Raw genomic sequence first — 55810 nt, 5'->3', positions numbered from 1 at the left:
GCTCATCGACACCCCCGGGGTCGGCGGCCTCGTCGCCGGCCACGCCGCGCTGACCCTCGCGACGCTGAACCGCGCCGACGCGCTGGTGTTCGTCCTCGACGGTTCGAGCGAGATCACCGCCTCCGAGCTCGCCTTCCTCGAGCGCGCCACCGAGCGCATCGCGACCGTCGTCTTCGCCATCACCAAGATCGACCAGTTCCCGTCCTGGGAGGCGGTGCGCGCCCGGGACGTCGAGCTCATCGCCCACCACGCGCCCCGCTACGCCGACGCCCCCTGGTTCGGGGTCTCGAGCCGCGCCGTCGCCGACGCCCTCGCCGCCGAGGCCGACGGCGAGCTCGAGGAGGCGGCGCAGGAGCGCGTCGCCAGCGGGATCGACCCGCTCTCGGAGCACCTCGCGGGCCTCGCCGAGGGTGCCGACGGCCTGCGGCTCGCGAACCTCCTGCACCAGGCGACGGCGACGGTGAAGCGTCTGTCCGCCCTGCAGGTCCGGCGGGCGCTGTCGCTCTCGCCGAGCCCGGAGTTCGCCGAGCTGGTCAAGCGCGAGAAGGCGGCGCTCACGGCGCTGCAGGGTCAGAACGCGACGTGGCGCCAGACGCTCGCGGAGCGCTCGGCCCGCCTCGAGCAGCGGATGCGCACCGAGCTCAACCGGCGCCTCGAGGACCTGCGCAAGGAGGTCGGCGACCGCATCGCCGTCGGCAACAACAAGATCTTCGACGAGGTCGGCACCGACCTCCCGCCGCGGGCGCAGGCGCTGTGGATCGAGCTCGACACATTGCTGCGCCGCGAGCTCACCGCGCTCGGGCAGGCCCTGCTCGCCGACCTCGAGGGCGTCGAGCTCGACCTCGCCGGGGTGGTGCCGGACGCCCCCGAGCGCCTCGCCCAGCTGCCCGAGGCGGCCCGCGGCGCGGGCAGCACGAGCTTCGCCGAGCAGGGGATCATGGCCGCGGGGCTCGGCATGGGCCTCGGGCACCTCGTGGCCCTCGTGGTCGCGCCGCCGATCGGCATCCTGGCCGGGGTCGGCGCCGTCGGCTTCTTCAGCTGGCGACGGTGGAGCAAGGAGCGCGGCGCCCGCAGCCGCGAGGACGCCCGCCGCTACCTCGGCGAGGTCGCCACCCGGCTGAACAACGAGATCCCGCCGGTCGTCTCGCAGGCGGTGGCCGGGGCCCGCGAGGTGCTGGGGCGCCAGATCACCGAGGCGCTGACAGCGGAGAAGGAACGGCTCACCGTGAGCCTCGCCGAGCACGAGAAGAACCTGGCGAGCGAGAAGAGCGCCGTGGCCCGCCGCAAGGCCGAGGTCGAGGCCCGCCTGCGCCGCCGCAACGCGCTGAGGGAGACCGCCGAGCAGCTCGCAACGCGGCTGCCCGCCGATCGAGAGGAGTCGTCGTGACCGTGTCGCAGGAGGGGGGCCAGCAGGACGCCGGAGGTCCGGGCGCGTGGCTGGACATGTCGCGCTATCCCGACACCGACCCGGACACCGTGCTCTCGTCCGACGACCACAGCCTGCTGACCGCGTCGCTGGCGGTCGACGACGGCGAGCTGCCCGACGCCGTCTGGGAGCACATGCTCGCCGTCGTGGTGGGTGACGTCCCCCCCGACGACGGGGACGGCGAGGTCGACCCCACGACCGGGTCCCCCGACGACCCGGCCGACGACCCGGCCGACGACCCCGCCGACGGCGTGGTGGACGAGCACTCCGCGCACGACCCCGGCGACCCCGGGGACGACCCGGCGGTCCACGACCCCGCGCCGCACGACGACGGCGGCTGGGTGTGAACGGCTGGGACCTCGCGATCGACTTCGGGACCTCGTTCACCACCACCGCGACACTCGCCGGCGGGCGCACCGAGGTCCTCGAGATCGACGGCTCGAAGTACGTCCCGTCGTTGGTGTGCGTCGACGAGGACGGCACGATCCTGGTCGGCCGCGACGCGGTCAACGAGGCGGTGATGGCCCCCGAGCGCACCGAGCGCGTGCCGAAGCGGGCGCTGGTCGCCTCCGAGCAGGTGCTGCTCGGAGGGCGCACGATCGCCACCGTCGACCTCGTCGCGGCCGTGCTCGCCCGGGTGGCGGGCGAGGCCACGCGCCGGTTCTCCGGCCGGCGGCCCGGGCGCGTCCTGCTCACCCACCCGGCGCGCTGGCAGGCGGGCGGCCCGGAGCTGCGCCGGCTCACCGAGGCCGCCGAGCGCGCCGGGCTCGGCGAGCCCGACCTCGTCGCGGAGCCCGTGGCGGCCGCGCACCACTACGTCCGCAGCGGCGACCCGGTACCCGACGGCGGGATGATCGGCGTCTACGACTTCGGCGGCGGCACCTTCGACACCGCCGTCCTGCGCCGCCGCCGCGACGGCTTCGAGCTGGCCGGCTCACCGGGCGGCGACGTCGCGCTGGGGGGCGAGGACCTCGACGCGACCTTCATGGAGATACTCGCCGAGCACGCCGAGGCGCTCGACCCCGACGCCTGGAACGAGCTGTGGGAGGCCACCGGCCGGGTCGCCGAGCGGCACCGCACGCTGCTGCGCCGCGACGTCACGCAGGCCAAGGAAGCGCTCTCGCGGCTGCCCGCGGTCAACCTGTGGGTGCCGGGCTACGACGACGAGGTGCGTGTGACGCGCCGCGAGTACGAGCGCGCCGTCGAGCCCCTGCTCGCCCGCAGCGTCGAGGAGCTGACCGACACGATCGCCCGTGCCGGGACCACGCCGGACGCGCTCGTCGACGTCTACCTCACCGGGAGCACGAGCCGGACCCCGCGGATCAGTGCGCTGCTGGCCGACCTGCTCGGGCACGTCCCCGGGATGCGCGACGACCCCAAGGCCGTCGTCGCGCTGGGGGCGCTCGCCACCGTCCCCGGATCGGTGAGCGCCACGATGCACGTCCGGCTCCCCTCGCACCGCCCGCCCCGGCCCGCCCAGCCCCCCGCCGCGCCCACCCCGCCGCTGACCCCGTCGGGCTTCCCCGTCCCGCCCGCGCCGGCCGAGGCCACCGCGAGGGTCCCGCGCCCGGCGAGCGGGCCGACCGACGGTGGCCGGCACGCGGCCCCGACCTCACCGTCCCCCGACGACGCCGCCGCCCGCGAGATCGCCCGCGAGATCGCGGCGATCGCCGAGGCGGCCGGGGTGGCCGACCTCGTCGGCGCCTCCGCCCCGACCATCCGGGCGGGCCGGACGGCGGCCGCGGCCCGCCGGCCGCTCCTCGTGGCCCTCGACGGCGTGGGCGCCGCGATCGGCACGCGCTTCAGCCCGTTCCCGGGTCTGCCGCCCGAGATCGCGCTGCAGGTCCTGCGGGAGGGGCGCGGCGAGCTCGGCGCGCTGGGTCGGTGCCTCACCCGGCTGGACGGTGTCGCGGAGCGTCTCGCCGCGTGGTGAGCGCGAGCGCGCCCCACGTGGTCGAGTAGGCGCACCCCCACCACCACGGAGGACCGCATGTCCCACACCGCGACCGGCCGTGCCACGACGCCCGCCCTGCTCACCGCGCTGCGCGTCGTCGCGTCGCTCACCGTCCTGGCGCTGCTGTGGCAGTTCGTCACCGCCGGTCCGCTGGTGGAGGGGTCCCAGTCGGCGGACACCCACGCCACCGGCGCGATCGTGCTGCACGTCCTGTCCGGGCTCACCATGATCGTCGCGGGGCTGGTGTGGCGGGGCGGGGCGCCGCTGTGGCCCGGGGTGCTCGCCCTGGTCGTGTTCGCGCTGACCTTCGTGCAGGCCTACCTCGGCAGCAACGGCCCGATCTCCGTGCACGTCCCCGGCGCGATGGTCCTGACCGTCGGCGCCGTGGTCGTCGCCGCCTGGTCGTTCACGGGCGGCTCGGCGCACGCCCGGCGCTGATCAGCGCTTGCGGGCGCTGATCACCCCGGTGTCGAAGCCTGCGAGGTGCAGCCCTCCGTGGAAGCGGGCGTGCTCGACCTTGAGGCAGCGGTCCATGACGACGGTCAGGCCCGCCTCGACGCCGCGCTCGGCCAGCTCCTCGTCGTAGAGCCCGAACTGCGTCCAGAACGTCGAGGACCCGGCCGCGATCGTCGCGTCGAGGACGTCGGGCAGGTCCTCGGGCCGGCGGAAGACGTCGACGAGGTCGGGCGTCACCGGCAGCGCGTCCAGCGACGGGTACACCGGCCGGCCCAGGACCTCGCTCGCGTTCGGGTTGACGAAGTAGACGTCGAAGCCGGTGGAGCCGAGGAGGTAGGTCGCGACGAAGTTCGAGGCGCGCGCCGGGTTCGGCGAGGCCCCGACCATCGCGACGCTGTGGGTCCGGCGCAGGATCGCCTGGCGCTCCTGGGCGGTGGGTGGGGTCCAGGTGCTCACGCGCCCTCCTTCGTCGCTTCCGTCAGCGCCTGGTCGAGGTCCCACAGGATGTCGTCGGCGTCCTCGATCCCGACGCTGATGCGGATGAGGTCCGGCCGGACGCCGCCCTCGCGCAGCTGGTCGGCGGTCAGCTGCTGGTGGGTGGTCGACGCCGGGTGCAGCACGAGCGTGCGGGCGTCGCCGATGTTCGCGAGGTGGCTGCAGAGCTGCACCGACTCGATGAACCGCCGGCCCGCGGCGCGCGCGGCATCCTCGTCGGCGCCGCGGACCCCGAAGCTGAACACCGCGCCCGGGCCCTGCGGGAGGTAGTGCTTCGCGCGCTCGTGGTGAGGGTGGCCCGGCAGCCCGGCGTAGCTGACCCACGCCACCCGCTCGTCGGCCTCCAGCCACTCCGCGACCCGCTGCGCGTTGGCGACGTGGCAGTCCATGCGCTGGGGCAGCGTCTCGATGCCCTGCAGCAGCAGGAAGGCCGAGTGCGCGCTCAGGGTGGCGCCGACGTCGCGCAGCTGCTCAGAGCGGATCTTGGTGAGGAAGCCGTACTCCTGGAAGTTGCCCCACCACGTCAACCCGCCGTAGGACGGGATCGGGTCGGTCATCTGCGGGAAGTGGCCGTTGCCCCAGTCGAAGCGCCCCGACTCGAGGATCACCCCGCCGAGGGTGGTGCCGTGGCCGCCGAGGAACTTCGTCGCCGAGTGGATGACGATGTCGGCCCCGTGTTCCATGGGCCGGCACAGGTACGGCGTGGCCATGGTGGCGTCGATGATCAGCGGCAGGCCGCGCTCGTGGGCGACCTCGGCGAGGGCGGCGACGTCGGTGACCTCGCCGGACGGGTTCGCGACGATCTCCGCGAACACGCAGCGGGTGCGGTCGGTGATCGCCGCGCGGAACGCGTCGGGGTCGTCGCCGGGCACGAACGTCGTGTCGACGCCGAAGCGGCGCAGCGTCACGTCGAGCTGGGTGACCGTGCCGCCGTACAGCGCGGCCGCGGCGACGATGTGGTCGCCGGCGCCCGCGAGCGTCGCGAACGTCAGGAACTCCGCGGCCTGCCCCGAGCTGGTGGCCACCGCGCCGAGCGCGCCCTCGAGGCTGGCCAGGCGCTCCTCGAGCGCGGCGACCGTCGGGTTCGCGATGCGGCTGTAGATGTTGCCGTACTTCTGCAGCGCGAACAGGTTCGCGGCGTCGGCGGTGTCGTCGAAGACGAAGCTCGTCGACTGGTAGATGGGCACGGCGCGGGCGCCGGTCGCGGCGTCGGGCACGGCGCCCGCGTGCACCGCGCGCGTGCGGAATCCCCAGGGACGGTCGGTGGCCACCCCGCCGTTCTACCGCAGCGGGCCCGCGACGGCCGGGCTGGAGGTGGGCCGTGGTGCTCACGTCCCGCGGGTTCTCGAGCGGGCCCGTCGGGCATCCGTCGGCCCCGGTCGGCGCGCCCGCGCCGCCGCACGACGCGAGGAGGACCGTCATGGCCGTCTGCGAGACCTGCGGGAACGACTACGAGATGGCCTTCGAGGTGCGCGCTCAGGGCGTGACGCACACCTTCGACAGCTTCGAGTGCGCCATCCACACGATGGCCCCGCGCTGCGAGCACTGCGGCGTCACGATCCTCGGACACGGCCACCAGGTCGACGGGCAGTTCTTCTGCTGCGCCCACTGCGCCTCCGCGTCGCAGGGCACGTCGACGGTCGACCACGTCTGACGGCCGTCAGCGGAAGTAGGCGTTGGCCGGGCCCTGGAAGGCGAAGAGGATCGCGGCGACGATCAGGGCGGCCTGGACGAGGCTGACGATCGTCGACACGACGCCGATGCTCACCCCGAGGCCTGCGGTGAGCAGCACGCCGAGCACGGTGAAGACCGCGGAGATGCCGCCCAGGATCGTCAGGGCCAGGCGGGCCCAGTGGTCGCCCGCCCGCAGCCGCAGGGCGAGGTAGACCACGACGCCGAGGAAGAGCAGACCGATGACGACGCCCACGAGGCCGCCGGTCGCGGCGAGGGGGCTCGGTGCGGTCGTGGCGGTCGCGAGCGAGAGGGCGCTGCCGACGACGCCGACGACGACCGCGGCGATCCACAGCTGGAAGGAGCGCTGCACGGGGGTGGGCGGGGTCACGGTCGGCCACCGTAGTGGGGATCAGCCCGGGTGCCAGGCCCAGCGCCACACGGTGCCCTCGTCCGGGTCGACGGTGATGCCGTCGCGGACGAAGCCGTTGCGGCGCAGCACCGCACTCGAGGCGTTCTCCGCGGGCAGGGTGTGGGCGACGACGCGCCGCACCCCGGCCCGCACGGCACGGTCGAGCCACTGGCCGACGGCCGCGGTCGCGATCCCCCGTCCCTGGCACGAGGGCGCGACCGAGTAGCCGATCTCGATGACGCCGTCCACCGGCGGCCCCGTGTAGCCGCCGAGGCCCACGACCTGCGTGCCCTCGACGATCAGGTGCGCGAACCACGCGGGCGCGATCCCGCCCTCGAGCGCCTCGACGGTCGGCTCGAGCGCCTCGGGGAACGCGAGGAAACCGTCGACCAGGGTGAGCCCGAAGCGCCCGGCGAACTCCTCCGGTTCCGTCAGCAGCGTCACCGCCTGCTCGACGCTCAGCGGCACGACCTCGATCCCCATGTGAGCGATCCTGGGGCCTGTAGCCCCGAACTTCACTCACGGAGGGGTCTCACATGCCGTGCATCTTCGCGATGACCTGGAGCATGACCTCGTCGGCGCCGCCGCCGATCGACGTGATCCGCATGTCGCGCAGGAAGCGCGCGGTCCACGTCTCCTCCATGTAGCCCAGGCCCCCGTGGTACTGCAGGCACGTGCGGGCGACGTCCTCGCACAGCCGGCCGATTGCGAGCTTGGCGATCGTCGCGAAGCGCGAGGTGTCCTCGCCGCGCATGTAGGCCTCGGCGCAGGCGTAGTTGTAGTGCCGGCACATGTCGAGGCGGGCGTAGAGCTCGGCGAGCTGGTAGCTCAGGTACTGGTTCTTGATCAACGGCCCGCCGAACGCCTCGCGCTGCCGCAGGTAGGCGGCGGTGCGGTCCAGCGCCCGCTCGCACGCGCCGACCCGTCCGTAGCAGGCGACCATCCGCTCGTTCTGGAACTGCGACATCTGCTGCTGGAAGCCGCGCCCGACCTCGCCGATGGTGTGGTCGACCGGGACGCGCGCCCCGTCGAACGCCAGCTCCGCGGTGTCCGAGCAGCGGTTGCCGAGCTTGTCGAGCTTGCGGGACACGCTCACGCCCGGCGTGGCCGTCGGGACGACGATCTGGCTGATGCCGCGCGCGCCGCCCTCGTCGGAGGTGCGGGCGAGCAGGCAGAGCCAGTCGGCCTCGACCCCGTTGGTGATGTAGAGCTTCGATCCGTGGATCACCCACTGTTCGCCGTCGCGGATCGCGCGGGTCTTGAGGCCGGCGACGTCGGAGCCGGCGTCGGGCTCGGTCACCGCGATCGCGCTGACCATCTCGCCGCGGATCGCCGGGACGAGATAGCGCTGCTTCAGCTCCTCGGAGCCGAAGCGGTGCAGCGACGGGGTCGCCATGTCGGTCTGCACGGCGATCGCCATGCCCACGCCGGCGGCGTCGCAGCGCCCGATCTCCTCGGCGAGCACCACCGCGAACAGGTGGTCCGCGCCCCCGCCGCCGTACGCGGGGTCGTACTCGAGGCCCAGGAAGCCGAGGTCGCCGAGCTTCGCGAACAGCTCGTGCGTCGGCATCCGCCCGTCGCGCTCCCACCCGTCGACGTACGGGTCGATCTCCCGCTCGACGAACGTCCGCACCGTCTTGCGGAACGCCTGGTGCTCCTCGGTGAACGCGACCATCTCAGGCCTCCTCCTGGACACGCTGCCGCAGGGCAGCCCCGTGGATCGTCCCTGTTGCTCGCCTGCGCCGGGGCGCAGGAGCCCGAGGGGTGGTCATCGCTGCTGGAGGTAGGCGAGGGCCGGACCCCAGCGGTCCGTCTGCGACCCCCGCGGCGCGTAGAGCGGGATCCGTTGGGCGACGCCGCCGAAGCGCCGCTCGAGGGCGGGCCCGACCTCGTCGGGCTCGGCGACGATCGCGATGGTGTGCAGGACCTCGTCGTCCACCGCGTCGCCCATCGCCTCCCACTCGCCGCGCTTCGAGAGCGTGTTGAGCTCGCGGGCGAGATCGCCCCAGCCGTGCAGCTCGAGCACCGGGTGGTACGCCGGGGTCGAGCCGTAGAACGCGACCTGGCGGCGGACGTCGCGGATCGACTCCTCGAACTCCTCCTCGGTGTTGCCGGTGGCGATCAGTGCGGTCGCGGAGAACTCGAAGCCGCTGCCGTCGCGCCCAGCCTTCTCGAAGCCCTGGTGCAGGGCCGGCAGCGTCACCTCGTGCAGGTAGCGCTCGGTGGAGAACGCGTGCGCCATGAAGCCGTCGGCGACCTCGCCCGCCACCGCCGTCATCCGCGGGCCGACGCCGGCCAGGTGGATCGGCGGGTTGCCGAACGCGTTGGGCCCGGGCGAGAAGAACGGCGTCATCAGCGTGTGCGTGTAGAAGTCGCCGCGGAAGTCCAGCCGCTCGCCGGTGGCCCAGGCGTCCCAGATCGCGCGGACGGCGCGGATGTACTCGTGCATCCGGCGCGCGGGCTCCGACCACGGCATCGAGAACCGCTTGGTGACGTGCGGCTTGATCTGCGTCCCGAGCCCCAGCGCGTACCGCCCGCCGGTAACGAGGTGCAGGTCGTTGGCGGTCATCGCCGTCGTCATCGGGGTCCGGGCGAACGCCACCGTGATCGCGGTGCCGAGGGTGACCGTCTCGGTACGGGTGGCGGCCAGAGTGATCATGACCGCGGGGTCGTGCTGGGTCTCCGAGGCCCAGACCGCGTCGTACCCGGCCTTCTCCGCGGTGACGGCGTCGTCGGCGAAGTCGCCCAGCCCGCCGGTGACCACGGTGGCGTCGACCTTCATCGCAGCAGCTCCTCAGGGATGTCCACGTGGCGGGCCCGGACGAACTCTCCGAGACCCTTGGCCTGGGCGTCGAGGGCGAGGTTGTCGGCCACCCCGCGCCCGAGGAAGCCGACGACGGTGACGCCGACCGCCCGGAGCAGCGGGAACTCCCACCGCCGCAGCGCGCACCCCGCGGCGTCCTCGCCGAGCAGGTCGGCGACGTGCTCGTCGTCCCACCAGCCGCGCAGCCACGCGTAGCTCGCGTCGTCCCGCGCCCACAGCCCGAGCGTCGCGTTGCCGCCCTTGTCGCCCGAGCGCGCGCCGACGAGTCGCCCGAGGGGTTCAGAACGAACGGCGCTCTCGCTGCTTCCGAACCCGCGAAAGCGCCGTTCGTTCTCGGGGTCGGCGCGCATCCGGTCGCCGGTGCTCGTCCGATCGGCGCTGGGCGGCGGCACGGCCCAGGTCCGGTCGCCGAGGCCGACGAGCTGCGGCAGGTCGGCGGCCGGCAGGAGGATCGGCCAGAAGACGCTCGCGGCGCTGCCGGGACCGGGCGGGGCCGTGGCGAAGAATCCGGGGTAGCCCGCGAGCGCGGTCTCGACGGCCGCCCGGGACAGCCGCCCGACGGCCTCCTTGGACCCCGCGACCGCCACGGTGAGCAGGGCGACCGCCTCGGTCATGCGTGCCGGGTCGGGCCGGTCGGCGCGCAGCAGACGGGTCTCGACGCGGTCGTAGGCCTTGCGACCCCCCGGCACCCCGGCCCAGAGGGCCGCGAGCGCGTGCTCGGCCTTCGCCTCGACGTCGAGGCCGGTGAGGACGAACGTCACCTCGTTGTGCCACCCGGCGGGCACGACGGCGCCGACCTTGACGGTGTCGGGCGGCGGTTCGCCGCGGGTGCCGGCGAGACGGACGCGGTCGGGGCCCTCCTGGGTCAGGGTGATCGTGTCGAGGCGCGCGACGACGTCCGGGGTCAGATAGCGCGGGCCGTCGACCTCGTAGAGCAGCTGGGCGGTGACGGTCTCGACGGTCACCGCGCCGCCCGTCCCGGCGGCCTTGGTGATCACCGCGGACCCGTCGGCGGCGATCTCGGCGACGGGCAGGCCGACGTGCTCGGTGCCGTCGAGCTCCGCGGCGAAGGAGAAGTTCCCGCCGGTGGCCTGGGCGCCGCACTCGATGACGTGCCCGGCGGCGACGGCGCCGGCGAGCGCGTCGAGGTCGTCGACACCCCACCCGTGGTGCCACGCCGCGGGCCCGAGGACGACGGCCGCGTCGGTCACCCGCCCCGTGACGACGACGTTCGCGCCGGCCTCGAGCGCAGCGACGATCCCGCGGCACCCGAGGTAGGCGTTGGCGACGACCGGCGAGTCCGGCAGTGGCTCGCCGGTGTCGAGGTGCGCCGTGCGCTCGGGCGGCAGCGCGCGCACCTGCTCGGTGACGTCGTCCCCGCCCACCCAGGCCACTCTCGCGCGCTCGTCGATCACGGCGATCTCCGCGGCGCACCCGGCCGGGTCGAGCCCGCCCGCGTTGGCGACGACGACGATGCCGGCGTCGAGGCAGTCGGCGAGGACGTCGCGCATCTGGCGCACGAACGTCGTCGCCCAGCCCCCGGCGCCGCGCTCGCGCTGCTTGGCGAGCAGCCCCATCGTCAGCTCGGCGAGCCAGTCGCCGGTGAGGACGTCGACATGGACGCGGCCCTCCCTGTGGGCGTCGACGATCTCACGGGCCGCGGCGAGCCGGTCGCCGTAGAAGCCGGAAACGTTCGCGATCGCGATCATCCCGGGACCCCCAGCGTGATGAGCGTGGCGTGCGCTTCGACGTACTGCCCGACCGCGACGTGCACGGTCTCGACGACGCCGTCGGTGGCGGCGAGTGCGGGGTGCTCCATCTTCATGGCCTCGAGGACGACGAGCTTCTGGCCGGCGACGACGTGCTCGCCCTCGCGGACGAGGACCTCCACGACCGTGCCCGGGACCTCGCTGACCGGTCCTGCCCCGCCCGCGGCGGCGTCCGGGGCGGGCAGGCGCGGCAGCTCCCGCCAGGCGCCGTGGCCCTCGGTGTCGTCGACATACGCGGTCACACCGGTGGGGCCCTGGTGCTGAGCGACCCGGCAGCGGTACTCGACGCCGTCGTGGGTGAGGCGGACGCCGGTGACGGTGAGGTCTCGCAGGCCGAGCGTGTGTTCCACGCCGTCGACGTCCAGCGCGATCGCGTCCGGGCGGATCGTGGTCCTCACCGCCACCTCGCCGTCCGGTCCGGCCCAGTGCACGGTCGGGCGGGGCGCGCCCCGCAGGGTGCGCCAGCCGGGCGGGGCGAGGTGGGCGCGGGGGTCGTGCTCTCGGCGCGCCGCGCTCGTGCAGGCGACGGCGGCGGCGAGGTGCACGACGGGCGGGGTCGCGGGCGCCGGGGTACGCAGGTGGGGGTGGCGGTCGAGGAAGTCGGTGCGCGTGGCGCCGGCCAGGAAGTCGGCGTCGCGCAGGACGGCGACGAGCAGGTCGCGGTTGGTCGGCGGCCCGTGGATCTCCGCCTGCGCGAGACCGGCGGCGAGCCGCCGCGCGGCCGCGGCCCGGGTCGGGGCGTGGGCGATGACCTTGGCGATCATCGGGTCGTAGAAGGCGCTGATCTCGCCGGTCGCGCCGAGCGCGTCCTCCCAGCGGAGGGTCTGGTCGTCGCCAGAAGAAGTGTGACGGTAGCGGTGCAGCGTGCCGGGGCTCGGACGGTCGTCCTGGGCGGGATCCTCGGCGTACAGCCGGACCTCGACCGCGTGTCCCCGGGCCCGCACGTCGTCCTGGGTGAACGGCAGCGGCTCCCCGTCGGCGACGGCGAGCTGGAGCGCGACCAGATCGACGCCGTAGACCTCCTCGGTGACCGGGTGCTCCACCTGCAGCCGCGTGTTCATCTCGAGGAAGTAGTAGCCGGGGTCTGTCAGCCTGGGGTCCATGCTGACGTCAGACGTCAGGAAATCCCCCACGTCGTCGACGAGGAACTCCACCGTCCCGACGCCGACGTAGCCGAGCTTCTCCGCGAGCGCGACGGCCGTGGCACCCATCCGCTCGCGCAGCTCCGGCGACACGACGGGCGACGGCGCCTCCTCGACGACCTTCTGGTGCCGACGCTGGATCGAGCACTCGCGCTCGCCGAGGTGCACGACATGGCCGTGCGCGTCGCCGACGACCTGGACCTCGATGTGCCGGGGCGCGTCGAGCAGGCGCTCGAGGAACACCGTGTCGTCGCCGAAGCTGCGCGCGGCCTCGGCGCGGGCGGAGCGGACGGCGTCGACCAACTCCGCCGCGGCCCGGACCTCGCGCATCCCGCTGCCGCCACCGCCGGCGGACGCCTTGACCAGTAGCGGGAACCCGACGCCCTCGGCGGCGCGCGCCCAGTCGTCGGGGTCGTCGGTCTCGAGCAGGACGTCGGGCAGGGTCGGCACGCCGGCCTCGCGCGCCAGGGCCTTGGCGGTGTGCTTGACGCCCATGGCCTCGATCGACGCCGGGTCCGGGCCCACCCACGTCAGCCCGGCGTCGGCGCACGCGCGGGCGAACGCGGCGTTCTCCGACAGGAACCCGTAGCCGGGGTGTACGGCGTCGGCGCTCGTCGCCCGTGCCGCGGCGAGGACCTGGTCGACGTCGAGGTAGGTCTCCGTCGCGGTCGAGCCCCGTAGCGCGACGGCGCGGTCGGCCTCGGCGACGTGGGGAGCGTCGGTGTCGGGCTCGGAGTAGATCGCGACCGTGCGGATGCCGAGCGTCCGGGCACCCCGGATCACCCGGCGCGCGATCTCCCCGCGGTTGGCCACGAGCAGCGTGCTGATCACCGGCGCACCTCGAGGATGTGGATTTCCTGGCGTTGAGTGCAAGCGAGGACGCAGGGCTTGCATGCGAGGCCCGCCACCCCGCTCACATCCGGAACGGCGCGAAGCGGGTCGCGCCGGCGATGGGGGCCGAGTGGACGGCCGAGAGGGCGAGGCCCAGGACCGTGCGGGTGTCGCGGGGGTCGATGACCCCGTCGTCCCACATCCGCCCGGAGGCGTAGAGCGCGTTGGACTGGGCCTCGACGCCGTCCTCGATCGCCTTCCGGGTCGCGCGGTCGGTGTCCTCGTCGTAGGGACGCCCGGCCCGCTCGGCCGACCGGCGCTGCACCATCGACATGACCCCGGCGAGCTGCGTGCCGCCCATGACCGCGATGCGGTGGTTGGGCCAGGTGAAGACGAAGCGCGGGTCGTAGGCGCGCCCGGACATGCCGTAGTTCCCCGCGCCGTAGGACGCGCCGACCATGAGCGTCAGGTGCGGGACCTCGGAGTTCGACACCGCGTTGATCAGCTTCGCGCCGTCCTTGATGATCCCGCCGCGCTCGTAGGCCGACCCGACCATGAACCCCGTGATGTTCTGGACGAACAGCAGCGGGATCGACCGCGCGTTGGCGAGCTGGACGAACTGCGCGCCCTTCTGCGACTCCTCGGAGAACAGGATCCCGTTGTTCGCGAGCACGCCGACCGGGAAGCCGCCGATCGATCCCCAGCCGCAGACGAGCGTCGTCCCGTAGAGCGGCTTGTGCTCGTCGAAGCGCGAGCCGTCGAGGACGCGGGCGAGGACGTCGCGCACCTCGACCGAGCGCTTCGGGTCCGACGCGGCGCACGCGAGCAGTTCCTCGGCCGGGTACCGCGGGGGGTCGGCGGGCAGGGACGGACCGGGTCCGCCGCGACGCCAGCCGAGGTCGGCGACGATCCGGCGCCCGATCCGCAGCGCGTCGCGCTCGTCGGCGGCGAGGTGGTCGGCGAGCCCGGACTCGCGGGCGTGCATCTCCGCGCCGCCGAGGGTCTCGTCGTCGACGTCCTCGTTGATCGCCATCTTCACCAACGGCGGCCCGCCGAGGTAGACCGTCGCCTGCCCGCGGACGAACACCGTGTACTCGCTCATCCCCGGCATGTAGGCGCCGCCGGCGGTCGACGAGCCGAAGACCAGCGCGATCGTCGGGATGCCCTGCGCCGAGAGTCGCGTCATCTCGCGGAACGTGCGCCCGCCCGGGACGAACAGGTCGGCCTGCCGCGGGAGGTCGGCGCCGCCCGACTCGACGAGCGCCACCACCGGCAGCCGGTTGCGCTCGGCGATCCCGAGGCCGCGCAGCTGCTTGGTCACCCCGATCGGCGTGATCGAGCCGCCCTTCACCGTCGGCTCGTTGGCGACGACCAGGCACTCGACGCCGCTCACCGCCCCGATCCCGACGACGAGGCCGGCGCCCGGGGTGGTCAGCTCCGGCTCGTGCGCCCCCGCGAGCGCGCCGATCTCGAGGAAGGCCGCATCCGGGTCCAGGAGGAGGTCGACGCGCTCGCGCGCCGTGAGCCGGCCGCGCCCGTGGTGGCGGTCGACGTACTTCGCCCCGCCGGCGGCGAGCACCGTCGCGGCCACCTCGTCGACCCCGGCCAGCGCGGCGAGCATCGCCTCGCGGTCCGCCGCGAACTCCGCCGACGACGGGTCGAGGCGCGATCCGAGCACGGCGCTCGGCGAGATCTCGGGAGCGCTCATGCCCGCACCGGGTCCTTCCCCGGCGTCCCGGCGAACGCCTGGCCGATCTCCATCCACTCCCGCGCGAGATCGCCCGTGACCACGAGGCCGGTGTCGTCGACGTGGCGGCGACGGATCAGCACGAGGCAGAACTCCTCGGCGTCTCCGGTGATGGCTTCACTCACGTGGGGCTCGCCCCATCGCCACACCTCGCCCGACGGCCCGGTCAGCTCCACGCGCACCGGCGTCGCGGGGATCTCGAGACCCCGCACCCGGTACCCCTGCGCCCGCGCCCGCACCGCGATGTCGGCGACGTGGCGCAGGCGGTCGGTGCGCGGGAGACGGGTCCCCAGGGCCTCGGCGACGTCGCTGCCGTGCGCCCAGGTCTCCATGATCCGGCTGGTGATCGCCGACCGGAGCGACATCGGCGGTCCGTACCACGGCAGCCGGGTCGACGGGTCGCACGCGCGCGCCGACGCGTCGAACGCCCGCGCCGCGTCCTGCCACCACGTCAGCGCCGCCGGACCGGACTCGGGCACCGCGGCGTTCGCGGCGTCGACGAAGCCCTCGAGGTCGGTGATCGCGTCGCGCTCGGCCTCGAACTCCGCGGGCGTCGAGATCGCGCGGGCGAACGCCGCGTCGAACCAGCCGAGGTGGGCGACCTGGTCGCGCACGGTCCAGGGCTCGGCGCGGGTGGGCAGCGTCCACCACGCCGGCGGGAGCCCGCGCACCAGTGCCATCACCGCCGCGCGCTCGTCGTCGAGGTCGGCGAGCAGGTCCTCCACCGAGGGCCCGCTCACGCGTCCAGCCCCAACCGGCCCGCCACGACCTCGTTCATGATCTCGGTCGTGCCGCCGCCGATGCCGAGGATCCGCGCGTCCCGGTAGTGGCGCTCGACCTCCACGCCGTGCATGTAGCCCATCCCTCCGTGCAGCTGGACCGCGCGGTCGACGACGGCGTCGCACGCCGCGACCGCGGTGTTCTTGGCCATCGCCAGATCGGTGACGACGTCGGCTCCGGCCTGCCAGCGCGCCAGCACGTCCCGGACGTACGTGCGCGCGACGGCGGTCTCGCGCGCCATCTCGGCGACCTGGTGACGCACGACCTGGCGCTGCGCCAGCGCCGACCCGAAGGTGTGCCGCGAGCGGACCCACGCGATCGTCAGGTCCACGCAGCGCTGCGCAGTGGCGTACGCCTGTACGGCCATCGACAGTCGCTCGGCGGCGAAATTGACCATGATCTGCCGGAAGCCGGTGCCCTCGGCGCCGACGAGGTTCGCCGCCGGCACGCGCACGCCGTCGAAGCGCAGCTCGGCGGTGTCGCTGCAGTGCCAGCCCATCTTGCGCAGCCGCGAGCGGGACACCCCGGGCCGGTCGGTCTCGATCACCAGCAGCGAGATCCCGCGGTGCCCCGGCCCGCCGGTGCGCACGGCCGTGGTGACGAAGTCCGCCCGCGTCCCCGAGGTGATGAACGTCTTCGCGCCGGTCACGACGTAGTCGTCGCCGTCGCGCTCGGCGCGGGTCGTGATCGCCGCGACGTCGGAGCCGGCCTCGGGCTCGGTGATCCCGAGGCTCGCGATCGCGCGGCCGGCCAGGACGGGCCGCACGAGGCGCGCGACCTGCTCCTCGTCACCGGCCGCAGCGATGTGCGGGACCCCGATGCCGTGGGTGAACAGCCCCGCGCAGACCCCGCTCGACCCGCCGGAGAGGATCAGCTGCTCGGCGACCAGACAGGCGTCGAGGTGGTCGCCGACCCCGCCGGCGGCCTCCGGGAAGCCGAGCTCGAGCAGCCCGAGGTCTCCGGCGCGCTCGTGCAGGGTCCGGGGCAGCGCGCCCTCGTCCTCCCAGCGCTCGAGGTTCGGGACGATCTCGCGCGTCGTGAAGTCGGCGACGAGCTCGCGCAGCGCCCGTCGCTCGGGGGTCGACCACGCATCGTGCGCGGAGACGGATTCCGGCCGAAGGGCACCTTCGCGCGCTCTCTCCGGCTGACGGTGCCCTTCGCGCGACACGGCGGACGCCTTCATCGCCGTCCTCCTCGGACACCCCACGCCGACGTGACCTGGGCTACTCTGCCCGTACGTGCGGTCAGTTCACAAGGGGGCGTCATGACGGAGCCGGCGACGGTGGCCCCGGGTCGCGTGCGGGGTGGGCGACGGGACGAGATCCTCGTGACCTTCACCCGCCACGTCGCGGAGCGCGGGTACGACCGCGCGAACTTCGGCGACGTCGCGTCGGAGCTGGGCCTGTCCAAGGGGACGATCGTCCATCACTTCGGCACCAAGGACCGCATGCTCGCCGAGGTCCAGGAGCGCTACATGCGCCGCGCGCTCGACGAGGCGCGCGCCTTCCTCGCCCGGCTCGACCGCCCGGAGCACCGGCTCGCCGCGTTCGTCCACGCCGGTGTGCGCTACCAGACCGACGACCCGGCGACGACCATCGCGTTCCAGCGCGAGGTCGTCCGCCTCACCGACGAGCCCGGGATGGAGACGGCCCGCGCCCAGCGCGACGCCTACCGCGACCTCGTCGTCGGTGTCCTGCGCGACGGCGAGGCGGCCGGGGTGTTCGTCCCCGGCGACGCCCGGCTGCGCAGCCTGCAGATGTTCGGCTCGCTGCACTGGATGTGGACCTGGTTCGACCCGCAGGGCCGCCTCGCGCCGGAGGCCGTCGCCGCGGAGTTCTGCCGCACGCTCCTGCGTGGGCTCGGCGTGCCGGAGACGGCCGTCGCGGAGGCCGCGGACCCGGACGGTCCGGCGGCGGTGTGCGCGCGGGAGGTCGTCGGGAGCTGAACGGCCCGTGCCCGGGGGGACCCGCGACCTACTCCGGTCCGCCGATGTCCTCGAGCCACGCGTCCGGGTGCTCGACGGCGAAGCGCTGCATGAGCGCGGCGCAGTCCGGGTCGTCGAGGACCGTCACGTCGACGCCGTGATCGGACAGCCAGGAGTGCTGCCCGCCGAAGTTCTCGGCCTCGCCCACCACCAGGCGCGGGATGCGGAACTGGCGGATCAGCCCCGCGCAGAACCAGCAGGGCGAGAGCGTCGTGACCATCGTCGTGCCGCGGTAGTCCGGGCGGCGCCCGGCGGCCCGGAAGGCGGCGGTCTCGCCGTGCGTGGCGGGGTCGCCGTCCTGGACCCGGCGGTTGTGGCCGCGGCCGAGCAGGTCGCCGTCGGGACCGAACAGGGCCGCGCCGACCGGCACGCCTCCTTCCGCGGCACCGGCCCGGGCCTCCTCGAGCGCGACGGCGAGCATGGCGGTGGGACTGAGCACGACGCCCAGTGTGCAGCGCAGAATGATCCGTGTGCCGGAGCTCCCCGAGGTCGAGAACGCGCGCCAGGTCGTCGAGAAGGCCCTCGATCGCACGATCTCGGGTGTGGACGACGCCGACGAGTACGTCTGCCGTCCGCACCATCCCGGCGAGATCGACCAGGCGCTGAAGGGCGGCCGACTCGTCGCCGCGCACCGCCGGGGCAAGACGATGTGGTGCGACACCGTGACCGCCGACGGGGACGAGGGCCCGCACCTCGGCATCCACCTCGGCATGGGTGGCCGGATCTTCGTCACCGGCCCGTCGGGCGACGCCGGCAGCCTCTACGCCGGCGGTGACCCGCACGTCGGCGGGATGCCGAAGCAGCCCGGCGAGCGCCCGGACAAACCGGAGTGGGACCGCGTCACGATCAGCTTCGACGACGGCGGGGCGCTGCGGCTCTTCGACAAGCGACGGCTCGGGCGCGTGCACCTCGAGCCCGCCGTCGAGGCCCTCGGTCCGGACGCCGCCGAGATCACCCGCGACGAGTTCCGGTCCCGCGTCGGCAAGGGGATCGTCGCGATCAAGGCGAAGCTGCTCGACCAGTCGGTGCTCGCCGGGGTCGGCAACCTGCTGGCCGACGAGACGCTCTGGCAGGCGAAGCTGCGCCCGTCGCGCCCGGCGGGCGAGCTCTCCACCGAGGAGCTCGACGACCTGCGCCGCGTGCTGCGCAAGGCCACCCGGGCCGCGATCGCGCACGGCGGGGTCCACACGGGCGAGGTCATCCCCTACCGGAAGAAGGACGCGACGTGCCCCCGGTGCGGTGCGCCGATGGAGCGCGGCACCGTCGGTGGTCGGACGACGTGGTGGTGCTCGGCCGAGCAGTCGGACTGAGACCGTTCACCCAGGGGTACCAGGCCGACCGGAACAACGACGTTTCGGAGGGACGGCGATGGCGCGCGGCGACGAGCCCGAGAACGCGGTGCTGCGGGAGGTGTGGCGGGACGTCCTGCGCCGCGACCCGCACCAGGAGTTCTTCCACTCCGACGTCCGCGGGGTGCTCCGGAGCATCGGACCGGTGCTCGTCGAGCACCCGGAGTACACCGACGTCGTCGGGCGGCTCTGCGAGCCCGAGCGGGTCATCGTCTTCCGGATCCCCTGGGTCGACGACAGCGGACGGGTGCGGGTCAACCGCGGGTTCCGCGTCCAGTTCAACTCCGCGCTCGGCCCGTACAAGGGCGGCACGCGGTTCGCGCCGTCGGTCGACCTCGACGTCGTCAAGTTCCTCGGCTTCGAGCAGGTGTTCAAGAACGCCCTGACCGGCCAGGACATCGGCGGCGGGAAGGGTGGCGCGGACGTCGACCCGAAGGCGCTGTCGGCGGGCGAGCTCATGCGGTTCTGCCAGTCGTTCGCCACCGAGATGGCGGGCCACGCCGGGGCCGCGGTGGACGTCCCCGCCGGGGACATGGGCGTCGGGTCCCGCGAGATCGGCTGGATCTACGGGCAGTACCAGCGCCTCATCGGCTACCACGAGCCCGGCGCGTTCACCGGCAAGCCCGCGGTGCTGGGCGGCTCCGCGCTGCGGCCCGAGGCGACCGGCTACGGCACCGTCTACTTCACCCGCCGGATGCTCGACGACCAGGGCCGCGACCTCGACGGCGCCCGCGTCGTGGTCTCCGGCAGCGGCAGCGTCGCGCTCCACGCGATGGCCAAGGTGATCGACTCGGGAGGGACGGTCGTCGGCTGCTCGGACTCGCGCGGGTCGGTCTCGGAGCCCGACGGCGTCGACGTCGACCTCCTGCGCGAGATCAAGGGCCAGGGCGGCTCGGTGGCCGACTACGCCGAGAAGCGGTCGGGCGCCACGGCCTCGCAGGGCTCGCCGTTCACGCTGGAGTGCGACGTCGCGCTGCCCTGCGCGACCCAGAACGAGATCGGCCCCGACGAGGCACGCGCGCTCGTCGACCACGGGTGCTGGGCCGTGGCCGAGGGCGCCAACGGCCCGGTGACCCCGGAGGCGCGCGAGATCCTGCGCGAGGGCGGGGTCGGCTTCGGCCCGGGCAAGGCCGCGAACGCCGGCGGTGTCGCGGTGTCGGCGCTCGAGATGCAGCAGGCCGCCGGCCGCGAGCGCTGGAGCGCCGAGGACGTCGACGCACAGCTCTCCACGATCATGAGCGACGCCTACGACCGGGTGCGCGAGGCCGCCGACCGCTATCACGGCGACCCCGGGGACCTCGAGAACGGCGCGAACGCCGCCGGGTTCCTCCGGGTCGCCGAGGCGATGACGAGCCTCGGGGTGGTGTAGACCGGCGCCATGGAACACGTCACCCCCGCCCCGTTCAGCTTCACCGAGCTGACCCCGACGGCGTTCCTCGACCGCGCCGAGCACGCCTTCGCGGCGCGCCCCGCGATCGTCGACGGCGAGCAGCGCTTCACCTACGCCGAGTTCGGCGCACGGTCCCGGCGGCTGGCCGGTGCCCTGCACGAGCTGGGCATCGAACCCGGGGACCGCGTGGCCGCGCTCGCCACCAACAGCCACGTGATGCTCGAGTGCCACCACGGCGTGCCGTACGCGGGGGCGGTCCTGGTCCCGCTCAACACCCGGCTCTCGGTCGACGAGATCGTCCACATCGTCGAGCACTCGGGCGCCCGGCTGCTGATCGCGACCCGCGAGCTCGTCGAGCAGGCCCGCGCCGTGGCCGAGCGCACGGGCGTCGAGCTGGTCGAGGAGGGCGAACGCTACGAGTCGCTCGTGGCCGACTCGCCGGAGCGCGTCGTGCCGGTCACCGACGAGCGCGGCCTGCTCGCGATCAACTACACGTCGGGCACGACAGGACGTCCCAAGGGCGTCATGTACCACCACCGCGGCGCGAACCTGCAGGCGCTGGCCATGGCGTTCCACACGCGCCTGGAGCCGGCGTCGCGTTACCTGTGGACCCTGCCGATGTTCCACTGCGACGGCTGGTGCTTCCCCTGGGCGGTCACCGCGGCGGGCGGGCTGCACGTGTGCCTGCGCGTGATCGACGCCGAGGAGATCTGGCGCCTGATCCGCACCGAGGGCGTCACGCACTACTGCGCGGCGCCCACCGTGCTCACGATGATCGCCCACGCCGAGGCGGCGAAGGACGGGCCGGCGCCGGAGCGCGTCACCGTCGCGACGGGCGGCGCGCCGCCCACGCCGACGCTGCTCGCGCGCATGAACGAGCTGGGCATGTCGGTCACCCACCTCTACGGGCTCACCGAGACCTACGGTCCGGCCGCGGTGAACGACTGGCACCCCGAGTGGGACGACCTCGACGCCGACGAGCAGTCGCGGCTCAAGGCGCGCCAGGGCGTCGGCAACGTCATCGCGCAGCGTCTGCGCGTGCTCGACGAGCAGACCGGCGCCGAGGTCCCGTCGGACGGCGAGACGATGGGCGAGCTCGTGCTGCGCGGCAACGACGTGATGCTCGGGTACTACCGCGACCCCGAGGCCACCGCGGAGGTGGACGCGGACGGCTGGTTCCGCACCGGGGACCTCGGTGTCGTCCACCCCGACGGCTATGTCGAGATCCGCGACCGCAGCAAGGACGTGATCATCTCGGGCGGCGAGAACATCGCGTCGGTCGAGGTCGAGCGCGTGCTGGACAGCCACCCCTCGGTCGTCGAGTCGGCGGTCGTCGGCGTCCCGGACGAGCGGTGGGGCGAGGTGCCCGTCGCGTACGTGACCGTGTCCGCCGAGGTCGAGGCCGACGAGCTCGTCGAGCACGTCCGCACCCACCTGGCGCGGTTCAAGGCACCGAAGCGCATCGTCTTCGGCGAGCTGCCCAAGACGTCGACGGGGAAGATCCAGAAGAACGTGCTGCGCGACCGCGGCTGAGTGCGGTCCCGGTGTCAGCGGCGGCACGTCGCAGACACCCAGTGTCCGTATTCTTCCGTCGATCATGGCGGCCTACCGTGAGGGCGTGACCCCGCTGCCCTACGGATCCTGGCCGACACCGATCACCTCGGAGCTCGTCGTCACCGCGGGCGTGCGGCTCGACGGCGTGCGACCCGACGGGCGCGGCGGCGTCGTGTGGGGCGAGGGGCGCGCCGGCGAGGGCGGGCGGATCCAGCTGGTGCGCCGGGACGCCGACGGCACGATGACCGACCTGCTGCCCGCGGACGCCAACGCCCGCACGGGGGTCCACGAGTACGGCGGCGGGGCCTGGTGGCTGCACGACGGCGTGGTCTTCGCCGTCGACTGGGCCGACCAGCGCCTGCGCCGCTACGCGCCGGACGCGGAGCCCGTCGTCCTCACCCCGGAGCCCACGGTCCCGCGGGGCGACCGCTTCGCCGACGGTGACGTCGCGCCCGACGGCACGTGGCTCGTCTGCGTGCGCGAGCACCACCCGCGCGAGGGCGCCCCGGCCACCGAGGTGGTCAACGAGATCGTCCGTCTCGACGCGCGGGCGCCGAGCGAGCCGGAGGTGCTGGTCACCGGCCCGGACTTCGTCGCCGCCCCGCGCCTGTCCCCGGACGCCGGCCGGCTCGCCTGGGTCTCCTGGGACCACCCCTCGATGCCGTGGGACGACACGGTGCTCACCGTGCGCGACCTCGCGAGCGGCACCGAGACGGTCGTCGCCGGCGGGCCCGGCGAGTCGGTCGGCGAGCCGGTGTGGCAGGCCGACGGAGCCCTGCATTTCCTCTCCGACCGCGCCAGGGCGAGCGCAGCGACGGGGGAGGAGGACGGGTGGTGGAACCTCTACCGCTGGCACCCCGACGACGGCGTGACCCCGCTCGTCGTCATGGACGCCGAGATCGGGCTGCCGGCCTGGCAGCTGGCCGGCGCACGCCACGCGACGTCGGACGACCGGCGGGTCGTCGTCGCGCGGTCCTCCCACGGCTTCGACGCCCTCGCCGTCCGGGAGCTCGACGGCACGGTGACCGAGCTGGACACCCCGTTCACGACGATCCGGTCGGTGCGCGCCGACGGGCCCGGGAGCGTCGTCTGCGTCGCCGGCTCGCCGACCAGCGAGCCGGGGGTCTACCGCATCGGCGTCGACGGGTCGGTCGAGACGCTGCGGGCCCCGCGCGACCTCGGGCTGGATCCCGCGACGATCTCGGTGCCCGAGCCGACGACGTTCCCCTCGACCGACGCCGCCGGCGCCCCGCGGGACGCCCACGCGCTCTACTACCCGCCGGCCACGGCCCACGCGGGCCCCGACGGCGAGCTCCCGCCGCTGCTCGTCGTCCTGCACGGCGGTCCGACCGGGTCGGCGGCGCCGGTGCTCAATCTCGGGGTGCAGTACTGGACGAGCCGGGGCTTCGGGGTCGTCGACGTGGACTACGGCGGCTCCAGCGGCTACGGCCGCGCCTATCGCGAGCAGCTGCGGGGCGCCTGGGGCGTCGTCGACGTCGCCGACTGCCTCGCCGCGGCGGGCGCGCTCGCCGACGCCGGACGGGTCGACCCGAAGCGTCTCGCCATCCGCGGTGGCTCGGCGGGCGGGTTCACGACGCTCGCCGCGCTGGCCCGTGACGACACCCCCTTCGCCGCGGGTGCCGACCACTTCGGGGTCGCCGACCTCGAAGCCCTCGCCCTCGAGACGCACAAGTTCGAGTCGCGCTACCTCGACGGCCTGATCGGCCCGTACCCGGAGGCGCGCGACGTCTACGTGGAGCGCTCGCCGATCACGCACGTCGAGCGGTTCACGACGCCTCTCATCGTGCTGCAGGGCGACGAGGACGCGATCGTCCCGCCGAACCAGTCGGAGATGATCGTCGAGGCGCTGCGCCGCGGGGGCGTGCCTGTCGCCTACCTGCTCTTCGCCGGCGAGCAGCACGGCTTCCGTCAGGCCGGGAACATCCGTCGCGCGCTCGACGCCGAGCTCGCCTTCTACGCGCGGCTGTTCGGTTTCACGCTGCCGGACGGGGAGCACATCGACCCGGTGCCGATCGAGAACCTCGACTGAGTCCGGTCCGTCCGGCGGACGCGTGCGGTGTCCACTTCCGTCGAGGGGCGCGTCGGGTGCACAGTGAAGACGTCACTCCGGGTGAGGAGGGTGCGCCATGGCGACCTCACGACTGCGTCGGCTCTTCGGCCGCGAACACGACGAGCGGGAGGCCGACACCGCGCCGCCCACCTACACCGGCGTCGGGGCGCCCCGCCCCTACGACCCGCCTCCCGGCGCTCCGGGTGTCCCGGCGCCCGTCGCCCCGCCGACCCGGCAGATGCCGCCGGCGCCCGTAGCTCGGCCCGCGCCGTCGCCGCACGGCTCGGTGACGCCGGCGCAGTACGAGCAGGCGGGCCGGGACCGGCGTGCCGCGGACCAGCAGGTCGGCGTCTTCGAACGCTTCGACGCCAAGCTGACCGCCCAGATCCACGAGGCCACCGAGGCCGAGCGGTACGACTACGTGCGCGAGCTCCTGTCGCGGCGCATCGCGGTGCGCTCGCGCCTGGAGGAGGCCACGCTGCGGCGCAACCGGCTGGTGCAGGCCGAGGAGGACATCGCACGGGGCCTCGACGCGCAGGCGGCCCGCGGGCGTCGGTGACTTGCGCTGGGTGACTCAGCGCCGGGTGGCTCAGCGCTGGGTGTGCGGCACCACGTAGACAGCCGTTCCGTAGGCGGCGATCTCGCTGGCGCTCTGGGCGATCTCGTTGCAGTCGAAGCGCAGGGCGAGCACGGCGTTCGCGCCGTGGGCCTGGGCCTCCTCCGCGAGCCGCCCGAGGGCCTCGTGGCGGGAGTCCGACAGCAGCTTCGAGAGACCCTTGAGCTCGCCGCCGGCCATCGCCTTGAAGCCGGCGCCCATGGTCGAGAACATGTTCCGGCTACGGACGGTGAGCCCGAAGACCTCCCCGAACACGCGCGTGACCTCGTAGCCCGGGAGGTCGTTCATCGTCGAGAGCAGGATCGGGTACCGCTGGCCCTGGAACTGACCCGTCTGCTGCGGCTGGTTCATGTGGCGGAGCGTAGCGACGCGACCGGTCGCGTGGCGCCCTCCGCCGGGCGGTCGTCCGTCAGACGCGCGCGTGTAGGGCGGCGCGCGCCATGGCGACGAGCAGCGGGGCGGCCACGTCCGGGCGCGTGTGCCCGGCGCTGCGCGGCGTGGAGTTCATCAGCCCGAACGCGGCGTGGGCCCTGACCCGCGCGGCCTCCTCGTTCGCGGCGAACCCGGCGCGGCACAGCGCGTCCACCCAGACCTCGACGTAGGCGCGCTGCAGCCCGCGCACCCGGTGCCGGGCGGCGTCGGGGAGGTTCGCGAGGTCGCGGTCCTGGACGGTGATGAGCTCGGGCTGGTGCAGCGCGAAGTCGGTGTGGAACGCGATGAGCGCCTCGAGCAGTTCGACGGGGTCGGTGGTCTCGGCCGCGCGTTCCTGGCCGCCGGCGAGCAGGTGCTCGCTGATGCCCACCAGCATCTCGGCGAGCAGGCCCTCCTTCGACGGGAAGTGCCGGTAGAGCGCCGGTCCGCTGACGCCGACCGCCGCGCCGATCCCGTCGATCGAGACGCCGTGGAACCCGTGGCGCGCGAACAGCCGGGCGGCCTCGACGAGGATCTGCTCGCGGCGTGACGTCGTGACGGGCACGCTCGGCACCCTACGGCCTCTTGCCAGGGGACGTGAACGGTCACTAACGTGAGCGAGCGTTAACGTGCGGAGCGCACGTCGACGTCGACGAGGAGGTCGCCCGTGGCTGCGCCGAGCACCGACCACGTGAGCGAAGTTCGGGGCAACAGCACCGAAGATCGCGCACAGGGCGGGCACCACGCCCTCGTCGCCGACCTGCGCGAGCGGCTGGCCGTCGCGCGTCTCGGCGGGCCCGAGCGCAGCCGTGTCCGGCACGTGGAGCGGGGCAAGCTGCTGCCGCGCGAGCGGGTGGACGCCCTGCTGGATCCGTCGAGCCCGTTCCTGGAGCTCTCGCCGCTGGCGGCCACCGGGATGTACGGCGATGCGGCGCCGGGGGCGGGGATCATCACCGGCGTCGGGCGGATCGCGGGGCGCGAGTGCGTCGTCGTCGCCAACGACGCCACCGTCAAGGGCGGCACCTACTACCCGATGACGGTGAAGAAGCACCTGCGCGCGCAGGAGGTGGCGCTGCACAACCGCCTGCCCTGCATCTACCTCGTCGACTCGGGCGGGGCGTTCCTGCCGCAGCAGGACGAGGTCTTCCCCGACCGCGAGCACTTCGGCCGGATCTTCTACAACCAGGCGACGATGTCCGGGCTCGGCATCCCGCAGATCGCCGCGGTGCTCGGCTCGTGCACCGCGGGCGGGGCCTACGTCCCGGCGATGAGCGACGAGGCCGTGATCGTCCGCAACCAGGGCACGATCTTCCTGGGCGGCCCGCCGCTGGTGAAGGCGGCGACGGGTGAGGAGGTCACCGCCGAGGAGCTCGGTGGCGGCGACCTGCACGCGCGCACCTCCGGCGTCGTCGACCACCTCGCCGAGGACGACGCGCACGCCCTGTCGATGGTCCGCGACATCGTCGACACCCTGGGCCCGCGTGTGCCGCCGCCGTGGGAGCGGCGCCCCACCGTCGAGCCCGAGCACGACCCCGGCGAGCTCTACGACGTCGTCCCGGTCGACGGGCGCACCGCCTACGACGTGCACGAGGTGGTCACGCGCCTGGTGGACGGGAGCGTGTTCACCGAGTTCAAGCCCGAGTACGGCACGACGCTCGTGACGGGGTTCGCGCGGCTGCACGGGCACCCGGTCGGCATCGTCGCCAACAACGGCGTGCTCTTCCGGGAGTCGGCTCTCAAGGGTGCGCACTTCGTCGAGCTGTGCGACCAGCGCGGCATCCCGCTCGTGTTCCTGCAGAACATCACCGGCTTCATGGTCGGCCGCGAGTACGAGGCCGGCGGCATCGCCAAGGACGGCGCCAAGATGGTCACGGCCGTCGCCACCACGCGCGTCCCCAAGCTCACCGTCGTCATCGGCGGCTCGTACGGCGCCGGCAACTACGCCATGAGCGGGCGGGCGTACTCGCCGCGCTTCCTGTGGATGTGGCCGAACGCGCGCATCAGCGTCATGGGCGCCGAGCAGGCGGCGACGGTCCTGGGCACCGTGGGGTCGTCCGACGCCGACGGGGTGCGCGAGCAGTACGAGCACCAGGGTCACCCGTACTACTCGACCGCCCGGCTCTGGGACGACGGCGTCATCGACCCGGCCGAGACCCGGACGGTGCTGGGCCTCGCGCTCTCGGCGTGCGCCAACGCCCCCCTCGACGCGCCGCACTTCGGCGTGTTCCGGATGTAGGTCGAGTGTCAGCGAAGTGCCGTCGCTGACGTTGAGTGTCCGTATTCATCCTTCGATCATGGGAACCGAGGCCACCGTGTTCACCAGCGTGCTGATCGCCAACCGCGGCGAGATCGCCGTGCGGATCACGCGGACCCTGCACGCCCGGGGCCTGCGCGCGGTGGCCGTGTACACCGACCCCGACGCCGGCGCGCCACATGTGGGCGCCGCGGACGTCGCGGTCCGCGTGCCCGACTACCTCGACGGCGCGGCGATCCTCGCGGCCGGCGCGGCGGTCGGCGCCGACGCCGTGCACCCCGGCTACGGCTTCCTCGCCGAGAACGCCGGCTTCGCCCGTCAGGTCGGCGAGGCCGGGATGACGTGGATCGGCCCGCCGCCCGAGGCCATCGAGGCCATGGGCGACAAGATCCGTGCGAAGGCCACCGTCGGCCCTGCGGGCGTGCCCCTCGTGCCCGGCTCCGACGGCACCGGGCTCGACGACGCCGCCGTGGCGGCCGCGGCCCGCGAGGTCGGCTTCCCGGTGCTGCTCAAGCCCAGCGCGGGCGGCGGTGGCAAGGGCATGCACGTGGTCGAGCGCGACGACGAGCTCGACGGCGCGATCGCTGCCGCGAGACGCGAGGCCAGGAGCTCCTTCGGCGACGACACGCTGCTCGTCGAGCGCTACGTCACCGACCCCCGCCACGTCGAGATCCAGGTGCTGGCCGATCGGCACGGCGGCGTCGTGCACCTCGGCGAGCGCGAGTGCTCCCTGCAGCGCCGCCACCAGAAGGTCGTCGAGGAGGCGCCGTCGGCCGTCCTCGAGGAGGCGCAGCGACACGAGATGGGGAAGGCCGCCGTCGAGGCCGCCCGGGCCTGCGGGTACGTCGGCGCCGGCACGGTCGAGTTCGTGACGAACTCCGACGCCAGCGAGTTCTTCTTCCTCGAGATGAACACCCGCCTGCAGGTCGAGCACCCCGTCACCGAGGAGGTCGTCCGGGTGCGCGGCGCGGGGCTCGACCTCGTCGCCGAGCAGCTGCGCGTCGCCGCCGGAGAGCCGCTGGGCTACGGCCAGGACGACGTGACGCTCGAGGGCCACGCCGTCGAGGTCCGCCTCTACGCCGAGGACCCCGCCCGCGGCTTCCTGCCCACCGGGGGCACGGTCCTGGACCTGGTGTGGCCGCCCCACGCCCGCGTCGACGCCGGGGTGGAGATCGGCACCGAGGTCGGGTCCCGGTACGACCCGATGCTCGCCAAGATCATCGCCAGCGGCCCGGACCGTGCCGCCGCCCTCGACCGCCTCGACGCCGCGCTCGCCGCCACCACCGTGCTCGGCGTGCGCACCAACCTCGCCTGGCTGCGCACGCTGCTCAACCACGAGGACGTCCGCGCCGGGCGTCTCGACACCGGGCTCATCGCCCGCCTCGACCCGCCCCCCGCCGACATCCCCGACGACGTCCTCGCCGCCGCGGCGCTCGCCGGCCTGCTCGACCTGCCCGCGGGCGACGCCCCGTTCGACCGCCTCGGCGGGTGGCGCCTCGGCGCCGACCCCGCGCCGGCGCGATGGCGTCTCGTCCCCGCCGCGGGGGCGAGCGGCGACCCCGTCGACGTCGCCGTGGCCGGTCCGCCGGACCACGCGAGCGTGACGATCGGCGAGGACGGAGCCACGAGAGCAGCCGCGGCCCGGAGACACGGCCCCACCCTCGTCGTCACCCTCGACGGGGCCACCCGCGGCTACCGCACCGCGGTCGCCGACGGGGTGCGCTGGCTCGCGCGCGACGGCGACGCCTGGGCCCTGCGCGAGCAGGAGCGCCTGCGGGCGGCCCGCACCGCCGCCGGGGGACAGGACGGTCCGCTGACCGCGCCGATGCCCGGCACCGTGACCGCCGTCGAGGTCGCCGAGGGCGACCACGTCACCACCGGTCAGCGCCTCGTCGTCGTCGAGGCCATGAAGATGGAGCACGTGATCTCCGCCCCGGTGGACGGGGTGGTCAAGGACCTGGCCGCGAAGGCCGGCGCGGCGGTCGCCCTGGACGCGCCGCTCGTCACCGTCGTGCCCGAATCAGGAGAATGATCATGCAGTTGTCCGAGGAGCACGAGGCCCTGCGCGCGACCGTCGAGGACTTCGCGCAGAAGGAGGTCGCGCCGGTCATCGGGGACTTCTACATCAAGGAGAAGTTCCCGTACGCGCTGGTCGCGAAGATGGGTGAGATGGGCCTGTTCGGCCTGCCCGTCGGCGAGGAGTACGGCGGCATGGGCGGCGACTACGTCGCCCTGTGCGTCGCGCTCGAGGAGCTGGGCCGGATCGACCAGTCGGTCGCCATCACGCTCGAGGCCGGGGTGTCGCTGGGGATCATGCCGCTGCTGCGGTTCGGCTCCGACGAGCAGAAGCAGCGCTGGCTGCCCGATCTCGCGGCGGGCCGGACGCTCGGCGGGTTCGGCCTCACCGAGGCCGGCGGTGGCTCGGACGCCGGGGCCACCCGCACCACCGCGAAGCTCGACGGCGGCGAGTGGGTGATCAACGGGACCAAGGCGTTCATCACGAACTCGGGCACCGACATCACCTCGCTGGTCACGGTCACGGCCGTCACCGGGCGGGGCGAGCGGAGCGACGGGGCAGGAAACGGCGGTGAGGACGGGAAGAAGGAGATCTCGGCGATCCTCGTGCCGTCGGGGACCGACGGCTTCACCGTCGCCCCGTCGTACTCGAAGGTCGGCTGGAACGCCTCCGACACCCACGAGCTCGTCTTCGACGACTGCCGCGTGCCCGAGGAGAACCTGGTCGGGACCCGGGGGCGGGGCTACGCGCAGTTCCTGTCGATCCTCGACGAGGGCAGGGTGGCGATCGCCGCGCTGTCCACCGGCGCCGCCCAGGGCTGCGTCGACGAGTCGCTGCGCTACGCCCGCGAGCGCGAGGCCTTCGGCGCCGCGATCGGGACCTACCAGGGCATCCAGTTCAAGATCGCCGAGATGGAGTCGCGCACCGTCTGCGCCCGCCTCGCCTGGCAGGACGCTGCCGCGAAGATGTCCGCCGGGGTGCCGTTCAAGAAGGAGGCCGCGATCGCGAAGCTCGTGAGCTCCAACGCGGCGATGGACAACGCCCGCGACGCCACCCAGATCTTCGGCGGCTACGGCTTCATGAACGAGTACCCGGTGGCCCGCCACTACCGCGACTCGAAGATCCTGGAGATCGGCGAGGGCACGAGCGAGGTCCAGAAGATCCTCATCGCCCGTCACCTCGGGCTCTGATGGCCGGAGGCCACGTGAGTGATCCGGGTCGCCAGGACGACCCAGATCACTCACGTGCGCCGGAGGCGCCTCTCCCGCAGGGCCAGGAACAGCGGGAACGTGAACGCCACGGCGATCACGAAGCTGAGCACCACGAGCAGCACGATGCCCAGCGGGCGGAAGCCGAGCCGACGGCCCTCGACGACCATCACGATGCAGGCCGCGACCGCCATGACGATGATGTCGACGGCCGCCGAGGAGCTCGCGGCGTTGGCGAACCAGCCCCCGAGGTAGTCGGTGCCGCCCGTGGCGAAGAAGCTCAGGTTGAACCACCACGTCCCGACCAGGCCGACGAGCGACAGGACGAGGTAGACCGCGACGAGGGCGGGGTGGCCGGTGCGGGCGGGGGCGACGGTGGTCGGTGTGCTCATCGCTGGGTCTCCAGGACGGTCGTCGGGGTGGTGCGGGGGCGCAGGACGGCGGCGGTGGCCAGGGCCGTGACGACGACCAGCGACGCGCCGACGGCGATCGTGAGGCCGTCCGGGGCGATGATCGACTGGCCGCGCAGGGCCTGCCAGACCAGGAGCAGCGTCAGCGCGGCCCAGAACCCGCCGGCGATGCCGACGAGCCGCGCCCGGACCGCCACGTCGCGCAGCACCGGCACGTGCGGCGCGAGGGCGAGCAGCGCGAGGACGAGCAACGGCAGGCCCTGCAGGGCGTGCAGGCCCACGAAGTGGCCGATCCGCAGGTCACCACCGGTCGTGCTCCAGCCGACCAGCGGCAGGGCCGCGCCCCCGTCGGGCACCCCGACCGCGTGCGCCCCGGCCGTCGGCATCGATCCGGTCGTGCTCGCCGCCGCGATCTGCGCGCCCGTCGGGCTCGTCATGGAGAACGCCGTGGCCATCCCGAGCAGCGTGACCGCGAGCCCGAGGCGCACCGCCCGGGCGATGTCGACGGGCAACGTCCGTTCGCGCAGCAGCAGGACGCCGAGCCCGGCGGTGGCGACCCAGAGCACGACGATGGTCGTCCCCATCACCGCCCACACGGCCGTGTCGAACGCCGTGGCGACGTTGAAGTGGCTGGCGCGCCCGCGGACCACCTGCCCGACGATGGCGATCATCTCGATCGTGCCCGCGGTGGCGACGACGGCGCCGGCGCGGCGGGCCCACCGCCGTGCCGACGGCGAGGCGACCAGCGAGATCATCCACACCAGCGTCGCGCCGTAGAGCACGAAGCTGATCGAGAACTTCAGGGGCTTGGCCCAGATCGGCTGACCACCGAGGAGGCGGGGGTCGAGCGCGAGCGCCGCCAGGCACACAGCCGCGAGCACGGCCATGGCGACGGTGAACACGGCCAGGGAGCGGGACTCCCGGGCGAGTGATCGGATAGTGGCACTGTCCATGAACGGAGAGTAGAACTATCCGAGTCTGACGTCCAGAGGGGAGCGGGATGCGGGTCGCGGAACTGAGCCGCCGGTCGGGCGTGAGCGTCGCGTCGATCAAGTACTACCTGCGCGAGGGGCTGCTGCCGCCCGGCGAGCTCACGAGCCCGAACCAGGCGCACTACGACGAGGAGCACCTGCGCCGCCTGCGCCTGGTGCGCGCGCTCCTCGACGTCGGTGGGCTCACGGTCGCGGGCGCCCGGGACGTGCTCGCCACGGTCGACGACGAGCAGGTCGACCTGCACGTCGCGCTCGGGACCGCGCAGGACGCGGTGATGGCGAGCGTGCAGCCCGTCGAGGACGACGCCTCGGTGCGGGCGGAGAAGGTCGTCGCGGACCTCGTCGCCCGCCGCGGCTGGCGGGTGAGCGAGAACAACGCGGGCCGGCGCGCCGCGGTCGACGTCCTCGCGACCCTCGACCGGCTGGGTGGCGACCAGGTCGTCGGGCTGCTCGACGTCTACGCCGAGGCAATGGAGGCCGTCGGCGACCGGGAGGTCGCGGCGGTGGTCGACCGGGACGAGCGGGAGGGCTCGGTCGAGCGGGTCGTCGTCGGCATCGTCCTCGGGGGTGCGCTCATCGCCGCGCTGCGCGGGATGGCCCAGGAGTCGGCGTCGGCCCGGCGGGTGGGCCCAAGCGGGGAGCGCTAACGTCCGGGCGTGGCCGCACAGATCGACTTCCCGTCCCGCATCGGCGTCTGGTGGACCAGCGACACCTGGTCGATGCCGGACGCGCAGCAGGCAGCCCGCGACATCGAGGCGTTGGGCTACGGCTCGCTGTTCTACGGCGAGGCCTACGGCAAGGAGACGCTGACCCAGGCGGGCGCGTTCCTCGCTGCCACCGAGCGCCTCGTCGTCGGCACCGGCATCGCCAACATCCACGCCCGCGACCCGATCGCCGCCGAGTCCGGGGCGCGCACGCTGACCGCGCTGCACCCGGGGCGGTTCGTCCTCGGGCTCGGGGTGAGCCACGCGCCGCTGGTCGAGCGCGGCCGCGGCGGCACGTACTCCAAGCCACTGGCCACGATGCGCGACTACCTCGCGCGCATGGCCGCGGTCCCCGAGCAGATCGAGCCCGGCGTGGGCCGTCCCGCCCGTCTCGTCGCCGCCCTCGGCCCGAAGATGATCGAGCTCGCGGGCGCCGAGACCGACGGCGTGCACCCCTACCTCGTCCTCCCCGAGCAGAGCCGCGTGACCCGCGAGGCCCTGGGGCCGGACAAGTGGGTCGTCACCGAGCAGGCCGTCGCGGTGGGCGACGACGCCGAGGACGCGATGCGCCGCGCCCACGCGCACCTCGAGGTGTACTCGGGCCTGCCGAACTACCGGAACTCCTGGCTGCGCCAGGGCTTCGAGGAGTCCGACCTGGTCCGGGGCGGCTCGGACCGCCTCGCGCGGGCCCTGGTGGGCATGGGCGACCTCGAGACCGTCGCGGCGTCCGTGACCGCGCACCTCGACGCCGGCGCGGACCACGTGCTGGTCCAGGCCCTGGGGGACAAGCCCATGTCGGACCCCCGCCCGGCCCTGCGCGAGCTGGCGGGCGCCCTCGGGCTGTGAGTGATGTTCGGGGCTATAGCCCCGAACATCACTCACGTCAGCGCAGGTCCGTCCGGATCGGGTGGCCGGGCGGGATCTCGACGAGGACGATCGCGCGGCCGTCGGGGTCGGCGATCCAGCACTCGTCGAGCCCCCACGGCTCGCGGACCGGCTCGCGGGTGATCGTCACGCCCCGCCCCCGGAGTTCGGCGACCGCGTCCGGCAGCGAGCGCACCTGCAGCCACAGCGCGTCGTCCCCGATCGCGACCGCGCCCGCCTTCGAGAGCTCCAGGTACCCGGTGCCCAGGAAGAACACGACGCCGCCGGGGAACTCGCGGGCCACGGCGAGGCCGAGGGTCTCGGCGTAGAACGTCCGGGAGAGCTCCCAGTCGCGCGGACGCACGAGGATGCGGCTCGAGAGGATCTCCACGGTCGTTCTCCCTCCGTCTCGTGTCACGATTGGCCCGGTGACCGGCGGGAACCTCAGCGAAGTGAGTTCTCCCGAGCCCGACCCGAGGCGCTGGCGCGCCCTGGCCGTGTGCCTGATCGCCGGGTTCATGACGCTGCTGGACGTCAGCATCGTCAACGTCGCCCTCCCCGCGATGCAGCGGGGGGTCGGCGCGTCGTCGGCGGAGCTGTCCTGGGTCGTCTCGGGCTACGCCCTGACCTTCGGGCTGGTGCTCGTCGCCTCGGGGCGCCTGGGCGACGACCGCGGCCGCAAGAAGATGTTCCTGCTCGCGCTGGCGCTGTTCACGCTGACGAGCGCCGCGGCCGGGCTCGCGCCGAACGCGGAGACGCTCGTCGCCGCCCGCCTGCTCCAGGGCGCGGCCGGCGGGATGCTCAACCCCCAGGTCATCGGCTTCATCCAGCAGCTGTTCGCCGGCCGCGAGCGCGGGCGGGCGTTCGGGCTGTTCGGCGCCGCGATCGGCATCTCCACCGCGATCGGCCCGCTGCTCGGCGGTCTGCTGCTGCAGTGGGGCGGCGAGGCCGACGGCTGGCGCTGGGTGTTCTACGTCAACGTCCCGATCGGCGTCGCGGCCCTGGTCCTCGGCGTCCGCCTGCTCCCGAGGGACGCACCCGCGGCGACGGAACGCCGGCCGCTCGACCTCGTCGGGGCCGTCCTGCTCGGCGGCGCGGTCGTGGCGCTCATGACCCCGCTCGTGCTCTCCGAGCAGGACACGGCGGGCGCGCCGTGGTGGCTGCTGGGCGTCGCCCTCGTCCTGCTGCTGGCGTTCATCGCGTGGGAGCGCCGGGCCCGCCGCACGCACGGGCACCCGCTGGTGAACTTCGGCCTCCTGCGCACCCGCAGCTACGCGCTCGGCACGTCGCTGGGACTGCTCTACTTCGCCGGCTTCACCGCGATCTTCTTCGTCGTCACCCTCTTCCTGCAGAACGGCCGCGGCTACACCCCGCTCGAGGCGGGACTGGCGCTGACGCCGTTCGCGCTGGGCTCCGCCGTGACGTCGGCGATCGGCGGCCGCCTGGTGTCGCGGCTGGGCAAGTCCCTGGTCGTCCTCGGCCTCCTCGCGGTCGCCGTCGGGCTGGTCGCCGTCGACGTCGTCCTGCGGCTCGATCCCCAGCAGGTCGGCTGGGCGATCGCCGGGCCGCTCCTGCTCGCCGGCATCGGCAGCGGCTTCGTCATCGCGCCGAACCAGACCCTCGCGCTCGAGGAGGTGCCGCCGCGGGAGGGCGGCACGGCGGCCGGCGTCCTGCAGACCGGGCAGCGCGTCGGCTCGGCGATCGGCATCTCCGCGGTCGGGGCGGTGTTCTTCGGCCAGCTCGCCGCGACGGGCGGCGACTGGTCGCTGGCCATCAGCCAGGGCCTGATCGGCGCCGTCGCGTTCGTCGTCCTCGCGCTGGTGCTCGGGCTCGCCGACCTCGCCCTCGACCGGCGTCGTCGTCGCGCCGCCGCTGCCGCCGCCGCGCCGGAGGAGGTCCCCACCCCCGTCCCGCACCACCCCGTCGCGGTCGACGGGTCGACCCTGCGGGGCCGGGTGACCGACCGGCTGGGGGACGGGCTCGAGGGCGCGACGGTGACGCTCGTGGGCGCCGACGGCCACGAGGTGGCCGTCGCCGCGGTGGACGAGGACGGCGCGTTCCACCTCGAGCCGCACGAGGCGGGCACGTTCCAGCTGGTCGCCCGGGCCGACGGTCATCCGCCCGAGGTGGGCTGGGTCGCCGTCCCGGCGTCCGGCGAGGTCGTCCGCGACGTCGCGCTGGGCGCTCGGTCGTCGGCCCCGGATTGAGTCGTCCGTCCGGGGGTACCTATCCGTCCGTCCAGCGCGCCGGAGGCGGCGCGTGGTGAGGAGGCTCTCATGGCGCAGGAAGACAAGGTCGACAACAAGGCCCAGGAACTCAAGGGCAAGGTCAAGGAAGGCGTCGGCAAGGCGGTCGGCAACGAGCGCCTCGAGGCCGAGGGCAAGAAGGACCAGACCGCCGGCAGCCTCAAGAACGCGGGCGAGAAGGTCAAGGACGCCTTCCGCGACTGACACCGAGCACCGACGGCGGGGCGGCCCGGACGGGGCGGCCCCGCCGTCGGTTCGTCACAGTCGCTTGAGGGGCGGCGGCGCCGCGCCGTCGTCACCCGACAGGGACGCCTGCGCCGGCGAGCGCGCCAGCACCACGACGCCACCGAGCGCGAGCACCAGTCCCAGGACGAAGGCCGGCGTCCAGCCCGGCCGCACGGAATCGCCCAGCGCCACGAGGCCGAGCAGGCCCGGCGCCAGCGTCTCGGTCACCGCCAGCACCGCCACCACCGGGCCGACCGACCCCCGACCGAGCGCCACCGTGTAGAGCGCGAGCCCCAGCACCGCGAAGCCGAGCAGGGCCCAGATCACCGGATCGGCCACCGCCTGGCGGGCCATCTCGCCGAGGGACCCGTCGAGGTCGATCATCCGGACCGCCACGGCGGTGCCGCCGAACGCGAGCCCGGCGAGGAACGACACGAGCATCGCACTCCGGCTGTGGATCGCGATCGGTACCGACACCCCCAGCAGGACGACGAAGACGACCACGAGCGCGACGATGCCCGCCGTCGTGGGAGGGACGCGCTCGTCGTCGACGCTCGCGCTCGCCACCAGCAGCGCGAGGCCCAGGACGTTCGCCCCCGCCGCCGCGAGGTCGAGGCGCCGCAACGGGGTGTCGAACACCCAATGCGACGCGATCACCGTGATGCCGACCTGGCCCGCGACGATCGCCTGTACGGCCACGATCGGCATGTAGCGCAGGGCGAGCACCGTGAGCACCCAGCCGCCGATGTCGAGGGCGAGCCCCGCGAGGTACATCGGGTGCAGCACCACCGTCGCGGCCCGGGTCGCCCGGCGGGTGGCGCTCGCCTCCAGGAGCGCCGCGCCGGCGTTGGCTCCTGCCGACGCGAGCGCGAAGAGCAGGCCCAGGAGGAGCACACTCCCAGTCTGCCTTGGGATGATCGCCCCACCCCGGCGCCGAACCGGCGCGTCCGATCGTCGATCGAGCGGATCCGGGCCCGATCCCCTCAGGAGGAGCATCCGTGGCTCTCGACGCCACCGCCGTGTCGCTACTGGTCCTCGGACTGCTCATCGTGCTGGCCGCCCTCGCGGACCGCCTCGCGGGCGGTGCCCTCTCCGCCGTCCCCGGTGCGGTGCGCGACACCTCGATCGTCGGTGTCCTGGTCGCCCTTGCGGGCGTCCCGTTCGCCCTGGTCGCCACCGACGAGGCCCTGGCCGCGGCGGACTCACCGGTGCTGGGCTGGGTCGTCGAGTACCGCACGCCCGGGCTGACCACCGCCGCCGAGGTCGTCTCCCTGGTCGGCGGCACCGTCGGCACGGGCGGGCTCGCCGTCCTCTCGGCCGTGGTGCTCTTCGGGCGCGGCCATCGGCGCACCGCGCTGATCTGGGTGCTGGGCGTCGTCGCGGGCTCCGTGACGATCCGGCTGGTCAAGCTCGCGGTCGAGCGCCCGCGCCCACCCGAGTACCTCCGCCTCGCACCGGAGACGACGGCGTCCCTGCCCTCGGGCCACGCCCTGATGAGCGCCCTCGGGCTGGGGCTCACGGCGGCCGCGGTGATCGCCCTGACCGTCGGCACGCCGCGCGCCGCCCTCGTGCGCGCGGTGGTGGTCGTGCTCGCGGTCCTCGGCGCGCTGCTGATCGGCGCCAGCCGCGTCTACCTCGGCGTCCACTGGACCACCGACGTGGTCGCCGGCTGGCTCCTCGGCGCCGCGCTGGCCACGACGTGCATCACCCTGGCCCGGGTGCTCGATGCCCGGGACCGGCTGGACGACAGCCCGGCCCCGAACCCGTGGCTCCGTGACCCTGTGACGGATTCCCCGAAGGACTGACGCTCGAGCGAGTGGTGATCGGCCCCCCTGATCACGAAGAGGCGCCCGATTGCTCCGTCCGAGGCGCGCTGCCTACCCTTGTCTCGTCCGCCCGGGTGAACGAGGTGAGCCGTGGTTGCCGTGCCGCTGCTCGTGCTGGGCGCACGCATCTCCGGCCTCGCCACGGCGCTCTTCCTCGCCCACCAGGGCTTCCCCGTGCACGTCCTCGAGCGCGACCCCCCCGTGGACGGCGACCCGGACGTCGCCGTGCTGCCGCCGCACGCGCTGCGGGAGCTGGCGGTCCTCGGCCTCGCCGACGCCGCGTGCGCCCAGGCCTGGGAGCCCGTCCGGCTCACGCACGCCGACGCCGGGACCGGCGCGCTGCTGCGGGTCGCCGATCTCGGCGGAACCGTCCGCACGCGGTTCGGCCGCCCCTACGTCCTCGTCCCGCACGCCGTGCTCCGTGCCCTGCTCGTCGCGGCGTGCGCGGCCGACGAGATGGTGACCGTCGAGTACGGGCGCACCGCGGCCTCGGTGGAGGACCTCGGCGACGCCGTGCTCGTCATCGACGACACCGGCGGGAGCTACCGCGCCGAGGCCGTGGTGGGTGCCGACGGCCCCGGTAGCCGGCTGCGGGGGCACCTGGGCGGCGGTCATGCCGTCTCCGCGCCCTACCTGCTGCACCGCGCGCCCGGGCCGGCTCCGCCGGACGGCGTGCTGCGGCTGTGGTCCTCCCCGTCGCTGCACGTCACGCACGCCGAGGTGCCGGGCGGTGCGGGAACGGTGTCGGTGACGGTGCGCGTGGACGCCCTCGACGAGATGCACCGCGACGGCGTCACTGCCGTCGTCCACCGGCTCATGGCGGCGACGGCGCCGGACGTCCGAGCGGCGGCCGGCGAGGCCGTCGGGACGCGCCCGCCGCGCGTGCTGCGCCACCACATGCCGCTGCAGCGGGGCGCGCGCCACCGGATGACCGCCGTCGGCGCCGCGGCCCAGCCGATGCTGCCGCACTCGGCGCAGGCCGTCGCGGTCGATCTCCTCGACGCGGCGGCGCTCGGGCGGGCCTTCGACCACGCGGATGGGCGGATCGTGCCCGCACTCGACGAGTACGCCCACGTGCGCGCGAACCCCCGCGCGGCCACCGCCGTCCGGGCCCACGACTTCGCCGCCCTCTGTCACGCCGAGGGCCTGGTGCGCCGCATGCGCGACCGGCTCTGGCGCGGCGACGCCGTCGACGCCACGGCGGCCGTCGTCGACGCCGCCGGGTGGGGTCCGGTCACGGGCGGGCCTGCCGGTCGCCCGGGGCCCTCCGACGGCCGGTGGCCGGGCGGTCCGATGGCCGGGTGAGGTGCGGCACGGGAGGATGCGGCGGCGTGACCACCCCCACCGAGAGCTCCACCGACGCCGTCCTCACCCCCGACACCGTCGCCCTCGACGGGTTGCGCCTGCACTACCGCGTCGGGGGCGGCGGCCCGCCCGTGGTGCTGCTGCACGGCTGGCCGCAGACCGGCCACTGCTGGCGCCACGTCGCCGGCCCGCTGGCCGCCGACCACACCGTGATCGTCCCCGACCTGCGCGGCTACGGAGCCAGCGACAAGCCCACGGGCGGCTTCGACAAGCGCACGATGGCGCGCGACATCTCCCTGCTCGTCGAGCACCTCGGCCACGAGCGGGTCGCCGTCGTCGGGCACGACCGCGGCGGGCGCATCGCGCACCGCTGGGCGCTCGACCGGCCCGAGCAGGTCACCCGCCTCGCCGTCCTCGACATCGCCCCGAGCCGCGCGACGTGGCAGCGCATGGACGGCGACCTGGGCGCGAAGTACTGGCACTGGCTCTTCCACCTGCAGCCCGACCTGCCCGAGCGGATGGCCGGCGCCGACGTCGAGGGCTACCTGCGCTACTTCCTCGAGAAGTGGACCTACGCGCGCGACGGCCTCGAGCCGTCCGCGATCGCGGAGTACGTCCGCGCGTTCTCCCAGCCCGGGGCGCTGCGCTGCGGCTTCGACGACTACCGCGCCCATCCCGTCGACTCCGCGCACGACGACCAGGACCACGCCGCGGGCCGGCGGGTGACCCAGCCGCTGCTCGCGCTGTGGGGCGCCGACGGGGTCATGGGCACGACGCTGCCGCTGCTCGACATGTGGCGCGAGTACGCCGACGACGTGCGCGGCCGGGCGATCGAGCGCTGCGGGCACTTCGTGCCCGAGGAACGGCCCGCGGATGTCCTGGAGGAGTTGCGGGGCTTCCTCGCGCAGGCAGGATGAGGACGTGAGCAGCCCCCTGAAGATCGAGGCCGATCCCGAGGAGCTGGGCTTCGACCCGGCGCGACTGAACCGCATCGAGGAGCACTTCACCCGGTACGTCGACGACGGGCGCCTCGCGGGCTGGCACGCGGTGGTCGCCCGCGACGGGAAGGTCGTGCACTCGTCGAGCGCCGGGCACCGGGACGCGGAGGCCGGGCTGCCGGTCACCGACGACACCCGCTGGCGCATCTACTCGATGTCGAAGCCGATCACCTCGGTGGCGGCGATGATGCTCTGGGAGCGCGGGCTCTTCGAGCTCACCGACCCGATCAGCCGCTGGCTGCCCGAGTTCGCCGAGCCGCGGGTGTACGTCAAGGGCTCGTCCGGCAAGCCGCTGCTCGAGGCGGCCACCGAGCCCATCCGCGTGTGGCACCTGCTGACCCACACCGCCGGGCTGACCTACGGCTTCCACCACGCCCACCCCGTCGACGAGCTCTACCGCGCCGCCGGCTTCGAGTGGTCCGCGCCCGCGGGCCTCGACCTCGCCGGCTGCGTCGAGGCGTGGGCGAAGCTGCCCCTGGTGTTCCAGCCCGGCTCGGAGTGGAACTACAGCCACGCCACCGACGTCCTCGGCCGACTCATCGAGGTCGTCGCGGGCCAGCCGCTCGACGCGTTCCTCGAGGAGAACGTCCTCGGACCGCTCGGCATGGACGCCACCGGCTTCGTCGTCGACGACCCCGACCGCCTCGCCGCCCTGTACCTCCAGAACCCCTCGACGGGCCGTGCCCTGCTCGCCGAGACGGCCGGCATGGGCGCCCTGGCCCGCGAGGCCCTCGAGCCCACCTGGCTCGGCGGCGGGGGCGGGCTCGTCTCGACGGCCGGGGACTACCACCGGTTCACCCGGATGCTGCTGGGTCGCGGGGAGGTCGACGGCGTCCGCCTGCTCGGCAGCCGCACCGTCGACTACATGGGCCGCAACCACCTGCCCGGCGGCCTCGACCTCGAGCAGGTCGGGCGGCCCCTGTTCGCCGAGATGCCGTTCGACGGGGTCGGGTTCGGCCTCGGGTTCTCGGTGGTGACCGATCCCGTCCGCTACCGCACGCCCGCCAGCCCCGGCGAGATGGCGTGGGGCGGGGCGGCGAGCACCGCGTTCTGGGTCGATCCCCTCGAGCGCATCTCGGCGATGTTCTTCACCCAGTTGCTGCCCTCGAGCGCGCACCCCATCCGCACGCAGCTGCGCGGCCTCGTCTACCAGGCACTGATCGACTGAGAGCGTCCGCGCGAGGCGCACGGCCGGGTGCGCGGCCACCGTGCCGGCCCCGATCGTTGCGCTGCGTGACCGGATCGGGACGAAGCGGGTGCACGGAAATCTTTCCGATCGTCACTCGGGAAGGGGGCTGCGTTGGTGCGGGCGGCTGGGTAGCGTCGTCGCGACTCGGACGAGGGACGGCATCGGGCACAGCCAGTGACCGGCGCCATCGCCGTCACGGGTGATCCCGCCGCGTGAGCTGTGGCAGCGGGTCGGGACCAGGCGGCCACCGGGAGCCAGCATGAACGCGACATCAGGACCTCGCCGACGACCGAACGGACCGCATCCCGAGCGCACCGCGCCGGACGAGCCGACGGTGCCGGCCCAGCGCACGGCCGCCGATGTCTACGGGGTGAGCGACGACCAGGTGCACCGCGCCCGGATCGCCGTGGCGCGCAACTCCCTCGACTCCGAGGACTGCCGCGAACTGCTCGACATGCTCGGACTCATCGGCGAGGGGGGCGACCCGCCTCCCGTCCGACGCTGACCCGAAAATTCGTCCGAGCCGAGACGGCTTTGCGCGTGGGCGGCTCTCCCCGGGCCGCTGCCGCGCTAGCGTGACCGCCGATGTCCGACCATGACGAGGCCGCATCGCGTGATCCCGCCGGGACGCGCGGGGTCGTGCCGCGCCAGGCACGGGCGCTGGCGACCCGGGGGGCGATCCTCACCGCGGCGGCGGAGGAGTTCGCCGGGTCCTCGTACCACGAGGCCTCGCTCTCGCGGATCCTCGAGCGCAGCAAGGTCACCAAGGGCGCCCTCTACTTCCACTTCGTCTCCAAGGAGAGCATCGCGCTCGCCGTGGTCGACGAGATGGACCTGCTGTGCCACGACCTCGTCGATCGCAGCAACGCGCTCGGCCTCGACGCCCTGCGGACCGCGGCCCAGGTCACCCGCGAGGTCCAGGACGCCCTCACGGGGTCCGTGATGCGGGCCGGCCAGCGGCTCTCCACGGAGGGTTTCGCCGGGCCCCACCGTCCCGGGTGGCCCTTCCGGTACTGGGAGGAGGTCTTCCGCGACCTGTTCACCCGGGCCGCCGAGGAGGAGATCCTGCGCCCCGGCATCGACCCCGTGTCGTTCTCGCGGATGGCCGTCGACACCGGGGCCGGCGCCTTCGTCGTCTCGCTCGGCGTCTCGCACCTCGCCGACCTCGGCCGCCGGGTGTGCGAGAACTGGGAGCTGCTGCTGGGCTGCGCCGCCGTCCCCGAGTGGCTCGAGGGCTGGCAGGCCGAGGGCGGCATGGCGGCGGTGCTCGGGCCGCACCTCCTCGACGACCGGCGGGATGGGAGGGGGTGGGTGGCGGACGTCTGAGCTCCGTCACCTATGCTTGGTCCGCTCCCAACGGGTACGCCGTTGGCGGGTAGGGTCCTCAGCCAGAGGGTCGCGCCCCCATCGTTCAGCGGCCTAGGACTCCGCCCTTTCAAGGCGGCAACGCGGGTTCGAATCCCGTTGGGGGTACGGTAGTCAGCACGATCAAGGCCCAGTGGCGCAGTTGGTTAGCGCGTCGCCCTGTCACGGCGAAGGTCGCGGGTTCGAGTCCCGTCTGGGTCGCTCCACGGTCGAGGTTCTTCCTCGACCTCTTGGCCAGGTAGCTCAGTCGGTACGAGCGATCGCCTGAAAAGCGATAGGTCGGCGGTTCGACCCCGCCCCTGGCCACCCCTGCCCACCAGCGGAAACGCGCGGTGGGCTTCGTGCTTGAAGTGGGCTACTCCAGCGACGACTTCAGCAGGTTGAGGTTCCGCGGCTCCGGCGTGCCGACCGTCGAGGGGAACAAGAGGTCGTGATCCGCCCAGCGGCTCGCGGCGGCCTGTTGTTCGTCCTGGGCCTCGAGCAGAACGATCTCCGTCCCGCCACGTGGGCATGCCCTTGCGTTCGCACGACCGACCCGTGCGAGGCGAACCTGCGCCACCGAGGGAGGAGACACCCAGTCGGCCAGCACGCGCACCGAGCCTCGTTGTGGCTCTTCGTCGATCATCGCGGGCGGATCGGATCGTTGACTACGCCGTAAAGGTGAACGAGATGGCTCCAAGGCCGGTCGAACGTGACACTGGCGATCCGCTGCCGGGTGTCCCAACAGCCCGCACCGAGCTCTGGGGGCCACCAGTGGCCAGTCGCACCGTCACCATCGGCGTGGGTCTGCTCGCCGTACTCGGGCTCTTCGAGCTGGCGTACTCGTTCCTGGCCGGTGTGCCGGGCGACCAGATGGCGTTCGGAATCATCGTGGGGCTGGGGACACTCATCGCGCTGGGGCTGTGGGCCTCCGGACGCGGTCCCCGCATCGCGATGTGGGTCGCCGTGGTGCTCATCGGGGTCACGGCGCTCGCCGCGCTCGCGTCCTTCTTCGCCCCCGGTATCCCGATCGGCACCCACGTCGTGTCGGCGGTGTTCGTCCTCCTGGCGATCGTTGCCATCGTGCTCGTCCGGGGCGAGCTCGGGCGGGGACGTGCGCGCGCCAACACCGACCAGCGGATCGTCTGAGAAGGCTGAAGAGCTGGCCCGACCGTCAGCAGCCCGACCCCATGAACGCGTCGTAGGCCGCCTGGTCCTCGTGGATGAACCGTGCCTCGCGCACCTGGCGCCCGTCGATCTCGAAGACCACCACATGGGACGACGCGAACGTCCGGTCGCCGCGCACGCCCGTGACGTCGACCAGGGCGACGGCGCGGGCGTCGTTGGCCAGGACGTCGAGCACCGCCAGGCGCAGCCCGCCACCGGTCTCCTCCGCCATCCGGCGCCAGAACGTGAAGATCGCGTCCGGGCCGGTGTACGTCCCGGCGAGCGTCCCCGCGCCGGCGATCACCCACCGCGTGTCCGACCGGAGCGCCTTCGCGAGCGCGCGTCCGTCGCCCCGGTCCATCGCCGCGTAGAGCTCGCGGACGAAGACCTCGTTGGGGTGCGCCACCGCGGCAGCGTCGCGGGCACCGCCCCGGTCGTCAACGACCGGGGGAGAGGCCCCCGCCGACCGTTCGTCCCGTGCTCCACGCCGGACGTCGAGACGCGCGGACGTTCGTCGATGCCGGGGAGAACACTCGTAACACCGTCACCCGATCGAGCGACACGGTCCCCGAACCGGTCGTGGAGTCGAAGGGGGGCCGGCGTGGAGTGGATCGTGGCGATCGGGGCGTTCCTGCTCATCTCGGTGGTGGTGATCGGCCTGCCGATGTACCTGGTGGCGACGCGGTGGACGACGCGTTCGGAACGTCTGGCCGCCGAGGCGCGGCGCCGGGCGTCCGCGTACCCGGCCCCGCCGGTCGCCGCCGCGCGCAGTGGCGCCGGGCGGCGACGCAAGGTCCTCAGCGGCTGACGGTCAGCCCGTGACCAGCCGGAGCTCGCCGGCGCCGTGGTCACGGGCGTAGTCCAGCATCCGCGCGAGGTCGCTCACGCCGTTGCTCGCGGGCACCGGCGCGAACTGCAGCGTGGAGAGCACGCCGAGGGCGGTGCCGTCGGGGGAGAGGAACGCGCTGCCCGAGTCGCCGGGGATGCCCGGGGTGGCGGTGAGGACGTCGTGGCTCCAGCCGCCGCCCCGCGTGGCGACGACGGTGCCGATCTTCGGGCTCAGCAGGGTGACGCCGCCGCGCAGCTCGGAGTTGCCGTAGCTGCGCACGATCTGGCCGGGACGCGTGCCGTCGATGTCGACGCCGGTCGGGCCGCCGAAGAACGGCACGGCGGCGGTGACGGCCGCCGCGTCGGCGGGGTCGAGGCGCACGAGGGCGAAGTCGTTGTAGGCGCAGGCGTCCGGGTCGCTCTCGCCGGCGTCCTGCATCGCGAGCCAGGAGTTGTAGGCCAGGGTGCCCGGGCGGCTCGCCCCGGCGATCTCCACCGGCGTGCCGAGCGGCAGCGAGCCCGCGGTGCAGCCGTCGACCTGGTCCGGGCTCCCGGTGCCCGAGCAGTGCGCGGCCTGCCCGAGATAGGTGTCGACGCCGTCGGTGAAGACGAAGTTCGAGGTGCACTGCGCGCCGTCGGTGCGCGTCTGCACGCCGGGGTGGACGCCCGGGGCGGTGGGCACCGGCTCGTCACCCGGAGCGGCCACCGCGGGCGCGACGGCGAGCCAGGCCCCCGCCGCCACGGCGGCACCCGTCACCAGCGCGGCGAGGGTGCGGCGGGCCGAGCGTCGTGCAGGCATGTGGTCTCCCCGGGGCGTCCGTCGCGTCCACGAGGACCAACGCCGTCACCCACGGTCGGGTGACGCACGAACGGGTTCAGCGCGACTGCAGCGCTGCCCAGGTGGTCGCCGCGGAGACCCCGCCATCAGCGGCGAGCGTCTGGCCGTTGACCCAGCGGCTCTCGTTCGACATCAGGAACGCGACCACCGACGCGATCTCCGCCGCCTCCGCGTCCCGGCCCGCCGCAGTGCGCTGACGGGCGAGACGTCGCGGGTCGGTGGAGCGCTCGACCTCGGGGAGCGAGGGCGTCCGCACGGTGCCGGGGGCCACGGCGTTCATCCGCACCCCGTCCGCCCAGGTCAGCGTCGACGAGGCCGTCGTGTAGGCGAGGACGGCCTCCTTGGAGACCTCGTAGATCGGCCGGTCGGGACGCTGCTCCCGGCACCAGCGCAGGCCCTCCGAGAACGTGCGGGTGGCGAGCAGGGGGCGCAGCTCCGCGAGGTGTGCCACCCAGTGGCGCCCCTCGGACGACGACACGTTGACCACCGAGCCGCCGCGCCGGATACGTCCCACCAGGCGCTCGGTGAGGTGGCGCATGCCCAGGAAGTTCACCGACAGCACGGTCTCGAGCGGCGCCGTTCCCGGGACGCCGGCCACGTTGGCGAGCGCGTCGACCTGCCCATCGAGGCGGTCGACGGCGGTGTCGATCGACGACGGGTCCGCGAGGTCGCAGGGGATGTGCGACACCTCGCGGTCGGGGGGATCGCGGCGGTCGAGCCCGACGACGGACACCCCGTGGCGGCCCAGGAACTGGGCGAGCGCTCGTCCCACCCCCGAGGAGGCGCCGGTGACGAGGAAGACCGTGCTCATGACGGCACGGTAGCGGCGGGTCCGGGTCACCCCGTCGGGGCAGTCCCCGATCGACCTCCTGCCCACCGGATGCGGCACGCCGTGATCTTCCGGTCGCTCCTGGTGTCGATCCTGGGCCGTCGGGGTGCGGATGCTTGCTGCCGGGCGAGTGGGATGTGACGGTCGGTCCGCACGTGACGGTCACCGGATCGGAGCCCGCGATGTCCCAGCCCCCCGAGGTCGGAGCGGCGCCGGAGACCACCCGGCCCGGCGGCGGAGCCGTGTCACCGGGCGTCGACAGGTCCGACTGCCCGAGCGGCGTCCCACACGGCACCATGGAGGCCGTGCAGCTCCTCCTCGTCGACGCCTTCACGTCCTCGCCCTTCACCGGCAACCCGGCAGGCGTGTGTCTCACCGACGCCGACGACGCCGCGTGGATGCAGGCGGTGGCCGCCGAGGTGAACGTGTCCGAGACGGCGTTCGTGGACCTCTCGTCCCTCGCGACGACGGGCGAGGTGGGCCTGCGCTGGTTCACCCCGACCGTCGAGGTGGAGATCTGTGGCCACGCGACGCTCGCGAGCGCGCACGTCCTGTTCGAGCAGGGCCTCGCCGAGTCGCCGATCGCGTTCCGCACCGCTTCCGGCGTGCTGCGGGCCGAGGCACTGCCGGGCGGAGGCATCCAGCTCGACTTCCCCGTGGACGAGCCGGTCTCCGCGCTGCCGGACGGGCACCTGGCCGACGAGTTCGCCGACGCGCTGGGCGCCGCGATCGTCGAGATCGCCCGCTGCCGCTACGACGTGCTCGTCGAGATCCCCTCGGCGGCGGAGGTGCGCGACCTCGAGCCGGACCTCTCGGTGCTGCGGGCGGCCAGCGGGCGGGGCGTCATCGTCACCGCCCGCGCCGAGGAGGACCCGGCGCCGGGCGCGCCCGACTTCGTCTCCCGGTTCTTCGCCCCCGCGGTGGGGATCGACGAGGACCCGGTGACGGGCTCGGCGCACTGCTGCCTCGCCCCGTACTGGTCGTCGCGGCTCGGCCGGGACCGCCTGATCGGCGCCCAGCTCTCCCCGCGCGGCGGTGAGGTCGGCGTCGAGCTCGCGGGCGAGCGCGTCTACCTGCGCGGTGACGCCGTCACCGTCAGCCGTGGCGAACTCCTCGCCGAGGCGACGAAGATCTGACTTCTCACCGAGGGTAGGCGGCTCACCCCTCAGAGGTCTCTTACTGGCGCCTCATCCCGCCGTGTGTCACTCTCTGTGAGCGGAGTCGGCGAGCCTCGCCGGCCGGGGACAGCGGGAGTGGCAGCCGTGTGGATCGTCGGTCTCATCCTCGTCGCCCTCGGGGCGGCGGGCTTCCTGATGGCGCAGCGCACCAGGGCGCGCCGGCACGCCATGATCGCGGCCGAGACCCTGCCGATCGCGGAGCTCGAGGAGCACCGGCGCACCCTGGCCGACCTCGGGACGGTCGGGGGCTTCCGCAAGGTCTGTGAGGTGGTCGGCGCGGCGCACCCGCACCCCGACGGCCCGCTGCGCGCGCCCCAGAGCGGCGTCGAGTGCGTGTGGTACCGCCAGACGGTCGTCCACAAGTACAGCGAGCAGTACCGCGACTCCGACGGCGACTGGCGGCGCCGGGAGAAGAACGACACCGTCCTCGACGACACCTCGCGCCAGGGCTACGCGCTGGTCGACGACTCCGGGATCATCGGCGTCGACCCGAACGGCGTCGCGCCCGACCGTCCCGAGAAGGTCCACGAGAACTTCGTCCCCGGCAGCCCGGGTCCGAGCGGCGGCGGCTTCTTCAACGGCGGCTTCTTCAACGGCGGTACCGAGTCCCTCGGCATGACCTACACGGAGTGGGTCATCCGCCCGGGACAGCGGCTCTACGTCCTGGGCGAGGTCCACGACCGCATCGGCCCGCTGGTGATCGGCAAGCCGGAGTCGTCGTCGGACCCCTTCATCGTGTCCACGCGTTCCGAGGAGGAGCTCAAGGCCTCCGCCGCCGGCGCCCAGCGCTGGTGGGCGTGGGGCGGCTCGGCGGTCGCCGTCCTCGGGATCGTGCTGGTCGTCGTCGGACTGCTGTGAGCGAAGCTCACAGGTCCCCGCCCTCGTCGAGGAGACGGTCGATCTCGCGGCGCAGCAGGCCGAGGCGGGCCTCGCGCACGAGCGGGATGTCCCGGCGGCGCCTGCGCACGTCGGCGAGGTCGATGTCGATCGTGCAGGTCTCCTCGGCCTCGGGGCCCTCGCCGCACTCGCCGACGACCTCGCCCCAGGGGTCGACGATGTGGCTGCCGCCCCAGAACGTCAGGCCGCCCTCGACGCCGACGCGGTTCACGAACACCACGAACAGCTGGTAGATGCGCCCGTAGAACGTGGTGATGTTGCGCCAGTACTCCTTGGAGTCGTAGCGCTCGGGCGACATCGACTGCGCCGAGTTGGCCGGGACGAGCAGGATGTGCGCGCCGTCCTGGGTGGACAGGAAGGCGACCTGGGGCTGCCAGGCGTCGTTGCAGATGAGCGTGGCGGCCCGGTGCCGCCCGCCCCGCACGCCGTAGGCCCGCGAGTGCTGCCCGGGCAGGAAGTGCTTGCGCTCCTCGAACGTCGAGTAGGTCGGCAGGTAGAGCTTGCGGTGGGTGTGGACGAGCCTGCCGTCCTCGTAGTAGCCCGCGCTGTTGTAGGTGTGCAGGCCGTGGCCGCCGGCCTCGGGGAACCCGACGAGCACCCCCGCGCCGCCTGCGCGCTGGGAGATCCGCAGCAGCCGGGGGTCGTCCGGGGCCATCGACAGGTCGTGCGGGACGTCGCCCACCTGGTAGCCCGAGAGCGCGAGCTCGGGGAACACCACGAGGTCCGAGCCGGCGTCGGCGGCCTCGGCGACCACGCGCTCGGTGCGCTTGATGTTGCCGTCGACGTCCCCGAGCGTGGCGTCGGTCTGGGCGAGCGTGATGCGCACGCGGGCTCCTCGGGATCGTCGCCGCACGCGGCGTGGGGGGACGGGGACTCCACCCGGGCCGCCGGCCGCCTCAGCGCGACCGACGTGCCCGTCGCGCGACGAGGACGATCAGACCGGTTCCGCCCAGCAGCGCCATTGCGGCTGCGGATCCGGCCAGCGCCACCGTGCGCGATCCGGAGTGTGCATCGCGGCCGTCGCTCAGGTCGACCCGGCCCGCCCCCGCGGGCGAGACCGACACCGGACCGTCGCCGGTGAACTCGTCCGGACGGACGTCGGCGACCGCCGCGACGGGGTCGACGGTGCCCGCGCCCACCGCGTCGTCGTGGGCCCCACCGGATGCGGGCGCGCCGCCGGGACGGTCGGCCGACGCGGTGACGCGCGCCATCACCTGGCGGGCGTCGAGACCCGGATAGCGGGCGCGGACCAGCGCGACCACGCCGCTGACGTAGGGGGCCGCGAAGCTCGTACCCTCGATCGGCACGCTGCGATCGGCGCCGATCGGGGCCACGGTGTCGACGACCCCGGGGCCGGCCGGGTCGAGCGAGACGATCTCCGAGCCGGGCGCGGAGAGCGACACCCACGGCCCGCGCAGGCTCAGCGGCGACGGCAGGCCGTCGCGACGGGTGTAGCCGACCGAGAGCACGTCGTCGCCGAACCACGCCGGCGCGACGACCTGGCCGGCGCCCTGCCCGTCGGCGCCCTGGGTGCACGCTCCCGAGCCGGCGTTGCCCGCGGCGGCCACGACGACGACGTCGGCGTCGACCGCGGCGCGCACCGCGGCACGCAGGGGCGCGAGCGCCGGCCCCGCACCGGCCGCGGGCACACACGCCGCCTCGGAGACGTTGATGACGGTGGCGCCGAGACGGGTCGCGCGCACGATCGCCTCGGCGAGGGTGTCGACGTTCCCGCCGCCCGTGCCGGCGGTGCCGTCCGGGCTCGTCGTGCTCACCGTCAGGCTCGACTGGCGGATCGAGAGGACGCGCGCGTCGGGGGCGACGCCGACGAAGCCCGTGGCCGGGTCGGGCGCCGCGGCGATGATGCCGGCGACGAGGGTGCCGTGACCGTCGCAGTCGAGCAGCCCGCCCGCGCGGCCGACGAAGTCGCCACCGTCGACGAGGCGGCCCGCCAGCCGTGGGTGCGGGCTGACGCCCGTGTCGATCACCGCGACGGTCTGGCCCGCGCCGCGGGTGAAGCGCCACGCGTCGGTGAACCGCAGACGCTGCTGGCCCCAGGGCGCCCCGGGGATGACGCCGCCGCGGGCCGGGCGCACGCACGGGACGCGGGACTGCACTCCGGGCAACGGGTGGGGCTCGGGGTCGAGGGCAGCGAGCGCCCGCGCGTCGGGAGGCGGTGGGACCGGCGCATCGACGGGGAGCGCGGGAGCGGCACCGGCCGGGACGACCGCCGGGCCGAGCACGACGAGGGCTGCCGCGACGAGCGCCCCGATCCCGCGCACCGCTCGACAGGCGATCCCCCCCACGCCGCGGATGGTAGGGCGCCCGGGCGGATCGCCGGGGCCGTTCGGCGGAAGCTGCACGCACCGTGGCCCTCGTCGGCGCCCTGTCGGCCTCGTCCAGCCGTTCGGCCTATAGTCCGAACTTGTCGTATCTCTCTGTAGCCATCAGGCTGGCCGGCGAGGGAGGAGAACGATGTCCGCGACGACGACCCGCGAGCCCGACCCGGCCGGCGGCGGCCCCGCCGCGTGGTGGTCCCCGGCTCGGCTGGGCCACCACCGCTACCTGTGGTGGGCCGGGTCGGTGCTGCTCGCGGCCCTCGCCGTCGCGCTCGCCGTCGGGTCCGCCGACTCGCCGGACGCGGGCATCACCGACGCCGGCGCCCTGACCGTCGTGGTCGCGGTGGGCCTCCTCGCGCCGGTCCTGGTCTGGATGACGGGCGCCGAGCTCGTCGGCGCCCTCCGCCGCCGGGTCGCCGACGACGTCCGGGTCTACGGCACCGGGCAGGCGGTCCGCGGTGCCGCGCCCCCGCCGCACCCCGACGCCCCTTCCTGGTGGCGCCCGGCCGAGGACGTCCTCCTGCACGTCGAGGTCGACCACGTCCCGGACGCCGCGCGGGTCGTCGAGCGCGCCGCCCACGGCAGCCGTCACCGCTTCCTCGAGGCCGGCGACGAGGAGCTGCGCCTGCGCAGCGGACGGGGGACGTTGACCGCGAGCGTCCGCGCGGGGGCGGTCCGCCACCGGGCGACCCGCCGCACGCTCCCCGGCCGCTACCGCGCCCGCTGGGAGATCGACCTCGACGGTCGCAGGCTCACCTGCGACGTGCGCGGCATCCAGGCGGTGCCGCGGCGCACACTGCTCGAGCCCGACGGCACGGCCTGGCTGGTGCAGATGGGCGTCCCGTCGCTGCTCGACCAGCTGCGCGGCGGTCGTTCCGCCCGCCTGCGACCGCACGGGCGGCTGCCCGAGGACCTGGCGCCGGACGCCGTGGCGTTCTGCCTGTGGCTGTTCTGCGAGCTCGAGACCCACCAGGAGCGCGTCCGCAGCTACGGCCGCGACGTCGGTGCCACGACACCGGAGCCCGTCGCCGACACGTGGACGGGCCACGAGGAGCAGGAGAGGATCCCGTGACCGCCACCCTCGACCCGGTCCGCCCGGCCCACGGCGGCCCCGCGCCCCGCTGGTCGCCCCGTCGCCTGGGGCACCACCGCTACCTCTGGTGGGCGGGTGCGCTGCTGCTCGCCGGCGTCGCGGCGGCGATCGCGGTGGCCCTCGACCCGTCGCCCGAGCCGGGGATCGCCGACGACGGCGCGGTGAACGTCCTCACCGCGGTGATCGTCCTCGTCCCGATCCTGGTGTGGGGCCTGGTCCACCAGCTCGTCTCGGCGATCCGCCGGCGCGTGCGCGACGACGTCCGGACCTACGGGACGGGCCAGCCGGTGCGCGTCCGCCGTCCGGGGCCGCAGGACGCCGGCCGCCCGGGCGACACCGTGCGCTACGTCGTCGACGTCGACCACGTGCCGGGCGCGGTGACCGTGAACGACCGCCAGGACCGCGGCGGCCCCTCCGTCTTCCTCGACGACGGCGCCCGCCGCCTGCGCCTGCGGGCCCGCGCGGGGCGGATGACCGCGAGCGGCGCCGACGGGCCGGTGTTCGTCGCGCGCCGCTCCGGCCCGGCCGGGCGGCGCCGCTGGGAGATCGCGGTCGAGGGTCGGCGCCTGGACCTCGAGGTCCGCGGTACCCATCCCGTGCCGCGGCGCACGCTGGTCGACGACGAGGGGGAGGCCTGGCTGGTGCGCCTCGGCCCGTGCCGTCGCGGCCGCGTCCACCCGCAGGCCCGCGTCCCCGAGCGTCTCTCGCCGGCCGCGGCGGCCTTCGTCGTCTGGGTGTGCGCCGAGCTCGACGCGAAGGTCCGCGCGGCGCGCGACGCGACGCTGACCCGGGGCAGCGGGGACGACGGCGGGGACTCGACGTGGTGGGACACCGGGAGCTCCGGTGACTCCTCGGGCCCGGACGACTCCGGAGGGTCGAGCAGCAGCAGCGACTAGGGCGGAGTGCCCTTCTCGATCGATCGAGAAGGGCCGTCGAGGGCCTAGGCTCGGAGGGGTGCCAGCCCGCCCGGTGATCCTGACCGTGGACGACGACCCCGGGGTGTCCCGCGCCGTCGCCCGCGACCTACGACGTGAGTACGGCGAGCACCACCGCATCGTGCGTGCCGAGTCCGGCCCTGCGGCGCTCGAGGCCCTCAAGGAGATCGCGCTGCGGGGTGAGCAGGTCGCGGTGATCCTCGCCGACCAGCGCATGCCGCGGATGTCGGGGGTCGAGTTCCTCGAGCAGGCCATGGACCTGTTCCCGCGTGCGCGGCGCGTGCTCCTCACCGCCTACGCGGACACCGAGGCGGCGATCACCGCGATCAACGTCGTCGACCTCGACCACTACCTGCTCAAGCCCTGGGACCCGCCGGAGGAGAAGCTCTACCCGGTGGTCGACAGTCTGCTCGCGGCGTGGCGCGACACACCGGACCGCCCGTCGGCGCCCGTGCGCATCGTCGGGCACCGCTGGTCGTCGCGCTCCTACGAGCTGCGCGACCTCGTCGCCCGCAACCAGCTCTCCTACGACTTCCTGCGCGCCGACGAGCCCGAGGGTGCCCGCCTGCTCGAGGCGGCCGGCGCGGACCCCGACCAGCTGCCGGTGGTCATCACCGAGGACGGGACGGCGCTGATCCAGCCGACCGACGCCCAGGTCGTCGAGGCCGCGGGCCTCGCGACCACCGCGTCCGAGGCGGTCTACGACCTCGTCGTGGTGGGCGGCGGCCCGGGCGGGCTCGGCGCGAGCGTGTACGGCGGCTCCGAGGGCCTGCGCACCGTGCTCGTCGAGTCGCGGGCGACGGGCGGGCAGGCCGGCACCTCGAGCCGCATCGAGAACTACCTCGGCTTCCCGAACGGCGTCTCGGGCGACCAGCTGACGACGCGGGCGCGCCTGCAGGCCGAGAAGTTCGGCACCGAGGTGCTCACCACCCGCACCGTCACCTCGCTGGAGCCGCGCGGCCGGGCGCGCGTGATCACGTTCGACGACGGCTCGGAGATCACCGCGCACTCCGTCGTCCTGGCCACCGGCGTCTCCTACCGGATGCTCGACTGCCCGGGGCTCGAGGAGCACACCGGGCAGGGCGTGTTCTACGGCGCCGCCGCCACCGAGGCCGCCTCGTGCGCCGCCCAGGACGTCTACGTCGTCGGCGGCGCCAACTCGGCGGGCCAGGCGGCGATGAACTTCTCCCGGCACGCGCGCCGGGTGATCATGCTTGTGCGCGGTCCGTCCCTGGCGGCGTCCATGTCGCACTACCTGATCGCGCAGATCGAGGCGAACCCCAAGATCGAGGTCCGCACCTGCACCGAGGTCGTCGGCGCGGCCGGCACCGAGCACCTCGAGAAGCTGACGTTGCGTGACAGGAACTCCGGCGCCGAGGAGACCGTCGAGGCCTCCTGGCTGTTCGTCTTCATCGGCGCCGCCCCGCGCACCGACTGGCTGGACGGCGTCGTCGCCCGCGACGGCCGCGGCTTCGTCCTCACCGGCCCCGACCTGCCCGGGGGCCCGAACGGACGGCGCCCCGCGGGATGGGAAATGGACCGGGATCCGTTCCACCTGGAGACGTCCCTGCCCGGGGTCTTCGCCGTCGGCGATGTCCGGGCCGAGTCGGTCAAGCGCGTCGCGTCCGCGGTCGGTGAGGGCGCGATGGCCGTGAGTCTGGTGCACCGATGGTTGGAGAACCGATGACTGAGCTTTCCGAAGCCCGCTCCGCGGGTGGGACCGAGCAGATTCCCGAGAAGCTCACCCGCGACGAGCTGCGGGAGCTCTTCCTGTTCGAGAAGCTCGACGACGCCCAGCTCGACTGGCTCGCGCACCACGGGGACGTCGTCACGGCCTCCGCCGGCGAGACCGTCTGCAGCGAGGGCGATCCCGCCGCGTGCTTCTGGGTGCTGCTCTCCGGCGAGATGGCGATGCTGCAGACGGTGCGCGGCGACGAGGTGGAGACCACACGCACGAGCCAGCGCGGCACCTACGGCGGCTCCACGCAGGCCTACATCCCGAACGCCGAGCAGACCTACATGCACTCGCTGCGGGCGACGCAGGACGCGACGTTCCTCGCGCTGCCCGCCACCGAGTGGGCCGAGGCGCTGCGCGAGTGGTTCCCGCTGCCGATCCACCTTCTCGAGGGTCTCGTCGTCGGCATGCGCCGCACGTCGACGATCACCAGCGAGCGCGAGCGGCTGCTCGCCCTCGGCTCGCTGTCCGCCGGCCTCACCCACGAGCTCAACAACCCCGCGGCCGCGGCCCAGCGTGCCACCGAGTCGCTGCGCAGCCGGGTCGCCGGGATGCGGCACAAGCTCGGGATGCTGGCCTGCGGCAAGCTCGACGGCGAGACGATCGCGCAGCTCGTCGACCTCCAGGAGGACGCCGTCAGCCGGGCCGAGACCGCCCCGGATCTGTCGGTGATGGAGGCCTCGGACGCCGAGGACGAGCTCGGCGACTGGCTCGACCAGCGCAGCGTCGCCGGCGCCTGGGACCTCGCGCCGGTCCTGGTCGCGGGCGGCCTGGACGCCGAGTGGCTGGACAAGGTCGAGCGTGCGGTGCCCGAGGGGTCGATCGAGGCCGCGGTCCGCTGGATCGCCTACGCCGTCGAGACCGAGACGCTGATGGGCGAGATCACCGACGCCACCGGGCGCATCGCCAACCTCGTGGGGGCCGCGCGCCAGTACTCCCAGCTCGATCGCGCGCCGTTCGACGAGGTCGACCTGCGGGTGCTGCTCAAGTCGACGCTGATGATGATGAACCGCAAGCTCGAGGGCATCCAGCTGGTCAAGGAGCTCGACCCCGATCTGCCGAAGATCCCGGCGTACGCGGCCGAGCTGAACCAGGTGTGGACCAACATCATCGACAACGCCGTCGGCGCCATGAAGTCGACCGGCGACGGCTCGGGCACGTTGACGATCCGCACGCGCCGCGACGGCCGCAACGCGGTCGTCGAGATCTCCGACACCGGCCCGGGCATCCCCGAGGACGTGCGCCCGCGCATCTTCGAGCCGTTCTTCACCACCAAGGACGTCGGCGAGGGCACCGGTCTGGGCCTGGACATCTCCTGGCGCATCGTCGTCAAGAAGCACCACGGCGACATCCGCGTCCACACCGGGCCGGGCGGGACGACGTTCGAGGTGTGCCTGCCGATCGACGGTCCGACCCGCGAGACGACGCCGGGCGACGACGTCGACGACTAGGGCGTGTCTGACGAATCATCGGGCACGACTCTGACAAGATCTTGGTGTGCGTACGC

Annotated in this window: 56 protein-coding genes and 3 tRNA genes (1 of these 59 cut by a window edge); 35 read left to right on the top strand and 24 right to left on the bottom strand. The window is 74.0% G+C overall.

Translation table 11 applies throughout. From position 1 onward, the window contains the following. The 4 genes in view from PH189_RS22280 to PH189_RS22265 are tightly spaced (at most 57 nt apart) and all read left to right on the top strand, a layout consistent with a single transcriptional unit that may run on beyond the window. A protein-coding gene (locus tag PH189_RS22280; protein WP_274191021.1) for a dynamin family protein crosses the window boundary here: on the top strand, positions 1–1387 show its 3' portion. It extends 464 nt beyond the left edge of the window; the window shows 1387 of its 1851 coding nt (coding positions 465–1851); the start codon falls outside the window, past its left edge; it ends in the stop codon at positions 1385–1387. Continuing rightward, positions 1384–1773: a hypothetical protein gene (locus PH189_RS22275; protein ID WP_274191020.1), complete on the top strand. Its 390-nt coding sequence runs from the start codon at positions 1384–1386 to the stop codon at positions 1771–1773. The genes PH189_RS22280 and PH189_RS22275 overlap by 4 nt, the downstream gene beginning before the upstream one ends. Next, the gene (locus PH189_RS22270) at positions 1770–3359 is read left to right on the top strand and encodes an Hsp70 family protein (protein WP_274191019.1); all 1590 of its coding nucleotides are present in this window, start codon (positions 1770–1772) and stop codon (positions 3357–3359) included. The genes PH189_RS22275 and PH189_RS22270 overlap by 4 nt, the downstream gene beginning before the upstream one ends. A gap of 57 nt (positions 3360–3416) precedes the next feature. After that, positions 3417–3818 carry a hypothetical protein gene (locus PH189_RS22265; protein ID WP_274191018.1) on the top strand — a complete coding sequence of 134 codons (402 nt, stop codon included), beginning with the start codon at positions 3417–3419 and terminating at the stop codon, positions 3816–3818. Here the strand turns inward: PH189_RS22265 and PH189_RS22260 are convergent, their stop codons facing one another. Both PH189_RS22260 and PH189_RS22255 read right to left on the bottom strand, forming a co-directional pair. After that, positions 3819–4292 (bottom strand): CoA-binding protein, encoded by a 474-nt coding sequence (locus PH189_RS22260; RefSeq protein ID WP_274191017.1) that lies wholly within the window; start codon positions 4290–4292, stop codon positions 3819–3821. After that, entirely contained in the window at positions 4289–5602 is a 1314-nt protein-coding gene (locus PH189_RS22255; RefSeq protein WP_274191016.1) for an O-acetylhomoserine aminocarboxypropyltransferase/cysteine synthase family protein, read from the bottom strand. Before PH189_RS22255 ends, PH189_RS22260 begins: the two co-directional genes overlap by 4 nt. Positions 5603–5751: 149 nt before the next feature. Here PH189_RS22255 and PH189_RS22250 point away from each other — a divergent pair, with 149 nt between their 5' ends. Next, positions 5752–5985: a hypothetical protein gene (locus tag PH189_RS22250; RefSeq protein WP_274191015.1), complete on the top strand. Its 234-nt coding sequence runs from the start codon at positions 5752–5754 to the stop codon at positions 5983–5985. A 6-nt stretch (positions 5986–5991) separates the two neighbouring features. Here PH189_RS22250 and PH189_RS22245 read toward each other — a convergent pair whose 3' ends face one another. From PH189_RS22245 to PH189_RS22205, 9 genes are all read right to left on the bottom strand, one after another. Beyond that, positions 5992–6393, bottom strand: coding sequence for a hypothetical protein (locus tag PH189_RS22245; protein ID WP_274191014.1), 402 nt, complete (start codon positions 6391–6393; stop codon positions 5992–5994). A 21-nt stretch (positions 6394–6414) separates the two neighbouring features. Then, positions 6415–6897: a GNAT family N-acetyltransferase gene (locus PH189_RS22240; RefSeq protein ID WP_274191013.1), complete on the bottom strand. Its 483-nt coding sequence runs from the start codon at positions 6895–6897 to the stop codon at positions 6415–6417. Positions 6898–6946: 49 nt separating this feature from the next. Next, positions 6947–8089 (bottom strand): acyl-CoA dehydrogenase family protein, encoded by a 1143-nt coding sequence (locus tag PH189_RS22235; protein ID WP_274191012.1) that lies wholly within the window; start codon positions 8087–8089, stop codon positions 6947–6949. Positions 8090–8182: 93 nt separating this feature from the next. Next, positions 8183–9196: a TIGR03617 family F420-dependent LLM class oxidoreductase gene (locus PH189_RS22230; RefSeq protein WP_274191011.1), complete on the bottom strand. Its 1014-nt coding sequence runs from the start codon at positions 9194–9196 to the stop codon at positions 8183–8185. Then, a complete protein-coding gene (locus tag PH189_RS22225) occupies positions 9193–10947 on the bottom strand; it encodes an acyclic terpene utilization AtuA family protein (RefSeq protein WP_274191010.1) in 1755 nt (584 codons plus the stop codon). Before PH189_RS22225 ends, PH189_RS22230 begins: the two co-directional genes overlap by 4 nt. Further along, positions 10944–12980, bottom strand: a complete 2037-nt coding sequence (locus tag PH189_RS22220) for an acetyl/propionyl/methylcrotonyl-CoA carboxylase subunit alpha (RefSeq protein WP_274191009.1) — start codon at positions 12978–12980, stop codon at positions 10944–10946. The genes PH189_RS22225 and PH189_RS22220 overlap by 4 nt, the downstream gene beginning before the upstream one ends. An 82-nt stretch (positions 12981–13062) precedes the next feature. Continuing rightward, positions 13063–14688: an acyl-CoA carboxylase subunit beta gene (locus PH189_RS22215; RefSeq protein WP_274191008.1), complete on the bottom strand. Its 1626-nt coding sequence runs from the start codon at positions 14686–14688 to the stop codon at positions 13063–13065. Further along, the gene (locus PH189_RS22210) at positions 14685–15467 is read right to left on the bottom strand and encodes a TIGR03084 family metal-binding protein (protein WP_274191007.1); all 783 of its coding nucleotides are present in this window, start codon (positions 15465–15467) and stop codon (positions 14685–14687) included. The genes PH189_RS22215 and PH189_RS22210 overlap by 4 nt, the downstream gene beginning before the upstream one ends. Then, positions 15464–16690: an acyl-CoA dehydrogenase family protein gene (locus PH189_RS22205; protein ID WP_274191006.1), complete on the bottom strand. Its 1227-nt coding sequence runs from the start codon at positions 16688–16690 to the stop codon at positions 15464–15466. The genes PH189_RS22210 and PH189_RS22205 overlap by 4 nt, the downstream gene beginning before the upstream one ends. Positions 16691–16771: 81 nt before the next feature. Here PH189_RS22205 and PH189_RS22200 point away from each other — a divergent pair, with 81 nt between their 5' ends. Beyond that, the gene (locus PH189_RS22200) at positions 16772–17452 is read left to right on the top strand and encodes a TetR/AcrR family transcriptional regulator (RefSeq protein ID WP_274191005.1); all 681 of its coding nucleotides are present in this window, start codon (positions 16772–16774) and stop codon (positions 17450–17452) included. Positions 17453–17480: 28 nt separating this feature from the next. Here PH189_RS22200 and PH189_RS22195 read toward each other — a convergent pair whose 3' ends face one another. Beyond that, positions 17481–17912, bottom strand: a complete 432-nt coding sequence (locus PH189_RS22195) for a nucleoside deaminase (protein WP_274191091.1) — start codon at positions 17910–17912, stop codon at positions 17481–17483. A 40-nt stretch (positions 17913–17952) separates the two neighbouring features. On the opposite strand from PH189_RS22195, the gene PH189_RS22190 reads away from it, so the two are divergent. The 5 genes from PH189_RS22190 to PH189_RS22170 all read left to right on the top strand — a co-directional run bounded on the left by PH189_RS22190 (position 17953) and on the right by PH189_RS22170 (position 24414). Next, positions 17953–18801 carry an Fpg/Nei family DNA glycosylase gene (locus tag PH189_RS22190; protein ID WP_274191004.1) on the top strand — a complete coding sequence of 283 codons (849 nt, stop codon included), beginning with the start codon at positions 17953–17955 and terminating at the stop codon, positions 18799–18801. A gap of 58 nt (positions 18802–18859) precedes the next feature. Then, positions 18860–20209, top strand: a complete 1350-nt coding sequence (gdhA, locus tag PH189_RS22185; RefSeq protein ID WP_274191003.1) for an NADP-specific glutamate dehydrogenase — start codon at positions 18860–18862, stop codon at positions 20207–20209. 9 nt (positions 20210–20218) lie between these two features. After that, positions 20219–21763 carry an acyl--CoA ligase family protein gene (locus tag PH189_RS22180; protein ID WP_274191002.1) on the top strand — a complete coding sequence of 515 codons (1545 nt, stop codon included), beginning with the start codon at positions 20219–20221 and terminating at the stop codon, positions 21761–21763. A gap of 85 nt (positions 21764–21848) precedes the next feature. Beyond that, the gene (locus tag PH189_RS22175) at positions 21849–23834 is read left to right on the top strand and encodes a S9 family peptidase (protein ID WP_274191001.1); all 1986 of its coding nucleotides are present in this window, start codon (positions 21849–21851) and stop codon (positions 23832–23834) included. A 97-nt stretch (positions 23835–23931) separates the two neighbouring features. Then, a complete protein-coding gene (locus PH189_RS22170) occupies positions 23932–24414 on the top strand; it encodes a hypothetical protein (protein ID WP_274191000.1) in 483 nt (160 codons plus the stop codon). A 30-nt stretch (positions 24415–24444) separates the two neighbouring features. Here PH189_RS22170 and PH189_RS22165 read toward each other — a convergent pair whose 3' ends face one another. Together PH189_RS22165 and PH189_RS22160 are read right to left on the bottom strand one after the other, a co-directional pair. Next, the gene (locus PH189_RS22165; RefSeq protein WP_274190999.1) at positions 24445–24822 is read right to left on the bottom strand and encodes a YbjQ family protein; all 378 of its coding nucleotides are present in this window, start codon (positions 24820–24822) and stop codon (positions 24445–24447) included. Positions 24823–24880: 58 nt separating this feature from the next. Next, a complete protein-coding gene (locus PH189_RS22160; protein WP_274190998.1) occupies positions 24881–25447 on the bottom strand; it encodes an SACE_7040 family transcriptional regulator in 567 nt (188 codons plus the stop codon). 126 nt (positions 25448–25573) lie between these two features. Here PH189_RS22160 and PH189_RS22155 point away from each other — a divergent pair, with 126 nt between their 5' ends. Genes PH189_RS22155 through PH189_RS22145 form a run of 3 tightly spaced genes read left to right on the top strand, consistent with a single transcriptional unit; the run spans position 25574 to position 30343 of the window. Further along, positions 25574–27118, top strand: coding sequence for a carboxyl transferase domain-containing protein (locus tag PH189_RS22155; RefSeq protein ID WP_274191090.1), 1545 nt, complete (start codon positions 25574–25576; stop codon positions 27116–27118). Between the two features lie 58 nt (positions 27119–27176). Further along, positions 27177–29168 (top strand): acetyl/propionyl/methylcrotonyl-CoA carboxylase subunit alpha, encoded by a 1992-nt coding sequence (locus PH189_RS22150; RefSeq protein WP_274190997.1) that lies wholly within the window; start codon positions 27177–27179, stop codon positions 29166–29168. Continuing rightward, positions 29165–30343 (top strand): acyl-CoA dehydrogenase family protein, encoded by a 1179-nt coding sequence (locus tag PH189_RS22145; RefSeq protein WP_274190996.1) that lies wholly within the window; start codon positions 29165–29167, stop codon positions 30341–30343. The genes PH189_RS22150 and PH189_RS22145 overlap by 4 nt, the downstream gene beginning before the upstream one ends. Positions 30344–30393: 50 nt before the next feature. Here the strand turns inward: PH189_RS22145 and PH189_RS22140 are convergent, their stop codons facing one another. Both PH189_RS22140 and PH189_RS22135 read right to left on the bottom strand, forming a co-directional pair. Then, the gene (locus PH189_RS22140) at positions 30394–30753 is read right to left on the bottom strand and encodes a DUF2834 domain-containing protein (protein ID WP_274190995.1); all 360 of its coding nucleotides are present in this window, start codon (positions 30751–30753) and stop codon (positions 30394–30396) included. After that, a complete protein-coding gene (locus PH189_RS22135; RefSeq protein WP_274190994.1) occupies positions 30750–31724 on the bottom strand; it encodes a hypothetical protein in 975 nt (324 codons plus the stop codon). Before PH189_RS22135 ends, PH189_RS22140 begins: the two co-directional genes overlap by 4 nt. A 47-nt stretch (positions 31725–31771) precedes the next feature. Here PH189_RS22135 and PH189_RS22130 point away from each other — a divergent pair, with 47 nt between their 5' ends. Further along, on the top strand, positions 31772–32410 hold the full coding sequence (locus tag PH189_RS22130) for a MerR family transcriptional regulator (RefSeq protein ID WP_274190993.1): 639 nt from the start codon (positions 31772–31774) through the stop codon (positions 32408–32410). Between the two features lie 9 nt (positions 32411–32419). Next, positions 32420–33313, top strand: a complete 894-nt coding sequence (locus tag PH189_RS22125) for an LLM class F420-dependent oxidoreductase (RefSeq protein WP_274190992.1) — start codon at positions 32420–32422, stop codon at positions 33311–33313. Between the two features lie 37 nt (positions 33314–33350). Here PH189_RS22125 and PH189_RS22120 read toward each other — a convergent pair whose 3' ends face one another. Continuing rightward, complete coding sequence (locus PH189_RS22120) at positions 33351–33722, bottom strand: VOC family protein (protein ID WP_274190991.1); 372 nt, start codon at positions 33720–33722, stop codon at positions 33351–33353. A gap of 61 nt (positions 33723–33783) precedes the next feature. On the opposite strand from PH189_RS22120, the gene PH189_RS22115 reads away from it, so the two are divergent. Continuing rightward, positions 33784–35538: an MFS transporter gene (locus PH189_RS22115; protein WP_274190990.1), complete on the top strand. Its 1755-nt coding sequence runs from the start codon at positions 33784–33786 to the stop codon at positions 35536–35538. Positions 35539–35607: 69 nt separating this feature from the next. Beyond that, a complete protein-coding gene (locus PH189_RS22110) occupies positions 35608–35781 on the top strand; it encodes a CsbD family protein (RefSeq protein WP_274190989.1) in 174 nt (57 codons plus the stop codon). A 54-nt stretch (positions 35782–35835) separates the two neighbouring features. Here the strand turns inward: PH189_RS22110 and PH189_RS22105 are convergent, their stop codons facing one another. Beyond that, a complete protein-coding gene (locus tag PH189_RS22105) occupies positions 35836–36696 on the bottom strand; it encodes a hypothetical protein (protein WP_274190988.1) in 861 nt (286 codons plus the stop codon). A 104-nt stretch (positions 36697–36800) separates the two neighbouring features. On the opposite strand from PH189_RS22105, the gene PH189_RS22100 reads away from it, so the two are divergent. From PH189_RS22100 to PH189_RS22060, 9 genes are all read left to right on the top strand, one after another. Further along, positions 36801–37607: a phosphatase PAP2 family protein gene (locus tag PH189_RS22100; protein ID WP_274190987.1), complete on the top strand. Its 807-nt coding sequence runs from the start codon at positions 36801–36803 to the stop codon at positions 37605–37607. 111 nt (positions 37608–37718) lie between these two features. Then, positions 37719–38933: an FAD-dependent monooxygenase gene (locus PH189_RS22095; RefSeq protein ID WP_274190986.1), complete on the top strand. Its 1215-nt coding sequence runs from the start codon at positions 37719–37721 to the stop codon at positions 38931–38933. Between the two features lie 26 nt (positions 38934–38959). Then, positions 38960–39850: an alpha/beta fold hydrolase gene (locus PH189_RS22090; protein WP_274190985.1), complete on the top strand. Its 891-nt coding sequence runs from the start codon at positions 38960–38962 to the stop codon at positions 39848–39850. A gap of 4 nt (positions 39851–39854) precedes the next feature. Further along, positions 39855–41099: a serine hydrolase domain-containing protein gene (locus PH189_RS22085; protein ID WP_274190984.1), complete on the top strand. Its 1245-nt coding sequence runs from the start codon at positions 39855–39857 to the stop codon at positions 41097–41099. 355 nt (positions 41100–41454) lie between these two features. Next, entirely contained in the window at positions 41455–41625 is a 171-nt protein-coding gene (locus PH189_RS22080; protein WP_274190983.1) for a hypothetical protein, read from the top strand. Positions 41626–41705: 80 nt separating this feature from the next. Then, entirely contained in the window at positions 41706–42446 is a 741-nt protein-coding gene (locus tag PH189_RS22075; protein WP_274190982.1) for a TetR/AcrR family transcriptional regulator, read from the top strand. Between the two features lie 74 nt (positions 42447–42520). Next, positions 42521–42593 (top strand) — tRNA-Glu (locus tag PH189_RS22070). Between the two features lie 19 nt (positions 42594–42612). After that, positions 42613–42686: transfer RNA gene (locus PH189_RS22065), tRNA-Asp, on the top strand. 31 nt (positions 42687–42717) lie between these two features. Next, positions 42718–42791 (top strand) — tRNA-Phe (locus tag PH189_RS22060). Between the two features lie 49 nt (positions 42792–42840). Here the strand turns inward: PH189_RS22060 and PH189_RS22055 are convergent. After that, positions 42841–43110 (bottom strand): hypothetical protein, encoded by a 270-nt coding sequence (locus PH189_RS22055; protein WP_274190981.1) that lies wholly within the window; start codon positions 43108–43110, stop codon positions 42841–42843. 128 nt (positions 43111–43238) lie between these two features. Between PH189_RS22055 and PH189_RS22050 the strand changes: the two genes are divergently transcribed. Beyond that, entirely contained in the window at positions 43239–43613 is a 375-nt protein-coding gene (locus tag PH189_RS22050) for a hypothetical protein (RefSeq protein ID WP_274190980.1), read from the top strand. Between the two features lie 25 nt (positions 43614–43638). Here PH189_RS22050 and PH189_RS22045 read toward each other — a convergent pair whose 3' ends face one another. Next, the gene (locus tag PH189_RS22045) at positions 43639–44037 is read right to left on the bottom strand and encodes a nuclear transport factor 2 family protein (protein ID WP_274190979.1); all 399 of its coding nucleotides are present in this window, start codon (positions 44035–44037) and stop codon (positions 43639–43641) included. Between the two features lie 195 nt (positions 44038–44232). Between PH189_RS22045 and PH189_RS22040 the strand changes: the two genes are divergently transcribed. Beyond that, the gene (locus PH189_RS22040) at positions 44233–44439 is read left to right on the top strand and encodes a hypothetical protein (RefSeq protein WP_274190978.1); all 207 of its coding nucleotides are present in this window, start codon (positions 44233–44235) and stop codon (positions 44437–44439) included. A gap of 3 nt (positions 44440–44442) precedes the next feature. On the opposite strand, the gene PH189_RS22035 is transcribed toward PH189_RS22040, so the two are convergent. Both PH189_RS22035 and PH189_RS22030 read right to left on the bottom strand, forming a co-directional pair. Next, complete coding sequence (locus tag PH189_RS22035) at positions 44443–45258, bottom strand: serine protease (RefSeq protein WP_274190977.1); 816 nt, start codon at positions 45256–45258, stop codon at positions 44443–44445. Positions 45259–45334: 76 nt separating this feature from the next. Beyond that, on the bottom strand, positions 45335–46108 hold the full coding sequence (locus PH189_RS22030; RefSeq protein ID WP_274190976.1) for a coniferyl-alcohol dehydrogenase: 774 nt from the start codon (positions 46106–46108) through the stop codon (positions 45335–45337). Between the two features lie 314 nt (positions 46109–46422). On the opposite strand from PH189_RS22030, the gene PH189_RS22025 reads away from it, so the two are divergent. Both PH189_RS22025 and PH189_RS22020 read left to right on the top strand, forming a co-directional pair. Continuing rightward, positions 46423–47262 (top strand): PhzF family phenazine biosynthesis protein, encoded by an 840-nt coding sequence (locus PH189_RS22025; RefSeq protein WP_337994182.1) that lies wholly within the window; start codon positions 46423–46425, stop codon positions 47260–47262. Between the two features lie 117 nt (positions 47263–47379). Next, the gene (locus PH189_RS22020) at positions 47380–48162 is read left to right on the top strand and encodes a GIDE domain-containing protein (RefSeq protein ID WP_274190974.1); all 783 of its coding nucleotides are present in this window, start codon (positions 47380–47382) and stop codon (positions 48160–48162) included. A gap of 7 nt (positions 48163–48169) precedes the next feature. Here PH189_RS22020 and PH189_RS22015 read toward each other — a convergent pair whose 3' ends face one another. After that, the gene (locus tag PH189_RS22015; RefSeq protein WP_274190973.1) at positions 48170–49027 is read right to left on the bottom strand and encodes a nitrilase-related carbon-nitrogen hydrolase; all 858 of its coding nucleotides are present in this window, start codon (positions 49025–49027) and stop codon (positions 48170–48172) included. Positions 49028–49097: 70 nt separating this feature from the next. After that, a complete protein-coding gene (gene mycP, locus PH189_RS22010) occupies positions 49098–50507 on the bottom strand; it encodes a type VII secretion-associated serine protease mycosin (RefSeq protein ID WP_274190972.1) in 1410 nt (469 codons plus the stop codon). A 169-nt stretch (positions 50508–50676) separates the two neighbouring features. Between mycP and PH189_RS22005 the strand changes: the two genes are divergently transcribed. From PH189_RS22005 to PH189_RS21990, 4 genes are read left to right on the top strand one after another with little or no spacing between them, the layout of a single operon-like run. After that, entirely contained in the window at positions 50677–51612 is a 936-nt protein-coding gene (locus PH189_RS22005) for a hypothetical protein (protein ID WP_274190971.1), read from the top strand. Then, a complete protein-coding gene (locus PH189_RS22000) occupies positions 51609–52529 on the top strand; it encodes a hypothetical protein (protein ID WP_274190970.1) in 921 nt (306 codons plus the stop codon). The genes PH189_RS22005 and PH189_RS22000 overlap by 4 nt, the downstream gene beginning before the upstream one ends. A 58-nt stretch (positions 52530–52587) precedes the next feature. Next, positions 52588–54255, top strand: a complete 1668-nt coding sequence (locus tag PH189_RS21995; RefSeq protein WP_274190969.1) for an NAD(P)/FAD-dependent oxidoreductase — start codon at positions 52588–52590, stop codon at positions 54253–54255. Then, positions 54252–55754, top strand: a complete 1503-nt coding sequence (locus PH189_RS21990) for an ATP-binding protein (RefSeq protein WP_274190968.1) — start codon at positions 54252–54254, stop codon at positions 55752–55754. The genes PH189_RS21995 and PH189_RS21990 overlap by 4 nt, the downstream gene beginning before the upstream one ends. The last annotated feature ends 56 nt before the right edge of the window (positions 55755–55810 follow it).

Origin of the sequence: Actinomycetospora chibensis (assembly GCF_028737215.1) — a bacterium.
Taxonomy (GTDB): Bacteria; Actinomycetota; Actinomycetes; order Mycobacteriales; family Pseudonocardiaceae; genus Actinomycetospora; species Actinomycetospora chibensis.
The sequence above is the reverse complement of the archived record's forward strand: the minus strand, read 5'-3'. Positions and strand labels throughout refer to the sequence as shown.

What these genes read in the sequence shown, in the direction of transcription:
- PH189_RS22240 (WP_274191013.1), bottom strand. Translation starts at nt 6,897, where the DNA reads ATGGGGATCGAGGTCGTGCCGCTGAGCGTCGAGCAGGCGGTGACGCTG.
- PH189_RS22110 (WP_274190989.1), top strand. Translation starts at nt 35,608, where the DNA reads ATGGCGCAGGAAGACAAGGTCGACAACAAGGCCCAGGAACTCAAGGGC.
- PH189_RS22035 (WP_274190977.1), bottom strand. Translation starts at nt 45,258, where the DNA reads ATGCCTGCACGACGCTCGGCCCGCCGCACCCTCGCCGCGCTGGTGACG.
- PH189_RS22190 (WP_274191004.1), top strand. Translation starts at nt 17,953, where the DNA reads ATGATCCGTGTGCCGGAGCTCCCCGAGGTCGAGAACGCGCGCCAGGTC.
- PH189_RS22180 (WP_274191002.1), top strand. Translation starts at nt 20,219, where the DNA reads ATGGAACACGTCACCCCCGCCCCGTTCAGCTTCACCGAGCTGACCCCG.
- gdhA (WP_274191003.1), top strand. Translation starts at nt 18,860, where the DNA reads ATGGCGCGCGGCGACGAGCCCGAGAACGCGGTGCTGCGGGAGGTGTGG.
- PH189_RS22130 (WP_274190993.1), top strand. Translation starts at nt 31,772, where the DNA reads ATGCGGGTCGCGGAACTGAGCCGCCGGTCGGGCGTGAGCGTCGCGTCG.
- PH189_RS22075 (WP_274190982.1), top strand. Translation starts at nt 41,706, where the DNA reads ATGTCCGACCATGACGAGGCCGCATCGCGTGATCCCGCCGGGACGCGC.
- PH189_RS22170 (WP_274191000.1), top strand. Translation starts at nt 23,932, where the DNA reads ATGGCGACCTCACGACTGCGTCGGCTCTTCGGCCGCGAACACGACGAG.
- PH189_RS22195 (WP_274191091.1), bottom strand. Translation starts at nt 17,912, where the DNA reads ATGCTCGCCGTCGCGCTCGAGGAGGCCCGGGCCGGTGCCGCGGAAGGA.
- PH189_RS22025 (WP_337994182.1), top strand. Translation starts at nt 46,423, where the DNA reads ATGGAGGCCGTGCAGCTCCTCCTCGTCGACGCCTTCACGTCCTCGCCC.
- PH189_RS22205 (WP_274191006.1), bottom strand. Translation starts at nt 16,690, where the DNA reads ATGAAGGCGTCCGCCGTGTCGCGCGAAGGGCACCGTCAGCCGGAGAGA.
- PH189_RS22250 (WP_274191015.1), top strand. Translation starts at nt 5,752, where the DNA reads ATGGCCGTCTGCGAGACCTGCGGGAACGACTACGAGATGGCCTTCGAG.
- PH189_RS22005 (WP_274190971.1), top strand. Translation starts at nt 50,677, where the DNA reads ATGTCCGCGACGACGACCCGCGAGCCCGACCCGGCCGGCGGCGGCCCC.
- PH189_RS22150 (WP_274190997.1), top strand. Translation starts at nt 27,177, where the DNA reads ATGGGAACCGAGGCCACCGTGTTCACCAGCGTGCTGATCGCCAACCGC.
- PH189_RS22235 (WP_274191012.1), bottom strand. Translation starts at nt 8,089, where the DNA reads ATGGTCGCGTTCACCGAGGAGCACCAGGCGTTCCGCAAGACGGTGCGG.
- PH189_RS22140 (WP_274190995.1), bottom strand. Translation starts at nt 30,753, where the DNA reads ATGAGCACACCGACCACCGTCGCCCCCGCCCGCACCGGCCACCCCGCC.
- PH189_RS22230 (WP_274191011.1), bottom strand. Translation starts at nt 9,196, where the DNA reads ATGAAGGTCGACGCCACCGTGGTCACCGGCGGGCTGGGCGACTTCGCC.
- PH189_RS22215 (WP_274191008.1), bottom strand. Translation starts at nt 14,688, where the DNA reads ATGAGCGCTCCCGAGATCTCGCCGAGCGCCGTGCTCGGATCGCGCCTC.
- PH189_RS22030 (WP_274190976.1), bottom strand. Translation starts at nt 46,108, where the DNA reads ATGAGCACGGTCTTCCTCGTCACCGGCGCCTCCTCGGGGGTGGGACGA.
- PH189_RS21990 (WP_274190968.1), top strand. Translation starts at nt 54,252, where the DNA reads ATGACTGAGCTTTCCGAAGCCCGCTCCGCGGGTGGGACCGAGCAGATT.
- PH189_RS22225 (WP_274191010.1), bottom strand. Translation starts at nt 10,947, where the DNA reads ATGATCGCGATCGCGAACGTTTCCGGCTTCTACGGCGACCGGCTCGCC.
- PH189_RS22200 (WP_274191005.1), top strand. Translation starts at nt 16,772, where the DNA reads ATGACGGAGCCGGCGACGGTGGCCCCGGGTCGCGTGCGGGGTGGGCGA.
- PH189_RS22145 (WP_274190996.1), top strand. Translation starts at nt 29,165, where the DNA reads ATGATCATGCAGTTGTCCGAGGAGCACGAGGCCCTGCGCGCGACCGTC.
- PH189_RS22265 (WP_274191018.1), top strand. Translation starts at nt 3,417, where the DNA reads ATGTCCCACACCGCGACCGGCCGTGCCACGACGCCCGCCCTGCTCACC.
- PH189_RS22135 (WP_274190994.1), bottom strand. Translation starts at nt 31,724, where the DNA reads ATGGACAGTGCCACTATCCGATCACTCGCCCGGGAGTCCCGCTCCCTG.
- PH189_RS22165 (WP_274190999.1), bottom strand. Translation starts at nt 24,822, where the DNA reads ATGAACCAGCCGCAGCAGACGGGTCAGTTCCAGGGCCAGCGGTACCCG.
- PH189_RS22055 (WP_274190981.1), bottom strand. Translation starts at nt 43,110, where the DNA reads ATGATCGACGAAGAGCCACAACGAGGCTCGGTGCGCGTGCTGGCCGAC.